53 protein-coding genes and 2 tRNA genes (1 of these 55 running past the window's edge) are annotated in these 55,991 nt (G+C 73.2%); 18 read left to right on the forward strand and 37 right to left on the reverse strand.

The genetic code is table 11. The annotated features are described in order from the left end of the window. Positions 1–431: 431 nt before the first annotated feature. Complete coding sequence (tyrS, locus tag CCO04_RS24380; protein ID WP_215816782.1) at positions 432–1,703, reverse strand: tyrosine--tRNA ligase; 1,272 nt, start codon at positions 1,701–1,703, stop codon at positions 432–434. A 130-nt stretch (positions 1,704–1,833) separates the two neighbouring features. On the opposite strand from tyrS, the gene CCO04_RS24385 reads away from it, so the two are divergent. Both CCO04_RS24385 and CCO04_RS24390 read left to right on the forward strand, forming a co-directional pair. Then, positions 1,834–3,165, forward strand: coding sequence for a serine/threonine-protein kinase (locus CCO04_RS24385; RefSeq protein WP_215816783.1), 1,332 nt, complete (start codon positions 1,834–1,836; stop codon positions 3,163–3,165). Between the two features lie 41 nt (positions 3,166–3,206). After that, a complete protein-coding gene (locus CCO04_RS24390) occupies positions 3,207–4,058 on the forward strand; it encodes a hypothetical protein (RefSeq protein ID WP_215816784.1) in 852 nt (283 codons plus the stop codon). On the opposite strand, the gene CCO04_RS24395 is transcribed toward CCO04_RS24390, so the two are convergent. Beyond that, on the reverse strand, positions 4,027–5,088 hold the full coding sequence (locus tag CCO04_RS24395) for a DNA adenine methylase (RefSeq protein WP_215816785.1): 1,062 nt from the start codon (positions 5,086–5,088) through the stop codon (positions 4,027–4,029). The genes CCO04_RS24390 and CCO04_RS24395 overlap by 32 nt on opposite strands. Before the next feature lie 53 nt (positions 5,089–5,141). Between CCO04_RS24395 and CCO04_RS24400 the strand changes: the two genes are divergently transcribed. Beyond that, positions 5,142–5,888, forward strand: a complete 747-nt coding sequence (locus tag CCO04_RS24400) for a PIG-L deacetylase family protein (RefSeq protein ID WP_215816786.1) — start codon at positions 5,142–5,144, stop codon at positions 5,886–5,888. A gap of 10 nt (positions 5,889–5,898) precedes the next feature. Here the strand turns inward: CCO04_RS24400 and CCO04_RS24405 are convergent, their stop codons facing one another. Further along, positions 5,899–6,072, reverse strand: coding sequence for a hypothetical protein (locus CCO04_RS24405; protein WP_215816787.1), 174 nt, complete (start codon positions 6,070–6,072; stop codon positions 5,899–5,901). A gap of 182 nt (positions 6,073–6,254) precedes the next feature. Between CCO04_RS24405 and CCO04_RS24410 the strand changes: the two genes are divergently transcribed. Beyond that, positions 6,255–6,328, forward strand: a tRNA-Ile gene (locus CCO04_RS24410). A gap of 9 nt (positions 6,329–6,337) precedes the next feature. On the opposite strand, the gene CCO04_RS24415 is transcribed toward CCO04_RS24410, so the two are convergent. The 9 genes from CCO04_RS24415 to CCO04_RS24455 form a co-directional block, all read right to left on the reverse strand. Further along, positions 6,338–6,940 carry a hypothetical protein gene (locus CCO04_RS24415; protein ID WP_215816788.1) on the reverse strand — a complete coding sequence of 201 codons (603 nt, stop codon included), beginning with the start codon at positions 6,938–6,940 and terminating at the stop codon, positions 6,338–6,340. Between the two features lie 130 nt (positions 6,941–7,070). Further along, on the reverse strand, positions 7,071–8,069 hold the full coding sequence (locus CCO04_RS24420; protein ID WP_215816789.1) for a phosphotransferase: 999 nt from the start codon (positions 8,067–8,069) through the stop codon (positions 7,071–7,073). A 59-nt stretch (positions 8,070–8,128) separates the two neighbouring features. After that, positions 8,129–9,790 carry an efflux RND transporter periplasmic adaptor subunit gene (locus tag CCO04_RS29385; RefSeq protein ID WP_215816790.1) on the reverse strand — a complete coding sequence of 554 codons (1,662 nt, stop codon included), beginning with the start codon at positions 9,788–9,790 and terminating at the stop codon, positions 8,129–8,131. Continuing rightward, complete coding sequence (locus tag CCO04_RS24430) at positions 9,778–10,608, reverse strand: DUF5666 domain-containing protein (RefSeq protein WP_215816791.1); 831 nt, start codon at positions 10,606–10,608, stop codon at positions 9,778–9,780. The genes CCO04_RS29385 and CCO04_RS24430 overlap by 13 nt, the downstream gene beginning before the upstream one ends. 74 nt (positions 10,609–10,682) lie before the next feature. Continuing rightward, entirely contained in the window at positions 10,683–11,912 is a 1,230-nt protein-coding gene (locus CCO04_RS24435; RefSeq protein WP_215816792.1) for an ABC transporter permease, read from the reverse strand. Continuing rightward, entirely contained in the window at positions 11,909–12,622 is a 714-nt protein-coding gene (locus tag CCO04_RS24440; protein WP_215816793.1) for an ABC transporter ATP-binding protein, read from the reverse strand. The genes CCO04_RS24435 and CCO04_RS24440 overlap by 4 nt, the downstream gene beginning before the upstream one ends. Next, positions 12,619–13,824 (reverse strand): efflux RND transporter periplasmic adaptor subunit, encoded by a 1,206-nt coding sequence (locus CCO04_RS24445; protein WP_215816794.1) that lies wholly within the window; start codon positions 13,822–13,824, stop codon positions 12,619–12,621. Before CCO04_RS24445 ends, CCO04_RS24440 begins: the two co-directional genes overlap by 4 nt. A 45-nt stretch (positions 13,825–13,869) precedes the next feature. Further along, a complete protein-coding gene (locus CCO04_RS24450; RefSeq protein ID WP_215816795.1) occupies positions 13,870–15,333 on the reverse strand; it encodes a cell wall metabolism sensor histidine kinase WalK in 1,464 nt (487 codons plus the stop codon). A 14-nt stretch (positions 15,334–15,347) separates the two neighbouring features. Continuing rightward, on the reverse strand, positions 15,348–16,067 hold the full coding sequence (locus CCO04_RS24455; RefSeq protein ID WP_215816796.1) for a response regulator transcription factor: 720 nt from the start codon (positions 16,065–16,067) through the stop codon (positions 15,348–15,350). A gap of 118 nt (positions 16,068–16,185) precedes the next feature. On the opposite strand from CCO04_RS24455, the gene CCO04_RS24460 reads away from it, so the two are divergent. Next, complete coding sequence (locus CCO04_RS24460; protein WP_215816797.1) at positions 16,186–16,674, forward strand: hypothetical protein; 489 nt, start codon at positions 16,186–16,188, stop codon at positions 16,672–16,674. A 158-nt stretch (positions 16,675–16,832) separates the two neighbouring features. Here CCO04_RS24460 and CCO04_RS24465 read toward each other — a convergent pair whose 3' ends face one another. From CCO04_RS24465 to dnaG, 4 genes are all read right to left on the reverse strand, one after another. After that, entirely contained in the window at positions 16,833–18,575 is a 1,743-nt protein-coding gene (locus tag CCO04_RS24465) for a sulfatase (protein ID WP_215816798.1), read from the reverse strand. Between the two features lie 162 nt (positions 18,576–18,737). Further along, positions 18,738–18,810: transfer RNA gene (locus CCO04_RS24470), tRNA-Asn, on the reverse strand. A 75-nt stretch (positions 18,811–18,885) separates the two neighbouring features. Then, a complete protein-coding gene (locus CCO04_RS24475) occupies positions 18,886–19,389 on the reverse strand; it encodes a hypothetical protein (RefSeq protein WP_215816799.1) in 504 nt (167 codons plus the stop codon). Beyond that, positions 19,386–21,284 carry a DNA primase gene (gene dnaG / locus CCO04_RS24480; protein WP_215816800.1) on the reverse strand — a complete coding sequence of 633 codons (1,899 nt, stop codon included), beginning with the start codon at positions 21,282–21,284 and terminating at the stop codon, positions 19,386–19,388. Before dnaG ends, CCO04_RS24475 begins: the two co-directional genes overlap by 4 nt. A gap of 175 nt (positions 21,285–21,459) precedes the next feature. Here dnaG and CCO04_RS24485 point away from each other — a divergent pair, with 175 nt between their 5' ends. Together CCO04_RS24485 and CCO04_RS24490 are read left to right on the forward strand one after the other, a co-directional pair. Next, positions 21,460–22,269 carry a L,D-transpeptidase gene (locus CCO04_RS24485; RefSeq protein ID WP_215816801.1) on the forward strand — a complete coding sequence of 270 codons (810 nt, stop codon included), beginning with the start codon at positions 21,460–21,462 and terminating at the stop codon, positions 22,267–22,269. A gap of 93 nt (positions 22,270–22,362) precedes the next feature. Continuing rightward, a complete protein-coding gene (locus tag CCO04_RS24490) occupies positions 22,363–23,286 on the forward strand; it encodes a choice-of-anchor P family protein (protein WP_215816802.1) in 924 nt (307 codons plus the stop codon). A gap of 78 nt (positions 23,287–23,364) precedes the next feature. Here the strand turns inward: CCO04_RS24490 and CCO04_RS24495 are convergent, their stop codons facing one another. Continuing rightward, positions 23,365–24,582 carry a deoxyguanosinetriphosphate triphosphohydrolase gene (locus CCO04_RS24495; protein WP_215816803.1) on the reverse strand — a complete coding sequence of 406 codons (1,218 nt, stop codon included), beginning with the start codon at positions 24,580–24,582 and terminating at the stop codon, positions 23,365–23,367. A 57-nt stretch (positions 24,583–24,639) separates the two neighbouring features. Between CCO04_RS24495 and CCO04_RS24500 the strand changes: the two genes are divergently transcribed. Beyond that, positions 24,640–25,617, forward strand: coding sequence for a hypothetical protein (locus CCO04_RS24500; RefSeq protein WP_215816804.1), 978 nt, complete (start codon positions 24,640–24,642; stop codon positions 25,615–25,617). On the opposite strand, the gene CCO04_RS24505 is transcribed toward CCO04_RS24500, so the two are convergent. The 5 genes from CCO04_RS24505 to CCO04_RS24525 form a co-directional block, all read right to left on the reverse strand. After that, the gene (locus CCO04_RS24505; protein WP_215816805.1) at positions 25,611–26,474 is read right to left on the reverse strand and encodes a hypothetical protein; all 864 of its coding nucleotides are present in this window, start codon (positions 26,472–26,474) and stop codon (positions 25,611–25,613) included. The genes CCO04_RS24500 and CCO04_RS24505 overlap by 7 nt on opposite strands. A 154-nt stretch (positions 26,475–26,628) precedes the next feature. Further along, positions 26,629–27,768 (reverse strand): tRNA dihydrouridine synthase DusB, encoded by a 1,140-nt coding sequence (gene dusB, locus CCO04_RS24510; protein WP_257751658.1) that lies wholly within the window; start codon positions 27,766–27,768, stop codon positions 26,629–26,631. Next, a complete protein-coding gene (locus CCO04_RS24515; RefSeq protein WP_215816806.1) occupies positions 27,765–28,475 on the reverse strand; it encodes a hypothetical protein in 711 nt (236 codons plus the stop codon). The genes dusB and CCO04_RS24515 overlap by 4 nt, the downstream gene beginning before the upstream one ends. Then, positions 28,469–29,866 (reverse strand): glycine--tRNA ligase, encoded by a 1,398-nt coding sequence (locus CCO04_RS24520; protein ID WP_215816807.1) that lies wholly within the window; start codon positions 29,864–29,866, stop codon positions 28,469–28,471. Before CCO04_RS24520 ends, CCO04_RS24515 begins: the two co-directional genes overlap by 7 nt. 83 nt (positions 29,867–29,949) lie before the next feature. Beyond that, on the reverse strand, positions 29,950–30,264 hold the full coding sequence (locus CCO04_RS24525; RefSeq protein WP_215816808.1) for an antibiotic biosynthesis monooxygenase: 315 nt from the start codon (positions 30,262–30,264) through the stop codon (positions 29,950–29,952). 91 nt (positions 30,265–30,355) lie between these two features. On the opposite strand from CCO04_RS24525, the gene CCO04_RS24530 reads away from it, so the two are divergent. From CCO04_RS24530 to CCO04_RS24550, 5 genes are all read left to right on the forward strand, one after another. Further along, complete coding sequence (locus CCO04_RS24530; RefSeq protein ID WP_215816809.1) at positions 30,356–32,803, forward strand: molybdopterin-dependent oxidoreductase; 2,448 nt, start codon at positions 30,356–30,358, stop codon at positions 32,801–32,803. Further along, positions 32,800–33,363 (forward strand): TetR/AcrR family transcriptional regulator, encoded by a 564-nt coding sequence (locus CCO04_RS24535; RefSeq protein WP_215816810.1) that lies wholly within the window; start codon positions 32,800–32,802, stop codon positions 33,361–33,363. Before CCO04_RS24530 ends, CCO04_RS24535 begins: the two co-directional genes overlap by 4 nt. Before the next feature lie 67 nt (positions 33,364–33,430). Further along, positions 33,431–34,381, forward strand: a complete 951-nt coding sequence (locus CCO04_RS24540) for a metal ABC transporter substrate-binding protein (protein WP_215816811.1) — start codon at positions 33,431–33,433, stop codon at positions 34,379–34,381. Beyond that, positions 34,378–35,205: a metal ABC transporter ATP-binding protein gene (locus CCO04_RS24545; RefSeq protein ID WP_215816812.1), complete on the forward strand. Its 828-nt coding sequence runs from the start codon at positions 34,378–34,380 to the stop codon at positions 35,203–35,205. Before CCO04_RS24540 ends, CCO04_RS24545 begins: the two co-directional genes overlap by 4 nt. After that, positions 35,205–36,212: a metal ABC transporter permease gene (locus CCO04_RS24550; RefSeq protein ID WP_215816813.1), complete on the forward strand. Its 1,008-nt coding sequence runs from the start codon at positions 35,205–35,207 to the stop codon at positions 36,210–36,212. The genes CCO04_RS24545 and CCO04_RS24550 overlap by 1 nt, the downstream gene beginning before the upstream one ends. On the opposite strand, the gene CCO04_RS24555 is transcribed toward CCO04_RS24550, so the two are convergent. The 3 genes from CCO04_RS24555 to CCO04_RS24565 form a co-directional block, all read right to left on the reverse strand. Further along, positions 36,209–37,042, reverse strand: a complete 834-nt coding sequence (locus tag CCO04_RS24555; protein ID WP_215816814.1) for an isoprenyl transferase — start codon at positions 37,040–37,042, stop codon at positions 36,209–36,211. The genes CCO04_RS24550 and CCO04_RS24555 overlap by 4 nt on opposite strands. Positions 37,043–37,067: 25 nt before the next feature. After that, on the reverse strand, positions 37,068–37,820 hold the full coding sequence (gene recO / locus CCO04_RS24560; RefSeq protein ID WP_215816815.1) for a DNA repair protein RecO: 753 nt from the start codon (positions 37,818–37,820) through the stop codon (positions 37,068–37,070). Between the two features lie 344 nt (positions 37,821–38,164). Then, the gene (locus CCO04_RS24565) at positions 38,165–38,389 is read right to left on the reverse strand and encodes a hypothetical protein (RefSeq protein WP_215816816.1); all 225 of its coding nucleotides are present in this window, start codon (positions 38,387–38,389) and stop codon (positions 38,165–38,167) included. A gap of 50 nt (positions 38,390–38,439) precedes the next feature. Here CCO04_RS24565 and CCO04_RS24570 point away from each other — a divergent pair, with 50 nt between their 5' ends. Then, positions 38,440–38,919 (forward strand): hypothetical protein, encoded by a 480-nt coding sequence (locus CCO04_RS24570; protein ID WP_215816817.1) that lies wholly within the window; start codon positions 38,440–38,442, stop codon positions 38,917–38,919. 15 nt (positions 38,920–38,934) lie between these two features. On the opposite strand, the gene CCO04_RS24575 is transcribed toward CCO04_RS24570, so the two are convergent. Genes CCO04_RS24575 through leuA form a run of 3 tightly spaced genes read right to left on the reverse strand, consistent with a single transcriptional unit; the run spans position 38,935 to position 42,196 of the window. Next, positions 38,935–39,540 (reverse strand): hypothetical protein, encoded by a 606-nt coding sequence (locus CCO04_RS24575; RefSeq protein ID WP_215816818.1) that lies wholly within the window; start codon positions 39,538–39,540, stop codon positions 38,935–38,937. Between the two features lie 41 nt (positions 39,541–39,581). Then, positions 39,582–40,454: an alpha/beta hydrolase gene (locus tag CCO04_RS24580; protein WP_215816819.1), complete on the reverse strand. Its 873-nt coding sequence runs from the start codon at positions 40,452–40,454 to the stop codon at positions 39,582–39,584. A gap of 2 nt (positions 40,455–40,456) precedes the next feature. Further along, positions 40,457–42,196 (reverse strand): 2-isopropylmalate synthase, encoded by a 1,740-nt coding sequence (gene leuA, locus CCO04_RS24585; RefSeq protein ID WP_215816820.1) that lies wholly within the window; start codon positions 42,194–42,196, stop codon positions 40,457–40,459. Positions 42,197–42,355: 159 nt separating this feature from the next. Between leuA and CCO04_RS24590 the strand changes: the two genes are divergently transcribed. Genes CCO04_RS24590 through CCO04_RS24600 form a run of 3 tightly spaced genes read left to right on the forward strand, consistent with a single transcriptional unit; the run spans position 42,356 to position 44,535 of the window. Then, positions 42,356–42,862, forward strand: coding sequence for a flavodoxin family protein (locus tag CCO04_RS24590; protein ID WP_215816821.1), 507 nt, complete (start codon positions 42,356–42,358; stop codon positions 42,860–42,862). A 19-nt stretch (positions 42,863–42,881) separates the two neighbouring features. Continuing rightward, entirely contained in the window at positions 42,882–43,688 is an 807-nt protein-coding gene (locus CCO04_RS24595) for a septum formation family protein (protein WP_215816822.1), read from the forward strand. Between the two features lie 4 nt (positions 43,689–43,692). Then, on the forward strand, positions 43,693–44,535 hold the full coding sequence (locus tag CCO04_RS24600) for a septum formation family protein (RefSeq protein WP_215816823.1): 843 nt from the start codon (positions 43,693–43,695) through the stop codon (positions 44,533–44,535). Between the two features lie 75 nt (positions 44,536–44,610). Here the strand turns inward: CCO04_RS24600 and era are convergent, their stop codons facing one another. Genes era through CCO04_RS24615 form a run of 3 tightly spaced genes read right to left on the reverse strand, consistent with a single transcriptional unit; the run spans position 44,611 to position 46,914 of the window. Continuing rightward, complete coding sequence (gene era, locus CCO04_RS24605; RefSeq protein WP_215816824.1) at positions 44,611–45,654, reverse strand: GTPase Era; 1,044 nt, start codon at positions 45,652–45,654, stop codon at positions 44,611–44,613. Beyond that, positions 45,651–46,448: a siderophore-interacting protein gene (locus CCO04_RS29995; protein WP_215816825.1), complete on the reverse strand. Its 798-nt coding sequence runs from the start codon at positions 46,446–46,448 to the stop codon at positions 45,651–45,653. Before CCO04_RS29995 ends, era begins: the two co-directional genes overlap by 4 nt. A gap of 34 nt (positions 46,449–46,482) precedes the next feature. Next, a complete protein-coding gene (locus CCO04_RS24615; protein WP_215816826.1) occupies positions 46,483–46,914 on the reverse strand; it encodes a hypothetical protein in 432 nt (143 codons plus the stop codon). 26 nt (positions 46,915–46,940) lie between these two features. Here CCO04_RS24615 and CCO04_RS24620 point away from each other — a divergent pair, with 26 nt between their 5' ends. Further along, complete coding sequence (locus tag CCO04_RS24620; RefSeq protein ID WP_215816827.1) at positions 46,941–47,249, forward strand: hypothetical protein; 309 nt, start codon at positions 46,941–46,943, stop codon at positions 47,247–47,249. A gap of 14 nt (positions 47,250–47,263) precedes the next feature. Here CCO04_RS24620 and CCO04_RS24625 read toward each other — a convergent pair whose 3' ends face one another. The 6 genes from CCO04_RS24625 to CCO04_RS24650 form a co-directional block, all read right to left on the reverse strand. After that, the gene (locus CCO04_RS24625; protein ID WP_215816828.1) at positions 47,264–47,740 is read right to left on the reverse strand and encodes a GNAT family N-acetyltransferase; all 477 of its coding nucleotides are present in this window, start codon (positions 47,738–47,740) and stop codon (positions 47,264–47,266) included. After that, positions 47,737–48,261 (reverse strand): phage tail protein, encoded by a 525-nt coding sequence (locus tag CCO04_RS24630; protein WP_215816829.1) that lies wholly within the window; start codon positions 48,259–48,261, stop codon positions 47,737–47,739. Before CCO04_RS24630 ends, CCO04_RS24625 begins: the two co-directional genes overlap by 4 nt. A gap of 10 nt (positions 48,262–48,271) precedes the next feature. Next, positions 48,272–48,811, reverse strand: coding sequence for a phage tail protein (locus CCO04_RS24635; protein WP_215816830.1), 540 nt, complete (start codon positions 48,809–48,811; stop codon positions 48,272–48,274). Between the two features lie 10 nt (positions 48,812–48,821). Further along, a complete protein-coding gene (locus CCO04_RS24640; protein WP_215816831.1) occupies positions 48,822–49,322 on the reverse strand; it encodes a phage tail protein in 501 nt (166 codons plus the stop codon). 30 nt (positions 49,323–49,352) lie between these two features. Beyond that, on the reverse strand, positions 49,353–55,433 hold the full coding sequence (locus tag CCO04_RS24645; protein ID WP_215816832.1) for an Ig-like domain-containing protein: 6,081 nt from the start codon (positions 55,431–55,433) through the stop codon (positions 49,353–49,355). A 193-nt stretch (positions 55,434–55,626) separates the two neighbouring features. Next, positions 55,627–55,991, reverse strand: the final stretch of a protein-coding gene (locus CCO04_RS24650; RefSeq protein WP_215816833.1) for a class I SAM-dependent methyltransferase. The gene runs 931 nt beyond the window's last position; 365 of the gene's 1,296 nt are visible here — the last part of the coding sequence; its start codon lies beyond the right edge, outside the window; the stop codon is at positions 55,627–55,629.

Here is a 55,991-nt window from a genome sequence, read left to right on the forward strand (position 1 = left end):
GGACGCACAAACGTCACAACAATCTATTTGCATGACACACTGTTGAGTTCTCAAACATCACAAGCTTCGAAGTTTCCCGTTGCCGGTTCTTCTTCGAGCTGATGCAGTCCGAAACCTTAGTGTCTGACTCCGGTCTGTGCCAAATCCGTGTGGACTTGCTTTTCTGACCGGCGTCCGAACGAGGTGTTCGAGACTTGGTGGTCGCGGGGCCGGAAGCCCTCCGGCTGACCGCCGTCTTGCTTCCCGCCGCACCCGGCGACAAAGAGAACATTACGCACACCCGGCCAGAAGCACAAATCGAAACGACGTGACCCGGGCCACAGGCCTCTCCACCCCCCTCCTCAGGGGGCTGCGAGCGCCTCCAGAGACGCCTGTGGGCGGCCTCCGAGGAGGCCGCCCACAGGGGGGTATCCGGTCGTGCGCTCGCCGGCTCAGCGCACCCGTACGCCGGCGAACCGCTTCTTGCCGCGGCGCAGCACCAGCCACGAGCCGCCGATCAGGTCGGCCCGGTCGGCCACGTGCTCGGGGTCCTCCACGCGCACGTTGTTGACGTAGGCGCCGCCCTCGGCGACGGTGCGCCGGGCCTCCCCCTTGGACTTGGCCAGACCGGTGAGCGTCAGCAGCTCGACGACATCGGGGATGCCAGCTCCCCCGTCGACGTCGACCGCGCCGGCCTCGCCCAGCGCCGCCTCGAGCGTGGCGGCGGAGAGGGCGGTGACGTCACCGGTGCCGAAGAGCGCCTGGGCGGCGGCCTTGGCGTTCTCGGTCTCGTCCTTGCCGTGCACCAGCGTGGTCACCTCGTCGGCGAGCACCTTCTGGGCCTCGCGGAGGAAGGGCTTCTCGGCATGGCGTGCCTCGAGCGCCTCGATCTCCTCGCGCGGGAGGAAGGTGAAGACCCGGAGCAGCTCGCCGACCTTCTCGTCCTCGACGTTGAGCCAGAACTGGTGGAAGGCGTAGGGCGCCAGCATCTGCGGGTCGAGCCAGAGGGCGCCGCCCTCGGTCTTGCCGTACTTGGTGCCGTCGGCCTTGGTGATGAGCGGCGTGGCGAACGCGTGGGCGCTGCCGCCCTCGGCGCGGCGGATCAGCTCGACGCCGCCGGTGAGGTTGCCCCACTGGTCGGAGCCGCCGAACTGAAGGGTGACGCCGCGCTCGCGGAAGAGCGTCAGGTAGTCCATCGACTGCAGCAGCACGTAGGAGAACTCGGTGTAGCTGATGCCCGACTCGAGCCGGCGCTTGACCGTCTCGCGCGCCAGCATGCGGTTGACCGGGAAGTGCTTGCCGATGTCGCGGAGGAAGTCGATGACCGACAGCCCGCCGGTCCAGTCGTGGTTGTTGACCATCGTGGCCGCGTTGTCCCCCTCGAAGGAGAGGAAGGGCTCGATCTGGCCGCGCACGCGCGCGGTCCACTCCTGCACGGTGTCGAGGGAGTTGAGCGTGCGCTCCCCCGAGTCGCGCGGGTCGCCGATCATGCCGGTGGCCCCACCCACCAGCGCGTACGGCGTGTGCCCGCCGCGCTGGAGCCGCATCGCGGTGACGATCTGGACCAGGTTGCCCATGTGCAGGCTCGGCGCCGTCGGGTCGAAGCCCACATAGAACCGGACGCTCCCCTCGCTCAGCGCTGTGCGCAGGGCGTCGCGGTCGGTGGACTCGGCCAGGAGGCCGCGCCACTCGAGATCGGCGAGGAGGTTCGGGTCGACGGACACGTCGGTCCTTTCGGTTCGGCGGTGGTGATGGAGGCGGGACCGGGTCCGGTCCCGCCTCCAAGGGTGCCCCATCGGCGGTGCCCGGGCCCACTGGGTTCGACTCGGTGGACCCGGGTACGTTGCGAGCACGATGACCAACCAAAGGATTGCGGGGCGCTACACCCTGGGGAGGGCGGTCGGCCAAGGCGCCGGCGGCGCGGTCTGGATGGCGCACGACGAGGTCCTGGACCGCCGGGTCGCGCTCAAGCGGATCGGCACCATCGCCGGCGTCGACGACGCCGTGCGCGCCGAGCGCGAGGCGCGGCTGGCCGCGCAGGTGCACCACCCCCACGTGGTCGCCGTCTACGACCTGGTCACCGATCCCGACGGCACCTGGCTCGTCATGGAGTACGTCGACGGCCCCGCCCTCTCGGCCGCGGTCCGCGAGCACGGCCCCCTCTCCCCCGACGCCGCCGCCCAGCTGCTCGCGCCCGTCGCCGACGCCCTGGTCCAGGCGCACGCGCTCGGGATCGTGCACCGCGACGTGAAGCCGTCGAACATCCTGACCGGGTCCGACGGGAGCGCGAAGCTCTCCGACTTCGGCATCGCCCGCGGGGCCGAGGACGCGACGCTGACCCGGACCGGGCTCGTCACCGGCTCCCCGGCGTACCTCGCCCCGGAGGTCGCGACCGGCGCGCAGGCGACGCCGGCCAGCGACGTCTGGGCGTTCGGCGCCACGCTCGTGCACCTTTTGACCGCGCGGCCGCCGTACCACCACGACGACCGGGACAACGGTCCGCTGGCCGTCGTCTACCGGATCGCGCACGAGGACCCGCCGCTGCCCGAGTCGGCCGGCTGGTTGCGCCCGCTCATCGCGGCGGCGATGACGAAGGACCCCGCGGCGCGGCCCTCGATGGCGGCGGTGCGCGACCACCTGGCGCGGGTCGAGACGCTCGCGGAGCAGACGTCGTACCTGCCGCCCGTCGCAGCGGCCCCGGCCGCGCCGGCTGCCCCGCGCCGCCGGCCGGTCGGGCTGATCGCGGCGCTGGCCGTGGCGGCCGTGCTGGTCGTGGTCCTCGGCGGTGTGCTGCTGGCGACCCGCGGCGACGGCGACCCGCCCGCGGCCGGTCGCGACCCCGGGACGACGGCGACCACGCCACCGCCCTCGACAACGACGCCCAAGCCGCCGAGCCGGGAGACGCTCATCGCGTTCGCCCGCCAGTACGTCGCCACGGCGGACGAGGACCCCGGTGCCGGGTTCGCGATGCTGACCCCCGCCTACCAGGAGCGCAGCCCCACCTACCGCGACTTCTGGGGGCGGATGAAGAACCCCCGGTTCGACTCGGTCGAGGCCGATCCGGCGGCGATGACGGTGACCTACGAGTACCGCTACACCTTCCCCGGCAAGGGGCGGGTCGCCGAGCGGGTGACGCTGCACCTGGTCGACCAGGACGGCACGCTCCTCATCGACGACGCCTCCTGATCTCGTCGCGCGAACCCTCACCAAGAGGTTACGTTGGCTCGGTGAGCGAGGACGACGACGCGGCGCGCCGGGTACTGCCCGTCGCCGAGGCCGTGGCGTCCGCCCATGCCGAGGGGCGGGTGCACGGTGCCGTCTCCGCGGACCCGCGGCTGGCTCCGCACGACGCGGTCCCCGGTCCGGCCACGGACGTGTGGGCGCTCGGCGCCCTGCTCCTGCACGCGACCACCGGGCAGCTCGCCTCGACCGGGGACGTGGTCCCGCGCCGGGCCGGCTGGCTGGCGCCGGTGATCGAGCTCGCGCTCCGGCCGGACCCGGCCGAGCGGCCCAGCGCCGAGGAGATCGCGGCCTACCTGCGCGCCCGCATCGCTCCCCCGCCGCCGGTACGGCGCCGCCGTGCCGGGGCCGGGCTGGTGCTGGCGGGCGTCGTCGCGATCGCGGCGCTCGGCGCGGTCGGCGCGACGCTGCTCCTCACCGGCGGCGGGGCCGACGAGCCGCCGGCCACCGCCCCCACCACCCCGCCGGCCACCGGGGGCACGAGCCCGGGACCGGAGCGGCAGCCGGCGGCCGCACCCTCCACCGAGCCCCCGACCGCCGCCGAGCTCGAGCGGTTCGCCCGGGACTACGTGACGCTGGCCAGCGCCGACCCCGACCGCGGCTACGCGCTGCTCACCCGGGACTACCAGGCACGCAGCCCGCGCTACCGCGACGTGTGGGCGGCGATCAGCGAGCCCGAGATCCTCGCGCTCGCGGCCGAGCCGGAGACGCTGTCGGTGCGCTACACCTACCGCTACGCCCTGCCCGGCGGCGTACGGCGGACCGAGGACATCACCTTGCAGCTGGTCCAGCGCGGCGAGCGCCTGCTCATCGCGGGAGCGACGGCTCGCCAGCGCTGACCGCGGCCGCGACCCGGTCGGGAGGACCGGCGACGAAGAGGTACTCCACGTTGCGCAGCCGGCCGACCTCGCCGACCCGCTTGCCGTCCGCGTTGTGGATGCCGATCTGCGCGCCGACGTACCGCTTGCTGTCGAAGGCCAGCAGCGCGACCTCGGCATGGCCCGCGTCGCGCAGGAACCGGGTCATCTCGTCGGGCGTCACCCACGCCTCGTCGTTGTAGGACACCACGACCACCTCGGCCCGCAGCCGGCCGAGCAGGTCGGCGAGCGCGGCCGGCATCGTCCGGCGGCTGTTGAACACGCTACGCCGCTCGCGCACGTCGACGCGCTTGCACGCGATGCCGTAGTGCTCGGGGGCGTCCCAGCGGACGAGGGTCTCCCAGATGTGGTAGTTCGCGAAGTAGCGGTGCTGGTTGTAGGGCGGGTCGACGTAGGCGAGGTCGGTGGCCGGCAGGTCGTCGACGAGGACCATCGCGTCACCGCGCTGCGTCGTACCGGGGCCGGGGAGGAGGTCGGGACGGCGCAGCCGGAGGTCGGCGTGCGCGCGCGGCGCCCACTGCTTGAGGTAGGCCATCTGCACGCCCGTGGTCGAGTCGACCCGGTCCGCGGCGAGCATCAGGCTCGTCAGCAGCACCGGCCGCAGCGGGCTCCCCTCGGGGTGGTCGCGCTCGATCGCGTCGCGGATCGCGTCGATCCGGCGGCCGTTCTTGGGCTGGAAGAAGCGCGCCCGCTCACAGAACGTCTCGGTGACGTAGCCGCTCCTCCCCGTGACCGCGTCGAGCCGGGCCAGCTCGGCGTCCAGCGCGTCGAGGTCGACCGCGTCGGCATCGGTCGCGATGAAGCAGTCGCTCAGCACCGCCGAGTACGACGCCAGGTCGGCCGCCGTCACCTCGATCCCCCGCCGCTTGAACTCCTGGGCGACGCGCGTCGTACCGGTGAACAGGTCGACGGCCGTCCGCGCCCCCGTCGCCACGGCCATCTCCCCCAGCACGGGCACGAGCGTGCGCTTCGAGCCGAGGTACTTGATCACGGGCGCCAGCGTAGGGCGTGGCGCCCGGCCGCCCGGGCTGAGATGCTCGCTCCATGGCCGAGACCCCCGCCCCGCTGGACCCGCTGAACGAGGACTGGGAGCGCGCCCTGTGCGTCGTCGCGCACCCCGACGACATGGAGTTCGGCGCCGCCGCCGCGGTCGCGCGCTGGACCGGCCAGGGCAAGAACGTCGTCTACTGCATGGTCACCAGCGGCGAGGCCGGCATCGACGGCCTCGCCCCCGACGCCTGCCGCGCCGTGCGCGAGGAGGAGCAGGTCCGCTCCGCCGCGGTCGTCGGCGTCGATGTCGTCGACTTCCTGCACCAGCCCGACGGCGTCCTCGAGTACGGCGTCGCGCTGCGCGCCGTGATCGCCGAGTCGGTCCGCCGGCACCGGCCGGACATCGTGATCACCGGCAACTTCCGCGACACCTGGGGCGGACGCAATCTCAACCAGGCCGACCACATCGCGGTGGGGCGCGCGGTGCTGGACGCCGTACGGGACGCGGGGAACCGGTGGGTCTTCGCCGACCAGCTCACCGACGGCCTCGAGCCCTGGGGCGGCGTCCGCGAGGTCTGGGCCTTCGGCTCCCCCGAGTCGACCCACGCGGTCGACACGACCGCCACCTTCGACGCCGGCGTGACCTCGCTCGAGGCGCACGCGGCGTACATCGACGGGTTGGGGTGGGAGAACTGGGACCCGCGGGAGTTCCTCGAGGGCATGGCCCGCACCACCGGCAGCCGCCTCGGCGTCACGTTCGCGGCGCCGTTCGAGGTGTTCCCGATGGGGTGGGGCGAGTAGCCAGCAGCCGTCAGCGGCCGTCGCGGACGTACCAGACCGCCCAGGTGACCGGGAAGAACAGCCCGGCCACGACGGCGACGTCCCACCGGGGCGAGCGGCGGCGCTCGCCGGCGGCGGTGAGGCCAGCCAGGGCGACGAGCGGGGCGGCCAATGCCGCCAGCAGGAGCACGGTCGCGGGGGTCACCCGACGAGTGTGGCCCGAAAACGACGGCCTGGGTAGGGCGGGTGGGCTCGATACGACGGCCCGAAGACCCCTCCGGTCACACGACCGCGGGTTGTTCAGTGGGCGGCCAGGTCGAACGGACCGGTCGACACCGTCGTGTCCGCTGGACGGGCGGCGCTGGATAGGGTTCGACCCACACACACGGGCCAGTAGCTCAGTTGGTTAGAGCAGGCGACTCATAATCGCCCACGCGCGGGTTCAAGTCCCGCCTGGCCTACTCGTCGCGCTACTGCGCGGTGCCATACCCGCCGTGCTCCAGCGCTGCCAGCGCGCCGGGCATGGCGTAGACGTTGCTGACGATCGCGAGTCGAATGTCGAGGTCGGGACGAATCCCGTGGCGCTCCAGGCCCCACACTTTGGTTCCTCTGCGCCTCACCCAACCCATCACGCGACGGACCCACGTCTCGTACTCGGGCGAGACGGCACCCATCGCGTCTGCCTGAGACCCGATGGCGCTCAGGTAGATCGCCGAGCCGACAACTGCTCCCGGTGTCCAGAGAAGGACGGGTGACGCGTTCGAGTCGACCAGACTCTCACCTGGTCCTGGTCTCAGGCGCTCCCAGTTCAGGCGATTGAACAGACCGGACCTGTTCGCCGCCTCCATCGCCTTGTGCCCCGGGAGGTTGGGCATCGCTGTACCGAGGTCGCGGTGCACGACCATCACCTGCTCCGTGATCAACGCATCGTCGCGATGGAGTGTCTCGGACTGGCTCGGCAGCACCGGCCAGCGATGAAGAGACACTGCTCTCGGCTCGTCCAGGTAGTCGAGCAACGCGACTTGGTCGGCGCGTGTGGCGAGGTAGTGCACGGCGGAGACCACGTCAGCCACCGTTCCCCGCCGTGCTCTCGGACACGCTGATCCCCCTCGGACTCGTCGAGAGACCGTAGCCGCTGGGCCTTGGGCGTTGCCGGAACCAAGCGCCGGGACCGACGCTCGAGCTACCGCCTCTGGTGCGCCCTCACCCTAGTGGGGCCGCGGGCGTGATCGGCGTCGGCTCCAGGAGGCGGGCCAGCCGCTCGGCGGGTGCGGCGCCGTGGACCAGGCGCTCGCCCGGCGTCATCGTCGCGACGCAGCGGCGCCACGACTCGACCTTGGCCAGGCGGCCGAGCTGGAGGGCGGCGGGGAGAACGGCGCGGAGGGCGGGGGCCGGGGCGAGGTCGGTCCAGACGTCGATCGCGGCGTCGGCGATCCGGCGGAGGCCGCGGTCGCCGGGGGCCAGGCCGAGCTCGCGCTGGGCCATGGTGAGGGGGACGGTCAGCGCGGCGAGGGGGTCGCCGAGGACGGCGTCGGCGAAGTCGAGGAGGCGCAGGCCGTCGGGCCCGGCGACCACGTTGGCCGCGTGCAGGTCGTTGTGGAGCAGGGTGAGGGGCAGGCCCAGGTCATCGACCTGGTCGGCCCAGCGGTCGACGGCGGGCAGCAGCACCTCGAGGTGGGCAGCCGCGGCGGGCGCGAGGCGGCGGGGGTCGCCGGGCGGGAGCGCGCCGAGGCGGCCGACCGCATCGGCGACGTACGTCGTGGCGTCGGTGGGCAGCATCCGGGTCAGGCCGAGGCCGGCCGCGGGCGGGACGAGGAGGCGCTGGAGCTCGGCGCCCGTGCGGACGATGCGGCACCAGGTGTCGATGTCGGCGATGCCGCCGCGGGCAGCCAGGGTGGGGCCGAGGTCGGCGGTGAGGAGCAGGTCGCGGACGGGGTCGGCGGCCAGCACCGGGGCGACGTACGACGGGACCCAGCGGGCCAGCTCGACCTGGAGGCGGGCCTCGTGGGCCTGGCCCGGACAGTTCTGCTTGGCGTACGACGTCCGCCCCGCCGCCGTGACCCGCCACACCGCCGACCACGGCCGGTGGGCGACGAGCTCGATCCGGTCCGGCTCACCGACCGCACCGGACACGAAGTCGCGCAGCTCGGCACGGAACGCGGCCGTGCCCCAGATCGCGCTCGTCCAGGTGGTGGTGGTCATGGCGGCAGCGTGACTCACGGCGGGACGCGGCGCCACCGGGTTTCCCCGCGGGACCCTCCTCAGCGGGCCGGCACCATCATCCCGCCGGGCCCGCTGATCCGGACGCTGCCGCCCGGACCTCCGCCGAACCCGCCGATCCCCCGCTGCTCGGAGTCCCCCGTCGGCACGTCGGCGTCGAGGTCGGCGAGCACCACGCGGTCACCGGCGTCCAGGCCGTCCACGACCTGCACGTCGGTGTTGCCGACGACCCCGGTGGTCACCCGGACCCGCTCCGCCTCGCCGTCGCGCACCACCTGGACCGTGCCGTCGGTGAGCGCCGAGGCCGGGACGGTGACGACGTCGTCGGCCTTGCCGACCACGACGGCGACGCTCGCGGGGAGTCCCTCGGGCAGCGCCAGGTCGCGCTGGTCGAGGGTGACCTGGACGGCGTACGTCGGGTCGGCGCTGCTGTCGCTCGAGGCAGTGGGCAGGTGCGCGACCCGGCTGATCTCACCGGCCAGCGGATCGCTCGCGCCGGCCGGGGTCACCTGGACCGTGGCGCCGACCTGGAGCCGGGCGGCCTGGTCCTTGCTCACCTGGAGGGTGACCGTGGTCAGGCCCGGCGCGACCACCGAGGCGATGGTGTCGCCTGCGGCGACCTGGTCGCCGGCGGCGACGCCCAGGGAGGTCACCGTGCCGTCGGCCGGCGCGCGGACCACGGCCGCGCGGAGGTTGGCGCGGGCCTGGGTGAGGTCGGCGCGGGCGCGGTCGATGCTCGCCTGGTCGTCGGCGAGAGTGGCGGCGGTGACGGTGCGGGTCGCGCCGGACGGGCTCGCTTCCGGGGATGCGGCCGGTTGCTGGGTCGACGTCTGGGTCGGGGTCTGGGTCTGGGTCGGGGTCTGGGTCGGGGTCTGGGTGGGCTTGGACGCGTCGGCAGCGGCGGCGCTCAGCGTCTTGCCGAGGGCGAGGAGGGCGGCCTGGAGGGACTGCTGGGCGTCGGCGGTCTTCGCCTGGGCCGACTGCACGGCGGCCAGGGCGGTGGCGCAGGCCTCGCTCACTCCGTCCGCGGCGGGCTGGTCCGTGGGCTGGCCGGCGGACTGGTCGGCGGACTGGTCGGTGGGGGTCTCGCCGGCCGGCTCGGACGCGGCGCAGGCCTGCTGCTGGGTGGTGAGGGCGGCGGCGGAGGCGGCGAGCGCCGTACTGGCGGCGGTCTGGGCGGCGAGGACCGCGTCCTGCTGCTGGGTGAGCTTCGCCAGTGCCGGAGAGGTGGAGGGAGTCGGGGTCGCCGCCTTGCCGCTCCCCTTGCCGCTCCCCTTGCCGCTCGCCTTGCCGCTGCTCCCCGAGCTGACGTCTGCGTCGGCGGAGACGGCGGACGTCTGCGCGGCGCGGTCCTCGGCGAGCCGGGCCTGGGCGGCGGCGAGGTCGGAGACGGCGCGGTCGACGGCGGCGCGCAGCGACGTACGGTCCAGGACGGCGATGACGTCGCCCTGCTCGACCTTGCGGCCGACGGCGGTACGGACGGCGGCGATGCGCCCGTCGGTACCGAAGGACAGGTCGGAGCGGCCGCTCGGCTCGATCGTGCCGGACAGGTCGAGGACCTGCTCGACGTCGGCGACGCGCGCGACCACGGTCCGGTACGACGGCGCGGAGCCGGTGGTGGCGCCGTAGGCCGCGAAGCCGGTACCGAGCACGGCCAGGACCGCGAGCGGTACGACGACCCGGCGGGGGCTCAGCGTCCGCACTGGTCCTCCACGGCGTCGCTGACCTGGATGGCGGTCGCGGTGACGGCGCCGGTGTCGTCCGCGTCGCCCGATACCTGGACGCAGCGGCCCTGGGTGAGGGCGGCGGCGGTCGCGGCGGCCTGGTGGGTGTAGGTCGTGGTGCTGTCGACGGTGACGGTGACCGTCCGGTCGCCGTCGGGGCCGGGGCTGGTGACGACGAAGCTGCCGTCGGCGACGGACGTCACCTCGCCGCGGACGCCGAAGCCGGCCCCGCCCATCCGGCCGGGTGCGCCGCCGGTCAGGTCGCTGGGCAGGTCGCTGGGGCGGTCGGTGGGGCGGTCGGTGGGCATGCCGCTAGGGCGTTCGCCCCCGCCCGGTCCGGCGCACCCGTCGTCACCCGACGCCTGGACGGCGACCGCGGAGGCCGTGGTCGCGGTCTCGGTGTCGGTGCCGGACCCGGCGGAGGCAGAGGCCGAGGCCGAGTCCGGGTCGGCGGCCGAGCGCACCACGACGCAGGCGCCGACGGTGACGTCGGCGTACGTCCCGGCGACCTGGTCGGTCACCTTGGTCTGGTCGGTCACGGTGACGGCGACCTGGCCCGACATCGGGCTGCGGACCTGGAGCACCTTGCCGTCGACGGCGGCGATCTGGCCAGACGTACCGGGGCGGACAGCGCCCGCGGGCGCCTCGCCGAGCACGTCGGTACGGGCGCCGGCGGTGCCGGCCGCGGCCGGGGTGGAGCCGTCGTCGCTGCCGCACCCGGCGAGCACCAGCGCCATGAAGGCGCCGGTCGCGAGCAGGGCGACGGGCCGGTCGGTACGGATCGGGATCGAGGTCATGCGGGCCTCCTGGGAGAGCGGGACGGGCGGGGTCGGGCGGTTCGGGCGGGGTCGGGCGGTTCGGGCGGGGTCGGTCACTCGCTGCGGAGCGCGTCGATCGGCGTGAGCCGGGCCGCGCGGGTGGCCGGGTAGACGCCGAAGCCGACGCCGAGCGCGAGTGCGGTGGCGAGGGCGGCGCCGGTGGCGAGCAGCGAGACCGCCACGGCCTGGTCGATGAAGTGCGGCAGGACCTGGGCGCCGACGACGCCGATGAGGACGCCGACGAGGCCGCCGGTCAGGCCGAGCAGGGATGCCTCGACGAGGAACTGGCGCCGGATCGCCCGCGGGGTCGCGCCGAGCGCCTTGCGCAGGCCGATCTCGCGGACCCGTTCGGTGACCGAGACGAGCATGATGTTCATGACGCCGATGCCGCCGACGAGCAGGGAGATCCCGGCGACACCGCCGAGGAGCACGGTGAACGTGCGGTTGGTCTGGTTCGCGGTCTCGACGAGGGACTCCTGGGTGGCGATGGAGAAGTCCGCGTCGGCGGTCGTCACGCCGTGCCGGGTGGCGAGGAGCGCCTGCACCTCCTGGTACGCCGCGGCGAGGGTCTTCTCGCTGGACGCCTCGACGTAGATGGTCGAGACCGTGTCCGCGGTGCTGCCGGTGAGCCGGCTCGCCGTGCCCAGCGGGACGACGGCCTGGTCGTCCTCGCTGGTGCCGGTCGCGGTGGAGCCGGACGCCGTGAGCACGCCGATCACGGTGAGCCGGGCGCCGTTGACGGTGACCTGCTGCCCGACGGGGCTGCGCGGGCCGAACAGCTCCGAGGCGGTGTCGGCGCCGATCACCACGACGTCAGCGGCACGGGCGGCCTCGTCGGCGGTGAAGAACCGGCCCGCGGAGAGCTCGCGGCTGCGCACCTGGAGCCAGGCGGGCGTCGTACCGACGAGCGAGGTGGTCCAGTTGGTGTCGCCGTTGACGAGCGAGACCGAGCCGTTGGTCGCGGGGGCCACCGCCGCCGCGTCCGGTACGGCGTCCGGGTCGGCCAGCGCGGTCGCGTCGGCGCCGGTCAGGGTCGAGGCCGAGCCGAACCCGCCCCGGCGGCCGGTACCGGCGTCGGTGCTGCTGCCGGGCGAGACGATGAGGAGGTTCGAGCCGAGCGCGTCGATCTGGTCCGCGACCTCGCGCTGGGCACCCTGGCCGAGGCCGACGGTGAGGATCACCGACGAGATGCCGATGACGATGCCGAGCACGGTCAGCGCCGAGCGCAAGCGGTGCGCGCGGATCGCGCCCAGTCCCGAGCGGACCGTCTCCCACCAGCTCATCGGGCACCTGCCAGCCCGCTGCCGGCGGAGGTACGCCGGTCGGTGGTGATCAGGCCGTCGTCGATGACCAGGTTGCGCTGGGCGCGGGCGGCGACGTCCGGCTCGTGGGTGATGAGCACGATGGTGCGCCCGGCGGCGTGCAGCTCGTCGAAGAGCCCGAGCACGTCGCGGGTCGAGGCGGAGTCGAGGTTGCCGGTGGGCTCGTCGGCGAGGAGCAGGTCCGGCTCGGTGACCAGGGCCCGGGCGACGGCGACGCGCTGCTGCTGGCCGCCGGAGAGCTGACCGGGCCGGTTCTCCACGCGATCGGCGAGGCCGACCCGGGTGAGGGCGGCGACGGCGCGCTCGCGGCGCTCGGCGCGCGGGACACCGGCGTACACGAGGGGGAGCTCGACGTTGCGCCACGCGGGCATCGAGGCGAGCAGGTGGAACTGCTGGAAGACGAACCCGATCCGGCGGTTGCGGATCGCGGCGAGCGCGGCCTCGTCGAGCGCGGAGGTGTCCTCGCCGGCGAGGACGTAGTGACCCTCGGTCGGGACGTCGAGGCAGCCGAGGATGTTCATCAGCGTCGACTTGCCGGAGCCGGAGGGGCCGATCACGGCGGCGTACTCCCCCTCGGCGATCGTGGTGTCGATGCCGCGCAGGGCCTCGAACTCGACGCTGCCGGAGCGGTAGGTCTTGCGGACGCCGGACAGCTCGATGAGCGCGCTCACTGGCCACCGCCGAAGCCGGCCGGGGGTACCCCGCCGCCGGGGATGACGACGCCGCCCTGCTGGAAGTCCCGCATCCGCTGCGGCGCCTGGTCCAGGTTGCCGCCGCCCCCGCCGCCGGGACCCGAGAAGGAGGGCACCGAGACGACGTCGCCGGCCTGCAGTCCCGAGACGACCTCGGTGACGAGCCCGCTGGTCTCGCCCAGCTCGACGTCGGTGCGGGTGGTGGCGCCGGTGGCGGGGTCGGTGACCTTCTCGACGTAGGTCTGGTCGCCGTCGGTGCGCACGGCGCGGCTGTCGACGGTGAGGACGTCGGCGCGGCTGCTGACCACGATCGAGACGTCGGCGGAGGTGCCGCCGAAGAGGTCGTCGCGCTGGTCGGTGACCTCGATGGTCACCGGGAAGGCGGCGGCGCCGTTGGCGTCGGCCTCGGCGACGAGGCCGACCTCGGAGACGGTGCCGTAGACGGGCTCGTCGATGCCGCTGACGGTGAGGGTCGCCTGGAGGCCCTTCTTCAGCTTGCCGACGTCGCCGCTGGCGACCGTGGCCTCGACGACGAAACGACCGCTGGAGACCACGGTGATCGTGGCCGTGTCGCTGCCGCCGCCGCTGCCGCTGTCGGACGAGCCGCCGCCCGACGGGCTCGCGGAGCCGCCGACGGTGTCGCCGACGGCGAGGCCGACGGCGGTGACGGTGCCCTTGGCGGTGGCGCGCAGGACCGCGCCGGCGGCGGCGTCCTCGGCCTGCGCGAGACTGGACTCGGCGGCCAGGACCGCGGCGTCGTCCGCGGCGAGCTGCTCGTCCGAGGCGCCGTCGGAGACGTGCTCGGAGCGGGCGGTCCGGGCGGCGGAGAGCGCGCTGCGGGCCGCGCTCAGCTCGGCCTGGAGGACGTCGTCGTCGATGGCCGCGAGGCGCTGGCCCTTGCGGACCTTGGCGCCGGGCTCGACGTACACGTGGGTGACGGTGCCGCTCGCGTCGAACCCGAGCTCGTCGGTCCGGGCGGCGGCGACGGTCCCGCTGGCGCTGACCGTCTGCTGGAGGGTCTGGGTGGCCACGGTCGCCGTGGTCGGCGCGGCCGCGGCGGGGCTGTCGTCGCGCAGCAGGAGCCAGGAGCCGACTCCGGCCGAGAGGACGACGAGCAGGACCAGGCCGGCGACGAGGCGCCGGCGGGGAGTGCGCGGGGGGCGCAGGAGCTTGCGGATCACGAGCCCGACACTGGCGGCCCGGACTGTGCGACCCCTCGCTTGTCTCTATGAGGAGGCTGTGAGCCCGGATCCGGACCCGGCCCCGGGGGCGGAACGGCCGAGGCGCACGCTGATCCGGGTGTCGCCGCGGATGCTGCGCAGCGTCACGGAACCCCCGTGGGCGCTGATGATCGCCTGCACCAGCGCCAGCCCGAGGCCGACGCCGTCGGCGCGGTGGCGGGCGGCGTCGCCGCGGGTGAACCGCTCGAACGCGGTGCCCACGAGCTCGGCCGGGAAGCCGGGGCCGTCGTCGTGCACGTCGAAGCCGTCGGCGCGGACGGTGACGGTGACCGTCGTACCGGCGGGGGTGTACTTGCGGGCGTTGGCGAGCAGGTTGGTCACCACCTGGTGCAGGCGGTTGTCGTCGCCCACCACCTCGACAGGTACGCCATCGGGCGGCATCACGATCCGCCAGCGGTGGTCGGGCGCGACCACCCGGGCGTCGTCCACGGCCTCGAGGAGGAGGCGGGTCAGGTCGACCGGCTCGGCGACCAGCGGGCGGCCGGCGTCGAGGCGGGCCAGGAGCAGGAGGTCCTCGACGAGCGCGGTCATCCGCGCCGCCTCCTCCTCCACCTTGGCCAGCGCGACCGCGGACGTGTCGGCGTCCCCGCGGCGCCGGGCCAGCTCGGTGTAGCCGGCGATCGTGGTCAGCGGGGTGCGCAGCTCGTGGGAGGCGTCCGCGACGAACTGGCGGACCTGCTGCTCGCTGCGGTGGCGCGCGGACAGCGACGACTCGACGTGCGCGAGGAGCTGGTTGAGGGCGAGACCGACCTGGCCGGCCTCGGTACGCGGATCGGTGAGGTGCGCGGGCACCCGCTCGGTGATGCCGATCTCGCCCTCGTCGAGCGGGATCTCCGAGACGGCGTGGGCGGTCGCGGCGACCTCGGTGAGCGGACGCAGCTGACGGCGTACGACGGCGGTGCCGACCAGGCCCGCCGCGACGATCGCGAGCAGGCCGAGCACGAGCTCGAGCCGGACCAGGGACGAGGTGGCGTCGTCGACGGTGTCGGTGGGCAGCCCGACGACCATGGTCACCTGGTCGACCTGGGTCCGCACCTTCCGGACCCGGTAGCTGCCGAGCCCCGGCAGGTCGAGGGTGCTCGGCTCGCTGCGTGCCTGGGCGAGGACGTCGAGGACGTCGTCGTCGAGCTCGCGCGTCCGGAGACCGGTGCTCGTCAGCATGACCACCTCGCCCCTGCGGTCGGTGTCGGCGAACAGGGCGGTGATGGCACCCTCGGCGCCGAAGACCCGCTGCCCGGACGAGGGGTCCATCGCGGGGCGCGGTCCCGGACGGGCCAGCGCGGCGACGTCGGAGTCGAGCCGGCTGGTCAGCCAGGCGTGCATGCCGAGGGTGGTCACCGTCCCGACGAGCAGCGAGACCACGGCGACCAGGGTCACCGCGGTCACGACCAGGCGCGCGGTGAGCGAACGGGGGACGAGCCGCTCCGCGATCCGGTGCATCCGGCTCATCGGGCTCATCCGGTTCACCCGGCCGCCGGCTTCAGCACGTAGCCCGCGCCGCGCATGGTGTGGATCATCGGCTCGCGGCCGGCGTCGATCTTCTTGCGCAGGTAGGAGATGTAGAGCTCGACGACATTGGCCTGGCCGCCGAAGTCGTAGTTCCAGACCCGGTCGAGGATCTGGGCCTTGCTCAGCACCCGGCGCGGGTTGCGCATCAGGTAGCGCAGCAGCTCGAACTCGGTCGCGGTCAGCGCGATCTCCGCACCCGAGCGGGTGACCTCGCGGCTGTCCTCGTCGAGCACGAGGTCCCCGACGACGAGCGTGGACCGGCTCTGCTCGACGGCGGTGCCAGCGCGGCGGACGAGCGCGCGGAGGCGGGCGACCAGCTCCTCGAGGGAGAACGGCTTGGTCACGTAGTCGTCGCCGCCGGCGGTGAGCCCGGCGACCCGGTCCTCGACCGCGTCGCGGGCGGTGAGGAAGAGGACCGGGACGCTCGGGTCGTCGGCGCGGATCCGGCGCAGGACCTCCATCCCGTCGTAGTCGGGCAGCATCATGTCGAGCACGACGACGTCCGGGCTCTGCCCGCGGACGGCGGCGACCGCCTCGCCGCCGGTGTGAGCGGTCTCGACGGCCCAGCCCTCGTAGCGCAGCGCCATCGCGACCAGCTCGGCGATGTTGACCTCGTCGTCGACGACGAGGGCGCGCAGCGGCGTACCGTCAGGGCGGGTGGCGGACTCGGTCATGGCACCAGACTGTGCCACCAACCTGTGCTGTTCCTGTGAGGACCTTGTGGGGTCGTTCCATGTCCAACCCATCGGCCGGGCACAGACTCCGCACAGGGTGCGGAGCCACCGTGGCTGCATGACCGACAACGAGAAGTCCCCCACGCCCGAGGCCCCCGAGCCTGTCGAGCCCGCCGCGCCCGCCGCGGCCGAGGCCGCTCCCCCCACCGAGGCCGCTCCCCTGGGCCCGCCCCCGGCCGGACCGCCCCCCGTGCTCAAGCAGCGCTGGCGCGACCGGGCCTTCACGCTGCGCTCGCTGCTCGCGGTCGGCGTGGCCGGGGTGGTGCTGGGCGCCGGCGCGGGCGCCGGTACGGCGCTCGTGGCCGGCCACGACGACGGCCCCGACCGCTCCGGACGCCCGGAGTGGATGCAGGGCCCCGGCAGCGGCCGCTTCCCCGGTGGTGGCGGTGGCGGCGGTGGCATGGGCGACGGCAACGGCCAGCGGTTCGCGCCTCCGGGGAGCAGCCAGGTCCCGCCGGGCACCGTCCCCGAGCAGCAGGGTCAGAGCGACGGCAGCGGCTCGTCCGGCAGCAGCAGTGACAGCAGCGGTGGCGCCGCCAACGGCTAGGGCGTGTCTCTCACGTCCGCGCCGTCGCGAGCGGCGTTTGCGGCCGATCTGGCAAGGCCGAGTCGCGAAGGCGGGCCGGAGGCCCGTCGAGTCGGCGAGAACGCCGCCAGATCGAGTCGCAAACGCCGCGCAGCAGGCGCAGACGTGAGAGACACGCCCTAGCGCCAGCCGTAGGCCCGGTCGATCGCCGTCCAGTAGGCGTCGGTCGAGGCCGCGTTGGTCGCCGCGTCGGCGGCGAGCACCGGCGGCAGCGGCGTGCGGCAGGTGGCACCCGCGCAGTCCTTGAGCGTGGGCCAGAGCCGGTCGAGCTCCTCGCGGACCGCGGCGTAGGCCGGGTTGTGGAAGACGTTGTGGTCCTGGCGCGGGTCCTCGACCATGTCGTAGAGCTCGCCGCCGCCGTTGCGGAAGCGGGTGTAGGAGTAGCGCGAGACCCGGATGCCGATCGTCGTGCGGGGGTCGGTGAACGCGGGGTCGTTGCCCGTCGAGGTGTTCATCGCCTCCGAGACGATGGGCGTCGTCCAGCCCTGGTCGCCCCGCTCGAGGGTCGGCACCCGGCTGATGCCGTCGGCCGGGCGCGGCGGGTCGGCGTCGGCCAGGTCGAGCAGGGTCGCGCTGAGGTCGACCGTGGAGATCGGGTCGTAGCGCTTCTGCTCGGTGCGCAGGCCGGGGCCGGTCACCAGCAGCGGGACGCGCAGCGACGGCTCGTAGGCCCAGACCTTGACCATCTGGAAGCCGTGCTCGCCCAGCAGCAGGCCGTTGTCGGAGGTGAACACGAAGACCGTGTTCTCCCAGGCACCGGAGCGCTTGAGCTCGCGGATCAGCCGGGCGATGTTGCGGTCCATGACGTGGACCGCCTCGGCGCGCTGGCGGGTCACATTGCGCAGGGCGGCACGGTCGCGCGGGCCCAGGTCCTGGGTACGCCGCTGCACGGGGATCGGCTTGTCGTGCCGGTCGCGCTCGAGCACCTTTCCGGTGCGGGCGAACCCGGCGGGGCGGTCGATGGTCCGGTTGAACTTCCCCTTGACCCAGTCGGGCCGGGCCGGGGTGGGCAGCCGGACCAGGTTGCCGCGCGCGCTGCGCACCCGGGCCGGGTCGTCGGGCTCGATCGGGCCGCCGTGGTGCGGGGCGACGTAGTTGACGTACATGAAGAAGGGGTCGGGCTTGGCCGCGAACCGGCGGGCCATCGCGACGGAGAAGTCGCCGATCACGTCGCTCTGGTACACGCCGCGGTAGCGGTTGTCGATCGTGCCGTTGACGTTGAACGGCGTGTCGAAGTAGTCGTAGGTCTGGCCGTGGAAGCCGGCGTTCCCCGGGTTCTCGACGGCCGCGCGCCAGTCGGTCCAGCCCGGCGGCACGAACCGGTACGACGGCTCCCCGCTCACCTTGGAGGTCGCCGAGCCGTAGCGGTTGAGGTACTTGCCGATGAACCCGGTGCGGTAGCCGGCCGCGGTCATCGACGTCCCGAGCGTGCGCGAGTCGTCGAAGGCGCCGTAGCCGTAAGGCGGGTCGTGCCAGAAGACCTTGTGGTTGTGGGCGTACTCGCCGGTCAGGAACGACGCCCGGGCCGGGCAGCACAGGGGGTAGGGCGAGAAGGAGTTCTCGAAGGTGACGCCCTGGCGCGCGACGAGCTTGCGCAGGTGCGGGGCGAACGCGAGGTCGTCGACGCGCATGTCGTCGGCCATCACCACGACGACATTGGGCTTGTCGGGCAGCCGTACCGGCGTCATCGAGGGCACCGGCGGGCGGGCGACGCCGCCCTCGGGGCCGACGGCCGACCGGGTCGGCTCCCCGGCGGCCGGACGGGTCGGCCCGTCGCCTCCCTGGAGGACCGCGACCAGCACCGTCACCGCCGCGAGGACCCCCACCAGGACCACCGACGCCTTCACGACGGACGCACGCATCCGTTTCCTCCCCTGTTCACCGCGACACCGTACGGTCGTTAAGACGCTGCGGAGCGCGGTTTGGTTGCCTTCGTTCAACAGTGATCCGCGGCTCCTGCCAGCGCACCGGCCCCGGCAACGACGAAGCCCCGCCGGATGACTCCGACGGGGCCTCGTGACCTGCTCCCCCGACTGGACTCGAACCAGTAACCCTTCGATTAACAGTCGAATGCTCTGCCAGTTGAGCTACGGGGGATTGTTGCTGCTCCGCCTCGCGGTGGAGCGGGGAAACACTAGCAAGACCGGCGCCGCGGCCCGAAATCGAGGGGGGTCACTCGCCGACGTCGGCGCGGGCGAGGGCCAGCGCCTCCTGCACCACCGCGGCGACCGCCGGATCGGCGGGGTCGAGGCCGTCGTCGTACTCGACGAACCAGGAGAGCTCGGCGTGGGTGCCCGGTGGGCGCCGGGCGAGGATCCGCACGGAGCGGCGGCCGGCCACCGGCACGTGGCGCTGGACGGCGATGCTGGCGGTGACCCGCTCCCGGACGAGCTGGAGCAGCCGGGCGGCGTCGCCGAGGACGACGGCGTGGACGGGCGCGGGCTCACCGAAGGAGCCGACCTCGACCACCCGCAGGGTGTCGGTCTCGTTGTCCCAGTCGGCGCTCGCGACCTGCTCCCACGGGATCCGGTCGGGCACGTAGAGCGCGTCGCGGGTGCCGCCGACCAGGTGCGGCTGCCCCTCCGCGGGGGCGCGCACCGGCGCCCAGGCCAGCAGCCGCTCCCCCGGTCCGACGGGGAACGGCGGGCGGCGCGAGGCGATCGGTGGGAACCTCACGGCGCTCCCGCGATCTTCTCGCGCAGGTTCCGGCGACGCTCCTCGAGCGCGGCCAGCTCGCCGAACATCTTGTTGTAGTCGGTGGCGTTGTCGAGCGGGTTGGTCCGCTGGAGCCGTGAGCGCACCTCGTCGATGCGGCGCAGCACGGTGAGCTCCTGGAGCCGGTGGATGTGGTGGGCCACGTAGCCGGCGTCGACCTCGCGGTGCAGCGGGATCGGCTCGACGGCCAGCGCGCTGACCAGCGAGGAGAGCTCGGGCTCGCCGGCCGACTCGCGGATCTTGGAGACCCAGCCCGGGTCGTTCTGGCCCGCGACCGTGCCGCCCGCGGCGTCGATGAGCTCCCACACCGCGCGGTAGGTCGGGTGGGTGAAGTCGTTGGCGCCGATGTCGGTGGACGTGCGGCCGATGGCGAGCGGGTGCTGGAGGACCACCCGCAGGGTGGCGCGCTCGATGCCGAAGCGCGGGTCGCGCAGGTCCGGTACGGCGGCGCGCGCCGGCGCGGCCGGGGCGGGTGCCGGGGAGTGCTGGGGAGCGCGGTCGCGGCCCCCGGACGCCGGCGCGGGCCCCCGGGCGGCGGCGCGGCGTACCTCGGCGCGGGCCTGCTCCATGTCGACGCCGACCATGCCGGCCAGCTCGCGGGCGAAGGCGTCGACCTTGGACTTGTCGCGGACGCTCGCGACCAGCTTGGCGCCCTCGCGCAGCGCGTCGACCCGGCTGTCGGCGCGGTCGAGGTCGTAGCGGCCGATCACGTTCTCGAGGACGAAGCGGTAGAGCGGGCGGCGGCTGGCGACGAGCTCGCGCACCGCGGCGTCGCCGTCCTTGATCCGCAACTCGCAGGGGTCCATGCCCTCGGGCGCGACCGCGACGTAGGTCTGGGAGACGAAGCGCTGGTCGCCCTCGAACGTGCGCAGCGCGGCCTTCTGGCCGGCCTCGTCGCCGTCGAAGGTGAAGACCACCTCGCTGCGCAGCTCGGCGTGGTCGTCGAGGAAGCGGCGCAGCACCCGGGCGTGGTCGTCGCCGAAGGCGGTGCCGCAGGTGGCGACCGCCGTACCGACGCCGGCGAGGTGGCAGGCCATCACGTCGGTGTAGCCCTCGACGATGACCGCCTGGGAGCTCATCGCGATGGACTTGCGGGCCAGGTCGATGCCGTAGAGGACCTGGCTCTTCTTGTAGATCGGGGTCTCGGGAGTGTTGAGGTACTTGGCGTCGATCCGGTCGTCGTCGAAGATCCGCCGGGCACCGAAGCCGATGGTGTCGCCGTTGGTCTCGCGGATCGGCCACAGCAGCCGGCCCCGGAAGCGGTCGTAGAGCGAGCGGCCCATCGCGACCAGGCCGGCGGCGATGACCTCCTCGGAGCTGAACTTGCGCCCCGACAGGTGGCGCCACAGCGCCTCGCCGTCGCGAGGGGCGAAGCCGATGCCGAAGGTGAGGGCGGCCTGCTGGTCGAAGCCGCGCTCGGCCAGGAACGTGCGGGCCGCGAGCGCCTCGGGGGTGCCGAGCTGCTCGGCGTAGTACTCCTGGGCGACCGCGTGGGCCTCGACGAGCCGGCGTCGCTGGGGGCCCTTGGGCCGCTGCTCGTCGAACCCGGACTCGTCGCGGCGCAGCTGGATGCCGTACTTGTCGGCCATCCGCTCGACCGCCTCGCCGAAGGTGAGGCCGTCGATCTTCATCAGGAAGGTGAAGATGTCACCGCCCTCTTGGCAGCCGAAGCAGTGGAAGAAGCCGCGGGCGGGCGTGACGTGGAAGGACGGCGACTTCTCGTCGTGGAACGGGCACAGGCCCTTGAGCGAGCCGCCGCCGGCGTTGCGGAGGGTGACATAGCTGGCCACGACCTCGTCGATCCGGGCCTTCTCACGGACCGCGGCGATGTCCTCGTCACGAATCCGTCCGGCCATGCCCTCGATCCTACTGAGGAGGTCCCCGGGCGCTGCGGCCAGCGCCGCTCTCAGTGACCCGGAGAGGAATTGAGGCGAGCCTGAGCGTGACCTTCGTCGCCCCTGCGTCGTTGAGAGCGCGGGGAGGACCGCACGAAGGGTCATGGGGAATTGGGAGTTCGGGGAGGGACCGAGCATGGAGCAGCCATCAGCGCGCAGCGACCGCGGCAGCTGGCCGGTGGTCCTCGTCGCGCTCCTCTTCGCGATCTCGGCCCTGGTGCTGGTCCTCAAGGACGGCGGGAACGACGCGCCGACCCGGCCGAGCGCGGCCCCGGTCAAGGCGGCCACGCTGAAGTCCCTGCCGCTGAGCTCGACGATGACCACGATCAAGACCGCGCCGAAGGACCCCCGGCCCACGAAGACGCCCAAGGGCACCGTGGTGCACCCCCAGCGGATGACCGCGCTGTACGACAAGCCCGACGGCACGGCGTTCGGCAAGGTCGGGCCGAAGCAGTTCGGCGACGCCTGGTTCCCGGTGATCACGCGCAACCGCGACTGGGTGCAGGTGCTGCTGCCGTCCAAGCCGAACGGCTCGACCGGGTGGATCCGCTCCGCCGACCTGACCGAGGCGCACAGCCCGTACGTCATCCGCGTGCACCTCGGCGCGCGCTCGCTGGAGCTGGTCCAGGACGGCGAGCTGATCGGCACCTGGACGGTCGCCGTCGGCGCCTCCGGCACCCCGACGCCCGTGGGACGCACCTTCGTCCTGGGCCAGATCGTCGACGACAAGCAGCCGTTCTCGCCGGTGATCCTGCCGCTGGGCACCCACAGCGACACCCTCGACTCCTACGGCGGCGGCCCGGGCACGGTCGCCCTGCACGGCTGGACCGACCCGGCCGTCTTCGGCAAGGCGATCAGCCACGGCTGCGTGCGGGTGCCCGATGACGCCCTCGCGCTGCTCCGCACCGTCCCGATCGGCACCCCCGTGATCGTCGACGAGGACTGATCCCCGGCCCCCACCACCGACCGCTCCCCCCGAACCCCCGACGGCGCCCCTCCCCCGGACTGCCGAGCAAGTGAAGAAGATGAAGGGAACACCATGAAGATCAAGCGGCACCTGGCCCCGGTGGCCGGCGCTCTCCTGCTCGTGACGGGAGCGGCCTCGGTCGCCCTGCTCGGAGGCGGCTCCGCCACCGCGGCGGGCAACCCGTCGTCCGCCTTCGGCCTCGAGCTGACGATCGCCGACAACACCGCGATCGACAAGCTCCCTTCGGTCGTCTCGACCAACGGCACCGAGGTCACCGACGAGCTGATCGACACCGACACGCTCAACCCGCTGCTCTCCGGCGGCGTGGTCCAGGTCAAGGCCAAGAACGGCAACGCCTCGGCCAACGTGACCGGCCTCGGCGTGGGCGACGGCTTGCTCTCGCAGCTGCCCCCCGACGTCAAGAGCCAGCTCGACAACGTCTGCAAGACGATCGTCGACGCACTCGGCCCGCTGACCGATCCGATCAACCAGCAGGTCGTCGGGCCGCTGCTGACCCAGCTCAACGGCGTCCTCAAGACGATCAGCGACGCCACCGACGGCAGTCCGCTCAACCTGAGCCTGCTCGGCGCCCTCGACCTCGGCAACCTGACCAGCCTCCAGCTCAACGGGCTGTGCGACGTGCTGGCCGGCCGGACCAAGATCGTCAACGCCGGCACCGTCATCGCCGAGTGCACCGGCGACACGGGCAAGACCACCATCGCCGACCTGAAGGCGCTGGGCCTCCCCGTCAACATCCCGGTCACCGAGCCCAACGCCAAGGTCGAGATCCCCGGCGTCGTGACCATCACGGCCAACGAGCAGATCGCCAACGCCGACGGCACCTTCACCGTCAACGCGCTGCACCTCAACCTGCTCGGCCAGATCGACCTCACGATCGCCTCGGCGACCTGCGGCGAGGTGACCACCGACCGCGAGAGCCCGAGCGAGGCGCCGTCCCCGACGCCCGTCGAGTCGCACGTCCCGGTCACCGGCTGATCTCCGGCCCCTGACCTCGCACCGGCCGGTCGCAGCACGTGCTGCGGCCGGCTGGTTCGTTTTCCGGGCTGCGGAGGGCTAGCCGACCAGGCGGGCGTGCCAGGCCACCGCGCTCGCGTCGGTGAGCGAGGCGACCTGGTCGATGACGACCCGGGTCCGGGCGGCGTCGTCGGCCGCGGCCCGCCAGTCGGCGGCGAACGTCTCGTCGAGGGCGTCGCTGCCCCGGTCGAGCAGGACCACGACCAGCTCGGTGAGCAGCTCGCGCTGCCGGGTGAGCTGGGCGCGGTGCGAGGCGTCCTCCATGACGTAGTGCGCGGCCACGCCCTTGAGCACCGTGATCTCGGCCCAGGTGTCCGCGGGCACGACCAGGTCGGCGGCGTAGCGCACGAAGGGGCCCTCGCTCGCGGCGAAGGTCGCCTCCTGCACGGCGCCGCAGAAGCGGCCGATCAGGTCGCTGGTGAGGTTCTTGAGCGCGGCCAGGCTCCCCCGGCGGCCGTCGTACGACGCCCGGGGCCAGCTGCCGACCGCGCGCAGCCGCTCGAGCACCGCGTCGAGCTCGGCATCGGTCGCGCCGGGGCGGTACCAGGCGCGCACCGTCTCCCAGACCGCCGCCGGGTCGAGCCGGGTGAGGTCGATCTTGCCCGCGACCGTGCCGTCCTCGACGTCGTGGACCGAGTAGGCGACGTCGTCGGCGAGGTCCATCACCTGGGCCTCGACGCACTGGCGGCGCTCGGGCGCGCCCTTGCGGACCCAGGCGAACGCGGCGCGGTCGTCGTCGTACGTGCCGAACTTGGGGGTGCCAGCCTCACCGGGACCCCACGGGTACTTGGTGCAGGCGTCGAGGGTGGCCCGGGTCAGGTTGAGCCCGGCGTCGGCCGTCTTGGCCTCGAGCCGGGTCAGCAGCCGCAGCGTCTGGGCGTTGCCCTCGAAGCCGCCGACGTCCCCGGCCAGCGCCGCGAGCGCGCGCTCGCCGTTGTGGCCGAACGGCGGGTGGCCGAGGTCGTGCGCGAGCGCGGCCGTCTCGGTGATGTCGGGGTGGGTGCCGAGCGCCCGGGACAGGTCGCGCGCGATCTGGGCGACCTCGAGGCTGTGGGTGAGCCGGTTGCGGACGAAGTCGTCGCTCTGCGGGCCCACCACCTGGGTCTTCGCGGCCAACCGCCGGAACGACGCCGCGTGCACCACCCGCGCCCGGTCCCGCTCGAACGCCAGCCGCTCGGGCGCCTCGACCCGCTTGGGCGGCTCGGGCACGATCCGCTCGCGCGCGTGCGCGTCGTACCGCTGCTCGACGGGGTCCACGGGCCGACCCTATCGAGCGCCGGACAACCGCGGGCCCGGCCCGGGCGTCATCTCGGCATGGCCCGGCTCCTGACCCTCCTCGTGCTCGGCGTCCTGGCGCTCGCGGGGTGCGACGACTCCCCCGCGGCGGCGCCCGCGCCAGCCGATTCCTGGGCCGACCTCCCGGAGGGTCCGGCGCCGGCGGTGCCGTACGTCGACGGCCGCCGCTACGTCACGCCGGGGCACACGTGGAGGCTCCCGGGCGGAGGGCGCGGGGTGAGCGGGGTCGTCCCCTACGCGGACGGGCTGCTCGTGGCGGACGCGACCTACTTCGAGGGGACCAACGGGCTCGCGCTGGTCCGGCGCGGGCGGCGCGTGGACGGCTCGCGCTGCGCCGGCGGGACGCCGGTCGCCTCCCCCGACGGCCGGTACGTCGCCTGGGTGACCCTGCGCTGCCCCGAGAGCGAGGACCGGTCGGTGGGCGCGGTGCACCGGGCCGCGGCGGACGGCTCCGGCGAGGTGGTCCGGCCGATCGGCCCGGGTGTGGCTCAGGTGGTCGGCTTCCTGGGCCGCGAAGTGGTCCACAACCGCGGGTTCCAGGACGGCGCCTGGCGTACCGGGTACGACGGCGCGCCGGTCCGCATCCCCGGCGTCGACCGGGTCCTCGACGTCAGCGCACGCGGCGGGCTGCTCGTCGGCCGGCGCGGCGACCGGGCCCGGCTGGTGATCGACGCGCGCGGGAGCGTCCGGTGGCGGGCCACCACGGGCGACCTGTCGTGGTTCAGCCCGGACGGGTCGTCGGTGCTCGCGGTCGAGGGCCGGCGGCTCCAGGTGCTGCGCAGCGCCGACGGCTCAGCGCGGGCCGGGCTCGACCTGCCGGTGGGTGCCGACCCGTCGAGCGTGGTCTGGGAGGGCGAGCGGAGCCTGCTCGTGCTCGTCGAGCGGTCCGGCCGGGGTGCGGTGGTGCGGCTGGGGCTGGACGGCGCGGCCGAGCGGGCGACCGCGCTCCGGCCGGTGCGGCCGGGGCGGGCGTCGTACGTGCTGCTGGGTCAGTAGACCGAGACGTGCACGTGGTCGAGGTGGTTCGCCGTGACGGAGCCGCGGTTGGACATCCCGCGCCAGCCCTCGCCCGAGCGCTCGACCGACCAGATCTTCTGGGAGTAGATGATGTAGGAGACGCCGAGCACCGCGTAGTTCTCGCGCACGAACTCCGCGATCTGCCAGCCCCGCGCACCCGAGATCATGATGTCGACCGCGCGGCCGGTCTCGTGGTCGCCGGAGATCGAGGCGCCGCGGATCGTGCCGTAGACGCTGACGTCGGGGAAGGCGGCGCAGACGGCCTGGTGGACCTTCTTGATGCTGGCGCTGACCGAGTCCGGGACGGTGGTGCCGTTGGTGCACGCACCGCCGAGGGTGGCCGGCTTCTCGTCGCTGAAGTAGCCGTCGGTGACCCAGCGGGCCTTGCCGTCGACGACGACCTCGGCGCGGTCGGCGTAGCGGCGGCCGGTGAGGACGACCTTGTCGCCCTCCTCGAGCTCGCCGACCTGCTTGCCGCGCTTGTCAGGGCGGGTCCAGAGGTTGAGGGGCGCCGTCGTCCAGCGGCGGGTGTCGGCGTTCTTGACGGCCTTGGTGACCGCCGGCGTCGCCAGCATCCGGTCCAGGCGCGTCCCGACGGCGTCGGCCGAGCGGTCGGCGCTGCGGGAGATCACGGGGATCTCGCGGGGGGCCTGGTCCTCGATCGAGCCGGAGGCGGCCTTGGCGCGGTCGAGCGCGACGAGGTCGGCAGGGGGCTCGGAGGAGCCGAGGACTCCGGTGGTGACGACCGCAGTGGTCGCCAGGACGGCGAGCGAGCCGGCCAGGAGGGCGGCCCGGGGCGTACGTCGCGCGGTTTCCCGCTTGTGGCTGGTGGCCACGCGCTGATTCCTTTGCTGTCGCTGACAGATGTATCCCGAGGACTCCGACCTGGGCCAGAGCATCGTGCTACTAGAGCACAGAGATCAAGCCTTCAACCAATTGGTGAGACGCCTCGGGCGGGTGAGCCCGCGCACACCGGACGCGCCGCGACACTCAGCCACCGGTGGTCTCGTCGACGTCCTCGAGGACGCCGCAGGCCCCCTCGCCGAGGCCGTCGGTGTCGTCCAGCCAGCCCTCCGGGAGCACGATCCGGTGCCGCGGAGCGCCCTGGCGCCCGCGGGGCGCGCCGAGCTCGGAGACCGGGAACGGCTCGTCGCCGTCGAGCTCGGCCAGCAGCCGGTCGAGGGCGGCCAGGGAGTCGACGAGGCCGAGCGAGCGGCGCAGCTCGCCGCCGGCCCGGAAGCCCTTGAGGTACCAGGTGACGTGCTTGCGGAACTCCTTGCAGCCGCGCTCCTCGCCCATGTGCTCGCTGAGCAGCTCGGCGTGGCGGCGCATCATCACGGTCACCTCGCCCAGCGTGGGCAGCGTGGTGGCACCGGGGCCCTCGGGGCCGAAGGCCGAGGCGAGGTCGCGGAACAGCCAGGGGCGCCCCAGGCAGCCGCGGCCGACGACGACGCCGGCGACGCCCGTCTCCTCGACCATCCGTACGGCGTCCGCGGCCTCCCAGATGTCGCCATTGCCCAGCACCGGCAGGTCGACGCTGGCGACCAGCTCGGCGATGGCGGACCAGTCGGCCTGGCCCGAGTAGGCCTGGGCGACCGTGCGCCCGTGCAGCGCGATGGCGGCGACGCCGGTTTCCTGGGCGATCCGGCCGGCGTCGAGGAAGGTGAGGTGGTCGTCGTCGAGGCCCTTGCGGGTCTTCATCGTCACCGGCACGTCGTACGGCGCCGCGGCGGCCACCGCCTCCTCGAGGATGCGGCCGAGCAGGTTGCGCTTCCACGGCAGCGCGCCGCCGCCGCCCTTGCGGGTGACCTTGGGCACCGGGCAGCCGAAGTTGAGGTCGACATGGTTGACACCCCATTCACCACACAACAGCTTGGTGGCCTGGCCGACGTAGGTCGGGTCGGTCCCGTAGAGCTGGACCGAGCGCACCGTCTCGGCCTCGTCGAAGACGAGCATCCGCTTCGTGGTCTCGTCGCCCTCGACCAGCCCGCGGCTGGTGATCATCTCGCAGACGTAGAGCCCGGCCCCCTGCTCGGCGCAGAGCCGGCGGTAGGCGGCGTTGGTGATGCCGGCCATCGGGGCGAGCACCACCGGCACGGGCACCTCGAGCGAACCGAGGGTCAGCGTCACTGCTTGTCGTCCTTCTTGTCCTTCTTGCCGGACTTGCCGGGCTTGGCCGGCTTGGCCGGCTTGGTCACCTTGGTGATCTCCCCGCTCCAGGTGACGGCGTCCTGGCCGCCGAAGGGCGAGAAGGTGACGTTCTCGAACGCCTTGCCGGGCGCGATGAAGTAGACCTGGCACAGCTCGGCGGTGGCGCCCGCCGCGAACGGCGTCGGCAGCGCCGCGCCCACGCAGGCCGGCAGCTGCTCGGCCGTGTAGTAGTTCGGCGCCTCCAGGGTCGCGCCGTCGGAGGCCCACAGAACGTTGGCGAGCTTGAGCCCGCCCAGGTCCGTGTCGCCCTCGTTGGTGAGCGCCACCCGCACGAAGTACGGCGTCCGCGCGGCCGTCGCCGCGTCGAGGTTCCAGCCCGGGAACGACGCGGCGAACGTGGTGCGCTCGATCTTCTGCACCGCGACCTCGAGCACCGCGACCTCGTCCTGGCGCCGCTGGAAGGCGATCACGCCCTCCTCGCCCAGCCCCAGCTGCGTGCCGGGCTCGGTGAGCGTGGTGCCCTCGGGCACCGCGAGGTACGACGCGGGCGCCGTCGAGCTGGGCGCCTCGCTCGCCCGGGGGCGGTCGTCGGCGTCCTTGCCGGCGTCCGACCCGCACGCCGCGAGCCCGGCGGCCGCCACGAGGGCGGCCACCGGCACGGCGGCGAGCCGGACGCGGGTCAGCATCCGACGAGCCGCTCGGCGAAGTAGGTCGTCAGCTTGTCGAGGGCCACCCGCTCCTGGGACATGGTGTCCCGGTCGCGCACGGTGACCGCCTGGTCGTCGAGGGTGTCGAAGTCGACGGTGACGCAGTAGGGCGTACCGATCTCGTCCTGGCGGCGGTAGCGCTTGCCGATGGCACCCGCGTCGTCGAACTCGACGTTCCACAGCGCGCGCAGCTCGGTCGCGACGGCCTTGGCCCGCGGTGTGAGGTCCTCGTTGCGGCTCAGCGGCAGCACGGCGACCTTGACCGGCGCCAGGCGCGGGTCGAGGCGCAGCACGGTGCGCTTGTCGACGCCGCCCTTGGTGTTGGGCGCCTCGTCCTCGGCGTAGGCGTCGACCAGGAAGGTCATCAGGCTGCGCGAGAGGCCGGCTGCGGGCTCGATGACGTAGGGCACGTAGCGGGTGTTGTTGGCCTGGTCGAAGTACGACAAGTCCTTGCCCGAGTGCTCGGCGTGGGTGGAGAGGTCGAAGTCGGTGCGGTTGGCGATGCCCTCGAGCTCACCCCACTCGGAGCCGGTGAAGTTGAAGCGGTACTCGATGTCGGTGGTGCCCTTGGAGTAGTGGCTCAGCTTCTCGATCGGGTGCACGAAGTGGCGCAGGTTGTCGGGGTTGATGCCGAGGTCGACGTACCACCGGGTGCGCTCCTCGATCCAGTACTTGTGCCACTCGTCGTCCTCACCCGGCTTGACGAAGAACTCCATCTCCATCTGCTCGAACTCACGGGTGCGGAAGATGAAGTTGCCGGGCGTGATCTCGTTGCGGAAGCTCTTGCCGATCTGGGCGATGCCGAACGGGGGCTTCATCCGCTGCGAGGTCACCACGTTGGCGAAGTTGAGGAAGATGCCCTGGGCGGTCTCGGGGCGCAGGTAGTGCAGGCCCGACTCGTCCTCGACGACACCGAGGTGGGTCTTGAGCATGCCGGAGAACTCACGGGGCTCGGTCCACGCGCCGCGGGTGCCGCAGTTGGCGCAGACGACGTCCTTGAGGTCGACGTCGTCGGGGTTGGCGATCCCTTTCTTCTCGGCGTACTGCTCCTGCAGGTGGTCGTAGCGGTAGCGCTTGTGGCAGGAGAGGCACTCGGTCAGCGGGTCGTTGAACGTCGCGACGTGGCCCGAGGCCTCCCAGGTCTGGCGCGGCAGGATCACGCTGGAGTCGAGGCCGACGACGTCGTCGCGGCTCTGCACCATCGAGCGCCACCACTGGCGCTTGATGTTCTCCTTGAGCTCGACGCCCAGCGGACCGTAGTCCCAGGCGGAGCGGGTGCCTCCGTAGATCTCCCCGCAGGGGTAGACGAAGCCTCGGCGCTTCGCGAGGGAGACGACCTGGTCGACGGTGGACGGGGGCGGCTTGGCCACGGGGAATCCTTCGGGGGACGAGCCCGGCTGGCTGCCGGGCGTGACTTCTGTTGTCGGTCTCGCGCGGTACGCGAAGTAAAGGCCTAGGTTACGCGAGCGTCGGCCACGTTGAGCACGCCGCCGGGCTCGACCACCTCGTAGGCGCCCGGCTCGTCGATCGCCCGGCTCAGCACCGGCACGCCGTGCAGCTTGAGCTCGTACGACGACAGCGCCCGCCGGTAGGCCCCGACGTTGTCCCAGCGGGTGGTGAGCACCCACAGGTCCGGGTCGTCGAGGTTGCGCCCGATCGAGCCGCCGGCGTAGCCCGGCTTGTCGGCCAGGAGTCCGTGCACGCGCTCGAGATCGGCCCGGAGCGAGGCGGGGTCCTCCCCCGCGCGGAAGCGGTTCACGACGAGCACGAGCCGCACTCTACGCACCCGGCCGGCCCTTGACGCGGCGGTCGGCGGAAGCGACTATGACAGGTGTCATAGTCGAGCGGCGGGAGCCACCATGACCACGACCTCCGAACCCACCTGGCAGAAGTCGGCCTGCATCCTGTGCGAGTGCAACTGCGGGATCGAGGTGCAGGTCGAGGACCGTCGGCTCCTGCGCATCCGCGGTGACAAGGACCATCCCTCGTCGGCGGGCTACACCTGCGAGAAGCCGCTGCGCCTCGACCGCTACCAGAACGGCACGCCCCGGCTGACCAGCCCGCTGCGGCGGCGCCCCGACGGCACCTACGAGGAGATCGACTGGGACACCGCGATCACCGAGATCGCCGGGCGCCTGGCCGCGATCCGTGACGAGCACGGCGGCGACAAGATCTTCTTCTACGGCGGCGGCGGGCAGGGCAACCACCTCGGCGCGGGCTACGGCCAGTCGCTCCAGGCCGCGGTCGGCGCGAAGTACAAGTCCAACGCGCTCGCCCAGGAGAAGACCGGCGAGATGTACGTCGACGGCCGGCTCTACGGCGGCCACACCAAGGGCGACTTCGAGCACGCCGAGGTCGTCGTCTTCGTCGGCAAGAACCCGTGGCAGTCGCACTCCTTCCCCCGTGCCCGGCCGGTGCTCAAGGAGATGGCGGCCGACCCGGCCCGGACCATGGTCGTGATCGACCCGCGGCGCAGCGAGACCGCGGCGATGGCCGACGTCCACCTGCAGGTCCGCCCGGGCACCGACGCGTGGTGCCTGGCCGCGCTCGGCGCGGTCCTGGTCCAGGAGGACCTCGTCGACCACGCCTTCGTCCGCGACCACACGACCGGCGCGGAGCCGGTGCTCGCGGCCTACCGCGAGGTCGACGTCGCCGACTACGCCGCCCGCTGCGGCGTGCCCGAGGACCTGATCCGCACCACCGCCCGCCGGATCGGCACCGCCGCGAGCGTCTGCACCTACGAGGACCTCGGCATCCAGCAGGCGCCGCACAGCACGCTGAGCTCCTACCTCAACAAGATGCTGTGGATCCTCACCGGCAGCTTCGCGCAGGAGGGCGGGATGTTCCTGCACTCGACCTTCGCGGCGATCGCGGGCGGTGGCTCGCCCGCGGCGCCCTCCGGCGGGTCGCGGCGGACGCGCTCACCGCTCCGGCGGGTCGCGGGTGCCGCGAGCGACCTCGCCGTCGCCGGCGCGGTCCGGCTGCCGGCCTTCCTGCCCGACCTCGTCGCCGCGCCCGCGGCCCGGGCGCTGCGCGGGCCGGTCGCGGCCGTGGCTACCGGAGGTGGCGCGCCCGGGGCGCCGGCGCGCACGCCGGCGGCGGAGCGTCGTACGCCGGTCACGGGGGCGCGGATCATCGCCGGGCTGGTGCCGTGCAACTCCATCGCCGAGGAGATCGACACCAACCACCCCGACCGGTTCCGGGCGATGTGGATCGACAGCGTCAACCCCGCGCACTCGCTGGCCGACTCGGCCGGCTTCCGCAAGGCGATGCGCGCGCTCGACCTGAGCGTCGTGGTCGACATCGCGATGACCGAGACCGCCCGCGAGGCGGACTACGTGCTGCCCGCGGCCACCCAGTTCGAGAAGTGGGAGTGCACGTTCTTCAACGTCGACTTCCCCGAGAACGTCTTCCACCTGCGCGCGCCGCTGATGGACCCGCTGCCCGGCACCCTGCCCGAGCCGGAGATCTACGCCCGCCTGGTGCGCGAGCTCGGCGTCGTCGACGAGGGCGTGCTCGCTCCCCTGCGCCGGGCCGCCGCGCGCGGGACGACCCAGTACGCGCTGGCGTTCTTCGCGACGGTGGCGGCCCGGCCGCGGCTGATGGGGCTGGCGGCGTACCTGCTGCACGAGACGCTGGGGCCCACGCTCGGCGGGGCCCGCAGCGCCGCCGCGCTCTGGGGCGTCGCCCAGCTGTGCGCGCTCAACCAGCCCGCGGCGGTGGCCCGCGCCGGGTTCGGCGGGCCCGGGTTCGAGCCCGGGAACCGGCTGTTCCGGCGGATCCTCGAGGGCGAGGCCGTCGTCTTCACCCGCGACGAGCACGCGGACGCGTGGGACTACGTGCGGCGGCCGGACCGGCGCTTCACGCTCGAGATCCCCGAGCTCGTCGAGCGGTTCCGCGCCCTGGCCGACGAGCCGAGCTCGTGGACCAGCGCGGAGTTCCCGGTCGTGCTCTCCGCCGGCGAGCGGCGCTCGTTCACCGCCAACACGATCATCCGCGATCCCTCCTGGCGCCGGCGCGACGCCGACGGCGCGCTGCGGATCAGCCCGGCCGACGCCGCCGCGCTCGGCGTCGGCACCGGGGACGCCGTCCGTGTGGTGACCGAGGCCGGCAGCGCGGTCGCGACGGCCGAGGTCACCGACACCCTCCAGCCCGGGCACGTCTCGCTGCCCAACGGCCTCGGTGTCGTCCACCCCGACGGCTCCCCCGGCGTCGCGCCCAACGAGCTGACCTCGGTGCACCACCGGGACTGGCTGGCCGGGACGCCCTGGCACAAGTACGTGCCGGCCCGGCTGGAGCGCGCATGAGCGGCCGGCTCGCGGCGCCGCGCGAGGCGATGCTCGACAGCGCGATCGCCCTGTTCCGCGAGCGCGGCGTGGCGGCGACCTCGCTGCGCGACGTGGTGGCCCACAGCGGCGCCCCGCGCGGCTCGATCTACCACCACTTCCCCGGTGGCAAGGCCGAGCTGGCCGAGGACGCCACCCGCCGCGCGGGCGAGCTGATGGGCCTGCTGATCCGCCGGATCGTCGACAGCGCCGACCCCGCCACCGCGGTCGAGGCGATGATCGACCACTGGTCCGGGGTGCTGCTCGGCAGCGACTTCGCCGCGACCTGCCCGGTCGCCGCGGCCGCCCTGTCCCCCGACGAGACGGCGGCCGCGCGCGCCGCCGCCGGGAACGCCTTCGCGGGCTGGGAGGACGTCCTCGCCGCCGCGCTCACCGAGCGGGGACACCCCGCGGCCGAGGCGGCGGACCGGGCCGCGCTCGTCGTCAGCGCGATCGAGGGGGCGCTGCTGGTCAGCCGCGCCCGTCGTACGGACGCGCCGCTGCGGGCGGTCGGCCGGGAGCTGGTGCGCCGGCTGACCTGAGCCGTGCCGCCCCCGGCGCCGCCTCGCCGACTTGACCGGACCCGCTCCGCAGATGAGAATGATTCTCATGCGCTTGATGTCCGGCCTCGTCGCCCTCTCCTCCCTCGCCCTGCTCGCCTCCGGCTGCTCGGCGTTCAGCGACGACACCAAGGCCGACGGCAAGACCACCGTCGCCGCCGCCTTCTACCCCCTGGCCTACGTCTCCGACCGCGTCACCGAGGGCACCGGCACCGACGTCCAGCTGCTCACCCAGCCCGGTGCCGAGCCGCACGACCTCGAGCTGACGGTCAAGGAGACCGCCGAGCTCGCCTCGGCCGACCTCGTCGTCTACGAGTCGGGCTTCCAGCCGGCCGTCGACGACGCCGTCGAGCAGAACGCCGGCGGCGCCACCCTCGACGCCACCAAGGTCGTCGACCCCCTGCCCTTCGACGAGTCGGCCGAGGAGCACGAGGAGCACGCCGGCGAGGAGGGGCACGACGAGGAGCACGACCACGACCACGGCGAGCTCGACCCGCACTTCTGGCAGGACCCGCTGCGCATGGCCGACCTCGGTGACGCCGTCGCCGACAAGCTGGCCGGCGTCGACGCCGACCACGCCGAGCGCTACCGCTCCAACGCCGCGGCGCTGCGCACCGACCTCGAGGCGCTCGACGCGGAGTACACCGCTGGCCTGGGCGCCTGCACGCGTGACACCATCGTGGTGTCCCACGACGCCTTCGGGTACCTCGAGAAGTACGGTCTCCACGTCGCCTCGATCGTGGGGCTGACCCCCGACGCCGAGCCGACCGGTGCGACGCTGGGCAAGCTGAAAGAGCTCATCCGGACGGAAGGCATCACCACGGTGTTCAGCGAGCCGCTCAAGCCGGCCCTCGGCGAGAACTTCGCCAAGGACCTCGGTCTCCGCAACGGCGTGCTCGACCCGATCGAGGGGCTGACCGACGCCACCGCGGACGAGGACTACCTGACGCTCATGCGCACCAACCTCGAGGCCATCGTCGCCGCCAACGGGTGCCGATGAGCACCACCCCGGAGACCCTGGCCGCGCCGGCCGCGGTCGCGATCAGCCACGGCAGCGTCGCCCTCGGCGGCCGCCCGGTGCTGCGCGGCATCGACCTCAGCGTGGCCCCCGGCGACTTCGTCGCCCTGATGGGCGCCAACGGCTCGGGCAAGTCCACGCTCGTGCGTGCCCTGGTCGGCCTGCGGCCGCTGGTCTCCGGTGAGGTCCGCCTCTTCGGCACCCCCCTCGACGACTACGACGACTGGCGCCGGATCGGGTTCGTCCCCCAGCGCGCCACCGCCGCCTCCGGCATCCCCGCCTCGGTGTGGGAGGTCGTCGCCGCCGGGCGGCTCACCCGGCGCCGGCTGCTCCGCCCGCTCTCCCGGACCGATCGGGCCGCCATCGACGAGGCGCTCGAGATCGTCGGCCTCGCCGACCGGCGCCGCGACGCGGTCAGCAACCTCTCCGGCGGCCAGCAGCAGCGCGTGCTCATCGCCCGCGCGCTGGCCGGCGAGCCGGAGCTGTTCTTCCTCGACGAGCCCACCGCCGGCGTCGACCTGCCCAACCAGCAGGTGCTCGCCGACACCCTGCGCCGGCTCAAGGAGCGCGGCGCGACCATCGTCCTGGTCGCCCACGAGCTCGGGCCGCTGGCGCCCCTGGTTGACCGCGCCGTCGTCCTGCGCGACGGACGGGTCGCCTACGACGGCCCCCCGCTGCTCGACCACGAGGTGCACCAGCCCTGGTTCGCCGAGCCGCACACGCACCACCATCACCACGGACGCCCCACGGCCGACCACGTGCCGCAGGTCTCCTCCCCCGTCGACCGGCCGCGAGGCGATGCCTGATGTCCCCCCTCGAGCTGTTCGCCGAGCCGTTCATGCAGCGCGCCCTCATCGCCGCCCTGCTCACCGGACTCGCCGCGCCCGCCATCGGCACCTTCCTCGTCCAGCGCCGCCTCGCCCTCATGGGCGACGGCATCGGCCACGTCGCCGTCACCGGTGTCGCGATCGGCCTGCTCACCGGCGCGTCCCCCCTGTGGACCGCCGTGCTCGTCGCCGTGCTGGGCGCGGTGCTCATCGAGGTGATCCGCGAGCGCGGGCAGACCAACGGCGACGTCGCCCTCGCCCTGCTGTTCTACGGCGGCCTGGCCGGCGGCATCTTCATCAGCGGGCTCGCCGGGCAGAGCGCCTCCGCGCTCAACCGCTACCTCTTCGGGTCACTGAACACCATCTCGTCGAGTGACGTGCTCGTCACGATGGGCCTGGCCATCGCCGTCGTCGGCCTCTGCGTCGGCCTGGCACCCCAGCTCTTCGCCGTCGCCCAGGACCAGGAGTTCGCCCGGGTCGCCGGCCTGCGCGTGCGCTCCTACAACGTGCTCGTCGCGGTGCTCGCCGCCGTCTCCGTCACGGTCGCCATGCGCACGGTCGGCCTGCTGCTCGTCTCGGCGCTCATGGTGGTGCCGGTGGCCACCTCCCAGCAGGTCACCCGCTCGTTCCGGACCACCCTCGGCGCGGCCATGGCGCTCGGCACCCTGGCCTCGGTGGGCGGGCTGGTGGCGGCGACCTTCGCGTCGTACAAGGTCAACGTGGCGCCGGGGCCGACGATCGTCCTGCTCGCGCTCGCCTGCTACGCCATCGCCTGGCCGATCGGGATCTGGCTGCGCCGCCGGGCACGCCTGCGCGAGCCGTTCGCGTCCGGGCAGGCCGCGCCCGAGCACGACGCCTGCGGTGAGCACCCGCACGCGCACGGACCGGGGTGCGGGCACCTCGCCGTACCGCACGACGACCACGTGGACTACGTCCACGACGGGCACCGGCACGCGGTGCACGGCGCGCACTACGACGAGCACTAGGCGGTCGGGTTGGGCTCCGCCCCGCCGTAGCGCCGGTCCCGGCGGGCGTAGGTGTCGATCGCCTGCCACAGGTCGCGCCGGTCGACGTCGGGCCAGAGTACGTCGGAGAAGACGAACTCGGCGTACGCCGCCTGGTAGAGCATGAAGTTTGAGAGCCGCTGCTCGCCCGAGGTGCGCCAGATCAGGTCGGCGTCGGGGAGCTCGGGCACGTAGAGATAGCGGCCGAGGGTGCGCTCGTCGACCTTGTCCGGGTTGATCCTGCCGGCCGCGACGTCGCGGGCCAGCGCCTTGGCGGCGTCGCCGAGCTCGGAGCGGCCGCCGTAGTTGACGCACATGGTCAGGGTCAGAACGTCGTTGTGCTTCGTGAGCTCCTCGGCGACCTGGAGCTCGGTGATGACCGACTTCCACAGCCGTGGGGCGCGCCCGGCCCAGCGGACCCGGACGCCGAGCTCGTGCATCTCGTCGCGGCGCCGGCGGATGACGTCGCGGTTGAAGCCCATCAGGAACTTCACCTCGTCGGGGCTGCGCGACCAGTTCTCGGTCGAGAAGGCGTACGCCGAGATGGCCTTGACCCCGATCTCGATGGCGCCCTCGACGACGTCGAACAGGCTCGACTCGCCCTCCTCGTGCCCCTTGGTGCGGGGCAGGCCGCGCTCCTTGGCCCAGCGGCCGTTGCCGTCCATCACGATCGCGACGTGGTGCGGCACGAGCTCAGCCGGTACGGCGGGCGGCCGCACCCCCGAGGGGTGCGGGGTCGGCGGGCGGACCGGGCCACGGGCGGCGGCCGCGGCCGCCTCGGCGGCACGGGTACGACGGGAAGCGCGAGTCACGAGGACCAGTCTGGCAGCGCGCGGGTCAGCGCTCGACGTAGGCCAGCGACCGCAGCCCGCGCTCGAGCTGCCACTGCACGAACGCCGCGATCAGCCCGCTGGCCTCGCGCACGGGACGCGGCTCGGCGGCCTCGATGACCGGCCAGTCGCCCGCGAGCAGCGCGCCGAGCAGGACCAGCGTCTCGGGGGCCGGCGTGGCCGAGCCCGGGATCCGGCAGGTGGAGCAGAGGACGCCGCCCATCGACGGGTTGAACCAGCGGTGGTGGCCGAGCTCGCCGGTGGCCAGCACGGGCGGGCGGCCGCAGTGGGCGCAGTCGACGAAGGCGGGCGCGTAGCCGGCGATCGCCAGCGCGCGCAGCAGGTAGGAGTCGAGCACGTGGCAGGGCAGCCGCTGCCCGCCGGCCATCGCGTTGAGCGCCCCGAGGAGCAGCCCGAACTGCTGACGCGCGGGCTCGCGCTCCTCGACGACGAGCCGCTCGGCCGTCTCGAGCATCGCGGTGCCCGCGGTGTAGCGGTCGTAGTCGTAGCCGATCGGGGCGGCGTACGAGCCGCGGGTCTCGGCCTGGGTGATCGTGTCGAGGTTGCGCCCCTCGGCGATCTGGAGGTCGACGTGGGTGAACGGCTCGAGCCGCGAGCCCCACCGCGAGGTGGTCCGGCGCACGCCCTTGGCCACGGCGCGGACCCGGCCGTTCTCGCGGGTCAGGAGCGTGATGATGCGGTCCGCCTCACCCAGCTTGTGGGTGCGCAGGACGATCGCCTCGTCACGGTAGAGCGGCACCCCTCCATTGTGCTGCCTGGAGCGTGACGAAGCCCGGCGCCACCCCGTTGAACCGCCATGCGTCGCGTCACCCTCGCCCTGCTCCTGCCGCTCGTGACCGCCCTCGCGACCGGCCTCGTGGCACTGGCAGGGCCGGCCCGGGCCGACGACACGGCGTACGCCCCGCTCGACCGGCCGGGCCCGGCGCTCTCCGTCCCGAGGGCCACCCTCGACGCGTCGCTCGACTGCCACGGCGACCCCGCGACCGGCCCGGCGCCGATCCTGCTCAACCCGGCCACCAGCGTGACGCCGGTCGAGAACTACTCGTGGAACTGGGTCAACGTCTTCGGCGCCCAGGGCCGCTACTACTGCCTGGTGACGATGCCGCAGCACACGTTCGGCGACATCCAGGTCGCCGGCGAGTACGTCGTCCACGCGATCCGCACCATGCACGCCCGCACCGGCCGCAAGATCGCGATCCTCGGCCACAGCCAGGGCGGGATGAACCCCCGATGGGCGCTGCGCTTCTGGCCCGACGTGCGCCCGATGGTCGCCGAGGTGATCGGCATGGCGCCCTCGAACCACGGCACCCGGGGGGATCCCCGGCTGCCTGCGCGGGCTCACCACCTGTGTGCCGGCGGTGTGGCAGCAGCTCGCCGGGTCGGCGTTCATGAAGGCGCTCAACAGCGGCGCGGAGACCTTCGCCGGGATCGACTACACGAACGTCTACACGATGCTCGACGAGGTGGTGACCCCGCCGCCGTCGTCCGCGCTCAGCACCGGCGGCGGCCGGATCGCCAACGTCCGCGTCCAGGACGTGTGCCGGCTCGACCCCTACGAGCACGTGCTGACCGGGACGATCAGCCCCACGACATACGCGATCGTGATGGATGCGCTCGACCACGACGGCCCGGCCGTCGCCGCCCGGGTCGACCGGTCCGCCTGCCGCCGGCTGTACATGCCCGGCCTGGACCCGGTCGACGCCCGGGCCTACGTGCCCGTGCTCTTCGCGCTGCCCCGGCTGGTCAGCACCGTGCTGCCGATGGTCAGCCTCGGCGGGGCTCCGCTGCTGCGCGCGGAGCCGCCGCTGAGGTGCTACGTGAGCGCGGCGGGCTGCTGACCGGGGCGGCGCCCATCAGCCGCGCCGCACCTTCGGCGAGAGCGGGACGCGCTCCCAGCCGCCGGCGTCGAGGCCGTCGTCGGCATAGGTCCGCGTGGGCCCGTCGTAGTCGTAGACCGACAGGTTGGCCCGCACCCACCGCGGGTTGCCCAGGCACGAGCGCGGGACGCTGAACCGGACCGTGCCGGCCCGGTTGTCGACCTTCTTGGCCAGGCCGCGGCACGCGACGACGACGTCGTTGCCGTCGGGGTTCTTGACGAGCCACAGCTTGCGGGTGCGGCTGTCCCGGATCCAGCGCACGGCGTAGGTACGGCGCTCGGTCTTGACGGTGCCGACGATCCCCCAACCGTCAGGGGCCAGCGCCTGGCGCATCGCGAGGACGAGGACGACCTTGCGCGCGGAGTGCTGGACGCGGACCCGGGTGATGTCGCCGGTGGTCCGGTCGGGCTGCGGCGTCTCGACGGGCGCGCTGTGGGGGTCGGGGAAGTCGAGCGCGAGGACGTCGCCGGCAGGGTCGGTGTGCGACCAGGTGCCGGCCGCGGCGCCGCCGGCCGTCCCGGCGACGAGCAGGCCGGACGTCGCCGCGGCGGCGAGGAGAGAACGGAGTCGGGGGATGTGCATGGCGCGCAGCCTCGCACGCCTGGCAAATGACGGCAACCGGATTAGGAAGACCGGGTATGCCGGCTGCGGCGTCCCGGGCGGGTGCAGTCGCGGGCGAACCGGGTGACCACGAGGTCCAGGCGCTCGGGACGGCGGCGCCACTCCAGGGGTGCCTCGGCCCGTTCGAGGGTGGCGCCGGAGATCTCGGCGGCGACCATGGCGGCGTCCGCGGCGCGGTGGAAGGGGTCGGCGGGGCGGGCCAGGACGAGGGTCGGGGCGGTGATCGCGGCGCGCTCGGCGCTGGCGGGGGCCAGGCGGCCGAAGAGGACGCCGTGGACGGCGGCGGCGACCGGGCCGGGGCGGACGTCGAGGGTGTCGAGGCCGAGGGCGAGCCACTCCGGGAGGACTCGGCGCGGGACCGGGCGGGTGACCAGGCGGGCCGCGCTGATGGCCAGCGGGGCGAGGCGGGCGGTGGCGAGGACCGGCGTGAGGACGCCGAGCTGGACGCCGAGGGCGTTGTCGAGGACCGGTCCGTCGAGGAGCAGGCCGGCGACCCGCTCAGGCGCGGTGACGGCGACCTCGAGGGCGACGTTGGCGCCGATCGCGCTGCCGCCGACGACGGCGCGGGCCGCACCGACGTGGTCGAGCAGTGCGACGACCTGGGCCGCGAAGGCGCTCACCGAGTACGACAGCGGGTCGGCCGGGCGGTCGGAGCGGCCGTGGCCGAGGGGGTCGAGCACGAGGACGTGCAGGCCGTGGGCCGCGAGGGTCCGCGCCGTGTGGGCGTGCACCCGGCGCGGCACCAGCAGCGGCGGGACCAGGACGACCCAGGCGTCCCCGGCGCCGTACTCGGTGTACTCCAGGCGGTCGCGCCCGCGCCGGCTCTCGACGAAGAGCTGGCCGACCTGCTCCGAGGCCAGCGCGGCGCGACCCATGCTCAGGCCCCGGTCGGGATGGTGATCGCCTGCGCCCGGTTGGCCGCGCACACCACCGCACGGAGCGAGGCCGTGACGATGTTGTGGTGCAGGCCGATGCCCCAGACGATCTCGCCGGCGACCTCGCACTCGACGTACGCCGCCGCGACGGCGTCGCCGCCCGACGAGAGCGCGTGCTCGGCGTAGTCGAGCACCCGGATGTCGGCACCCGCCTGGCGCATGCCGTCGACGAACGCGGCGACCGGGCCGTTGCCCATGCCGGTGAAGGTCCGCTCCTCGCCGCGTACGACGAGCCGCACCTCCTGGCTGTCCTCGCCGTCCTCGCTCGTGGTGGAGGAGAACGAGACCAGGCTGTAGGGCTCCTCGCGGTCGAGGTACTCCTTGCGGAAGATCTCCCAGATCGCCTCGGGGGTGACCTCGCCGCCCTGGGCGTCGGTGTGCTGCTGGATGACCCGGCTGAACTCGATCTGCGCGCGGCGCGGCAGGTCCAGGCTGTGCTCGGCCTTGAGCACGTAGGCCACGCCGCCCTTGCCGGACTGGCTGTTGACCCGGATGACTGCCTCGTAGGTGCGGCCGACGTCCTTCGGGTCGATCGGCAGGTACGGCGCCTCCCACGGGATCTCGCCGACCGGCTTGCCCTGCTCGGCCGCGATCCGGTCGAGGTCCTCCAGGCCCTTCTTGATGGCGTCCTGGTGGGAGCCGGAGAACGCCGTGTAGACCAGGTCACCGGCCCACGGGTGGCGCGGGTGGACGGGCAGCTGGGTGCAGTACTCGACCGTGCGCCGGATCTCGTCGATCGCGGAGAAGTCGACCTGCGGGTCGATGCCCTGGCTGAACAGGTTCATGCCGAGGGTGACCAGGTCGACGTTGCCGGTGCGCTCGCCGTGACCGAACAGGCAGCCCTCGACCCGGTCGGCACCGGCCATCAGCGCCAGCTCGGTGGCGGCGACCGCCGTACCGCGGTCGTTGTGGGGGTGCAGGCTGATGATCGAGTGGGCGCGGCGGGACAGGTTGCGCGAGAAGTACTCGATCTGGTCGGCGTAGGTGTTGGGCGTCGACATCTCGACGGTGGCCGGCAGGTTGAGGATGATCTCGCGCCCCTCCTCCGGCTGCCACACGTCGGAGACCCGCTCGCAGACCTCGATCGCGAAGTCGGTCGGGGTCTGGGTGAAGATCTCGGGGCTGTACTGGTAGCCGAAGTCGGTGCCGTCGAGCAGCTGCTCGGCGTACTTCATGACCCACTCGGTGCCCCGGGTCGCGATCGCGATGCACTCGGCCTCGGTCACGCCGAAGACCACGCGCTGGAACAGCGGCGCGGTCGCGTTGTAGAGGTGGACGGTCGCCTTGGCCGCGCCCTGGAGCGACTCGACGGTGCGCGCGATCAGGTCCTCGCGGGCCTGGGTCAGCACGGAGACCCGCACGTCGTCGGGGATCCGGTCCTCCTCGACGAGCTGGCGCACGAAGTCGAAGTCGGTCTGGCTCGCGGCCGGGAACCCGATCTCGATCTCCTTGTAGCCCATCTGGACCAGGAGCTCGAACATCTTCATCTTGCGCGAGGGGCTCATCGGGTCGATGAGCGCCTGGTTGCCGTCGCGCAGGTCGGTGGAGAGCCACCGGGGGGCGCGGGTGATCTTCTGGTCCGGCCAGGTGCGGTCGGGGACCGTCACGGGCTCGAAGGCGGTGTAGCGGTGGTACGGCATCCCGCTGGGCTGCTGGCTGGGGATGGTGACGCGCTGGTTCATGACTTCCTCGGGGTGCTGAGAGCTTCCAGATGGGCGCCGGGCGCGCAACTCACTCCGCAACGAGGGGGTCCGGCTTTCAGACCTCGCTGCGGCCGCTAAGAAGGAGGGCTCGCGTCATGATGGGCCCACCCTAGCAGCCGACCGGCCTAGGCTGGCGACATGCCTCGGCTGCTGATCGTCCACCACTCCCCCAGCCGCTCGATGCAGGCCCTGCTGGAGCAGGTCGTCTCCGGCGCCCACGACCCGGACGTCCAGGAGGCCGGCGGCGTCGAGGTCGTCGTCCGGGCGGCGCTGGAGGCGAGCGCGGACGACGTCCTCGCCGCCGACGGGTACGTGCTCGGGACGACGGCCAACTTCGGCTACATGAGCGGCGCGCTCAAGCACTTCTTCGACTCGACCTTCCTCGCCGTCGGCGGCGCCCTCGACCCGAGCGGCGCACCGGCGGACGGCGCCGACGCCGGGACGACGGCCGGCCGGCCCTACGGGCTGTGGCTGCACGGCCGCTACGACCTGACCGGCGCCGAGCGGTCGGTGCACGCGATCGTGGGGGCGCTCGGCTGGCGCCAGGGGTACGACGTCCTGGGCGTGCTCGGTGAGGTCGACGACGCCGCGTTGGAGTCCGCCTATGCGCTGGGCGCTACCATCGCCGCACTGCTGGTGGACTGACGGTACGAGAGGGGAAGCGATGACGGTGCGGCGCGCCCTCGTCGTCCTCCTGCTGGCCGCCGCGGCCGTCAGCACGAGCGCGTGCAGCGCCGAGAGCCAGGGCGAGAACACCGATCCGGACCTGGTCGACGCGGTCGACGTCCCGGCGAGCGGGTTGTGCCGGCAGCTGACGCCGGACGACGTCGCCAAGCCGGCCAACGCGACCAAGACGGTCCCCTGCGCGCAGGAGCACACCGCCGAGACGTTCGCGACCGGCGACCTCCCCGGCGAGTACGACGACGCGGCCTACGACGACAAGGCGCTCGGGACGTTCGCCTACCAGACCTGCGCGACGGCCTTCGCGAAGTTCGTCGGCGCCGACGAGAGCCTGGTGCTGCGCACGACGCTGAGCTGGGCGTGGTTCCGGCCGTCTGAGAAGGCCTGGAAGAAGGGCGCGCGCTGGTACCGCTGCGACGTGATCGGCGGCAGCAGCGCGAGCACCGAGTACCGGCCGCTGCCCGAGACGGCGCGCGACATGCTGGCCGGGCGGGCGCCCGACCGCTGGCTGAGCTGTGCGCGGGGGGCATCGGTCGGCGAGGGCGAGAAGGTGCCCTGCAACCAGGAGCACGACTGGCGGGCGGTGACCACGGTCAAGCTCGGCCAGCCCGACGACGAGTACCCCGGCGACCGGGTGATGGAGAGCCGGACCCGCTCCTTCTGCGCGACGTCGGTCAAGGCATGGCTGAACTACCCGGCCGAGTTCGAGTACGGGTTCACCTTCTTCCACAAGGCCGAGTGGGACGCCGGCATCCGGCGCTCGGTGTGCTGGGCGAGGACGAGTGAGTGACGAGATGAGCATCCTGCGACGTACGGCCCCGGTGCTGGCGGCGGGCACGGCCCTGGTGGCCCTGCTGGCCGGGTGCAGCTCCGGTGGCGAGGCCGACAAGAAGGCCGGCAACGAGCCGACCAAGGCGGCCGCCACCCAGACCCCCGCTCCCCCGCCGGCGCCCGGACCCGCGGTCGGCGCCTGCTACCAGCTGCCCTTCGACGCGGCGGTCGCGCCGACGTCCGAGGTGGAGCCGGTCGACTGCAGCCAGCAGCACACCAGCGTGACGTTCTCGGTCGGCAACACCGACGCCGTCGTCGACGGGCACCTCGTCGCGGTCGACTCCGAACGAGTCCAGGACCAGGTCGCGCAGGCCTGCCCGGGCCGCCTCGAGAAGTACCTCGGCGGCAGCCTCACCGACGTCCGGCTGAGCATGGTCCGCTCGATCTGGTTCACCCCCACCGTCGACGAGTCGGACGCCGGGGCCACCTGGTTCCGCTGTGACGCGGTGCTCCTCGACGGCTCGGCCCAGCTGGCCGGCCTCGACAGCGACCTCAAGGGCGCGCTGCGCGGGGCGAAGACGCCCGACAAGTACGCCATGTGCGGCACGGCCGCGCCGGATGCCAAGAACTTCGAGCGGGTCCGCTGCTCGGCCAAGCACTCGTGGCGGGCGATCGAGGTGATCGCGTTCGACCAGGCCAGCTACCCGGGCCAGAACAAGGTCCGCAGCGCCGGCCGCACCCGCTGCGAGGACGCCGCGGCCGACGTCGCCGCCGACCCGCTGTCGTTCAAGTGGGGCTACGAGTGGCCCACCAAGGAGCAGTGGGAGATGGGTCAGAAGTTCGGCCGCTGCTGGACGACCGACTAGCCCCTCCTGCGCGGGCGCGCGCGCAGTCGAGGCCCGCCCGGTGCACGGTTCGCGGGCGGCCAGGCGCAGCGAGCCCTAGAAGCCGAGCTTGCGCAGCTGACGCGGGTCACGCTGCCAGTCCTTGGCGATCTTGACGTGCAGGTCGAGGTAGACCGGCGTACCGAGGAGCGCCTCGATCTGCTGGCGCGCGGCGGTGCCGACCTGGCGCAGCCGGGCGCCCTTCTTGCCGATGACGATGCCCTTCTGGGAGTCGCGCTCGACGTAGAGGTTGGCGTGGATGTCGAGCAGCGGCTTGTCGTCGGGGCGGCCCTCGCGCAGGCCCATCTCCTCGACCACGACGGCGATGGAGTGCGGCAGCTCGTCGCGTACGCCGTCGAGCGCGGCCTCGCGGATCAGCTCGGCGGCGAGGATCTCCTCGGGCGCGTCCGTCAGGTCGCCGTCGGGGTAGAGCGGCGGGCCCTCGGGCATGAGGCCGACGAGGAGGTCGCCCAGCAGGCCGATCTGGTCGCCGCCGACCGAGGAGACGGGCACGATCTCGGCCCACTCGGTGCCGGTGGTGCGGCCGAGCTCGGCGATGTCGAGCAGGTGCTCGCCGATCCGGTCGGGGGTGACGAGGTCGGTCTTGGTGGCCACCGCGATCTTGGTCGTCCGGCGGACCTTGGCCAGCTCGTTGACCAGGAACGTGTCGCCGGGGCCGATCTTCTCGTCCGACGGGAAGCAGACGGCGACCACGTCGACCTCGGCCCACGTGGTCTTGACCAGGTCGTTGAGCCGCTCGCCCAGGAGCGTGCGGGGACGGTGCAGGCCGGGGGTGTCGACCAGCACCAGCTGGCCGTCGGGGCGGTGCACGATGCCGCGCACGACGGTGCGCGTGGTCTGCGGCTTGTCGGAGGTGATCACGATCTTCTGGCCGACGAGCGCGTTGGTCAGCGTCGACTTGCCGACGTTGGGACGGCCCACGAAGCAGGCGAAGCCGCTGCGGTAGCCCTCGGGGACCTCGCCGCTGCCGAACACCGGCGCCACCGGGGCGGCCGGGGGCGGGAGCGCGCCGAAGTCCTCGTCGAACTCGTCGTCGAGCTCGTCGTCGAAGTCGTCCTCGTCGTCGTGCTGGTCGTTCATCGCTCGGCATCTCCCTGTGCAGCGTCGTAGTCGGCCCAGATCTCCTCGTCGGACTTGCCGGCGGCCTTGCCCGCGCGCCAGATCGGCCCGGGGTCGACCGCGCGCGGCTGCCGCTTCTCGACCGAGCGCCAGTAGCCCATCACGTCGTAGTGGGTGCTGGGAAGCTTGCGCACCCGCATGAGGTGCTTGCGGATGGCGCGCATCTGGGCGGACTCGCCCGCCATCCAGAAGTAGCCGGGGCCCTCGGGCCACGCGATGTCCTCGACGACGTCGGCGAGCCGGCTCGACCCGTCGTCGCCCAGCGCCAGCCAGGTCACCTCGACGCCCTCGGCGTCGGGGAAGTAGCCGTCGATCCGGGAGTCGTCGGGCACCTCGGCGAGGATCCGCACCGGTCGGGCGGCGGCGTTCTCGCGGGCGATCCGGGTCATCGCGGGCAGGGCGGTGAGGTCGCCGACGAGCAGCAGCCAGCCCGCGTCGTCGGGCGGGAGGAAGGAGCCCTTGGCCTCGGTCAGCACGACCTGCTGGCCGACCGGGTCACCCGAGCGACCGGAGGCCCACTCGGTGACCAGACCCGTCGCGTGGACCACGACGTCGAGCACCAGGCGCGTGCCGTCGACGGAGCGCACCGTGTAGTAGCGGCTCTGGAACTGGCCCGGCACGACCAGGCCCACCCACTCGTCGGCGATGCCGGTCGAGACGAAGCCCGGTACGTCGAGGGTCAGCCGCACCAGGTGGGGCGTCACCTGCTCGCGCGCCACCACGGTGGCGTCGTACTGCTGGGCGCGGGTGCTCACCGGTTCAGGCTATCGGCACCGGCCGGTACGACGTTCAGCGGTTGTTGACCGTCGCGCGGTAGACCCGGCGGGTCTCGTCGGTGGGCACCAGGAACAGCGAGGTCTTGGCGAACCGGCGCCGCTTGAAGGTGTAGGTCCCCTGCTCGGGCCCGCGCCGCGGCGCGGTGAAGGTGAGCTCAAAGCTGCGGTTGGAGCCGCGGCTCACCCGCGGGATGTCGCGGACCGTGACCAGGCGCATCTTGATCGCCACCCCCGGACCAGTGACCCGGAAGCGCGCCTTGCGCTGCGCGACGAACCGCTTGCGCCGGTAGAGCTTGGCCTCCCGGGTGAAGGTGCGGGCCGCGGGGGCGGCCGGCGCGGCCGCCGCGAGCGGTGCCGCCTGGGCGCCACCGGGCAGCCCGACCAGGGTGACGGCGACGCCGGTGGCTCCGGTGGCGAGGACGGTACGACGGCTCAGGTCGGTCATCGAAGGCTCCTGGCTAGGGTGGGGACGTGAGTACGTGGTTCGACGCCGACGACTTCTCGGCACTGGTGGGCGACCCCTTCGAGGTCGCGCTCCCGGACGGCGCGGCGTTCGCGCTGGCGCTCGACGAGGTCGCGGTCCGCGACGTGGCCGGCGGCGCGGGGCCCGACGGCGCCCAGCGCCGACAGTTCTCGCTGCTCTTCACCGGACCGGCGACGCCCGTGCTGGAGCAGGCGACCTGGACCGTGCGGCACGCCGGCCTCGGCGAGACCGCGCTGTTCCTGGTGCCGCTCGGCCCGAGCGGCGACCGGATGCGCTACGAGGCGGCCTTCGCCTGAGCGCAGGACCCGCGTCATGACGGCCGCCAGGTGAGGGACAGGCGGACGTCGTCCTCGGCGACCACCACGAAGCCCAGCCGCTCGTAGAGCGCCCGGGCCCGGCCGGCCCGCTCGACCTGCAGGGACACCGGGACGCCGTCACCGGTGGCCGCGGCGTCGTCGAGCACCCGCCGCAGCAGCGTGCCGCCGATCCCCTGGCCCTGGTGGGCGGGCAGCAGCGCGATGTCGACGATCCCGATCTCGCGCTCGCCCCGGTTCACGAGGAGCCGGCCGGCCGGGTGGTCGGCGACCTCGACCACGCTGTGCTCGGCGTCCGGGTACGCCGCGCGGTACTGGCGCTCGCGCAGGTCGTGCTGCATCGCGACGAACGCCTCCCGCTGCCCCGGCGGCCAGGCGACCTGGTCGAGCTCGGCGGCCCGCCCGGCGGCGTACAGCGCGAGGAGGAAGGGTTCGTCGGCCGCCGCGGCGGGACGCAGGGTCAGGGTGGTCATGGGCGTTGCGGGAAGATGCCCTGGAGCGCGATGCAGAAGTTGAGCGTCAGCGACGGCTGCATGTTGTTGTGCGGGAGGCTGCCGCCGGCGATCCCGAGGGCCAGCGGCGCCAGGGCGCTGAGAGCCGTGGCGGGCTGGTAGAGCGCGCCCCCCGACGACGTGGCGAAGGTCGCGGTCGGGCTCGGCACGCTGGTGTCACCCGGGTCGGTGGTGTTGGCGTAGAGCTGGTGGGTGTGCGAGGGCATCTCACTCTGGAGCAGCGTCACGGCGGGCGCCCCCGAGGCCTCGCCCAGGAAGTGATCGCTCAACCCCTGACCCTGACCCTGCTGGAGCGGCGCGCTGTCCTGGAGGTTCGGCAGCGCGAAGGTCGCCTTGCCGTCGCCACCGTAGTAGGTGCCCAGCAACGAGAAGAGGGCGGTGTTCTGCGAGATCGGGAGCAGCTGACCGTTGCACATCGCCCATCCCGTGGGGGCGAAGTTGAACGGGAAGATGCGGATCTCGGCGACGAACTGGTCACTCATGGCGTACTCCTCAGCTCTGGCTCGGGAAGACGCCGAAGAGCGAGATGATGAAGTTGATGGTCAGGTAGGGCTGCATGTTCTCGTGCGGCTGGTTGCCGCCGATCGGCGTGATCGCCCCCGGCGCGAACCGGTTCGCCGCCTGCCCGGGATCGACCACCGCTTCGTTGATGTAGGGCACCACGTTCAGCGACATCGCCGGCACGCTGCCGGCCGGGCTGACCTGGGTGCCCGGCAGACCCTGCACCACGCCGAAGCCGTGGCTGTGGATCGGCATCTGCTGGGGGCTCAGCGTGACGCTCTCGCTCCCGCCCGTCTCGCCGATCTGGTAGGTGGATCCGCCGGGGCGGGTGCCCTGGTGGATCGGGACCCGGCTCTGGAGGTCCGGCAGCCGGAAGGTCTCCTGGCCGTCCCCGCCGTAGGTCGTGCCGATCAGGTTGAAGAGGGTCTCGTACTTGGAGATCGGCAGCACCTGGCCCTGGCACAGCATCCAGCCGTTGGGGGCGAAGCTCCCGGCGAAGAGCCGGATCTCGCCGACGAAGGGTTGGCTCATGGCGTTCTCCTCAGTTCTGGCTCGGGAAGATGCCCACGAGCGCGATGCAGAAGCTCAGGGTCAGGTAGGGCTGCATGTTGAGGTGCGCCTGGTTGCCGCCGGCCGTGCCGACCGTGCTCGGGTGCAGGGTCTGGCTGGGGTTGCCGGAGCGGTAGACGTTGTTGGCGGCGCCGAGGTACATCCCCGCAGGACTCGCCGATCCCCCGCTGGTGGCCGACGAGCCCAGGACCGGGTGCACGTGCTGCGGCATCTCGCCGGACGTCAGCGTGTGCGCCTCCTCGCCGACCTGCTGCCCCAGGGTGAACCCCTGACCCATGTGGATCGGCACCCGGCCGCGCAGGTCGGGCAGCGCGAAGGTGGTCTGGCCGTTGCCGCCGTAGGTGGTGCCGAGCAGCGCGAACAGCGCCTGGTTCTGGTTGATGGGCAGGTACTGCCCGTTGCAGAACGCCCAGCCCCTGGGCGGGAAGTTGAAGGACATCAGCCGGATCTCGGACAGGAAGGGACTAGACACGGGGCCTCCTCGGGTGGGTGCTGGTCATGGTCAGGGCACCGCCGGGCACGAGAGACCGGCGCCGACGTACCCGCCGCCCCCGGAGGCGACGCTGTTCTCGGCGCGCACGGTGGCGCCGGCGACGTTGCGCGTCGCCAGGAAGCTCTCGACAGCCGCGTTGCCGTTGTTCGCGCCCGCGTAGCCGGGCAGCCGGAAGGTGGTGAGCTGGCGCTGGCGCAGCCGTACGTCGACGTTCATCCCGGTCGCCGGGTTCCCGTCGGCGCCGCTGCCGGTCAGGGTGTTGTTCTGGATGTCGGCGCAGGCCTCGAACGTGTCCCCGGCTGTGGTGCCGATGTTGTAGTGCAGACCCTGCTTGGGGATGCCCAGGGTGGCGGACGCCGTACCGGGCTGGGCGATGACGTTGCCGGTGACCGTGGTCTGCACGGCCCCGGACTGCGCACCGCCGCCACCGCCGGCGACGACCTCGACACCATAGGTGTTGTAGCCGCGGACCTGGTTGCCGGTGACGCCCCACACGATCCCGCCGCCGCCGAGGTTCTGCAGCTTGAGGCCCGAGGCCGAGAGGGAGCCGGAGCTGTCGACCCCCGCGGTGCCGATCCGGTTGTTGGCGAAGGTGCCGCGCTGGACGCCCGAGCCGGGCGCCTTGGCGAACAGGAAGCCCGGGCCGACGGCGCCGGTCAGCTGGTTGCCGGTGACCGTCGCGTCGAGCGACGTGGTGCCGCCCTCGGTGACCGTGACGCCGCCACCGCCGGCGCTGATCGCCGGGTGGGTGTTGGTGAACACGTTGTCGGTCACGACGAGGTCGCCCCGCTTGGTGGCGGCGTTGCCGTACTGCAGCTGGTCGCCGGCCGCGCCCTGGAAGGTGCTGGCGGTGACGGTGACCGGGAAGTCACCGGCGGCGCCGCTGGCGTCGAGCTGGAGGGCGTCGTTCTGCGGCCGGTTGCCGTTGAGGCCGAAGGTGACCGTGTCGACGGTGAGCCGGCCCAGGTCGCCGGTGGTGTTGGTGACCCGCAGGGTGTCGCTGTACCCGCCGCTGAGGTGGGTCCGGGCGATGGACGCCGTGCCGGAGAGCTCGGTGAGCACCACGGCGGAGTCCGTGTCGGCGTCGCCGTTGAGGCCGTTGACGACGCTCTCGGCGAACGTCAGGCCTCGGGTGCGGTCACCGCGCAGCGCGTAGTTGCCCGCTCCGTGGATCCACATCCGGGTCAGCGAGGGCGCCTGGGTGTCGCTGAGCACGACACCCGTGCCGTCCGGCGCATCGCCGCTCGGGGAGGAGCCGGTACTGTTGGCGATCTCACCGCCGGTGCAGCCCGCGGTGCTCCCCGGGGTGCAGGTGCCACCGGCACCCGTGACCCGGAGCGAGCCGGCAGTACCGGTCGCGACCAGGCGGATGCCGTTGGGTGCGCCGTTGCTGCTGACGCTCTCGAGCACCAGGTTGCCGCTGCCGATCTGGGTGTTCGCCACGCCGAGCGCGCGTCCGGTCGTGGAGGCGATCCGGTTGCCGGTCCCGGTGACGTTCAGGGTGCCACCGCCGGCCGCGTCGACGCCCTTGCCGCTGGTGCTCGCCACCTGCAGGCCGCCCCCGCTGAGGGTGAGGGTGTGGCCGGAGCTGGACGACAGCACGATGCCGTCGGCGGCACCGGACCGGACAGTGGAGCCCGCACCGCTCAGGACGGTGTTGCCGCCCGTGTTGCCGGTGACCAGCACGCCGCCGCCGATGTCGGTGGAGTCGGTGATCGTGCCGGACGCGGTGACCGTGCCGCCGCTCCGTCCGCGGACCTCGACCGAGCCGCCCACGCCGTCGTTGATCGCCCCGGCGTAGGTGACGGTGCCGTTGCCGCCGTCGACGTAGAAGGCGGTGGTGGCGTGGTCGCTCACGGTGCCGCCGTTGGCCTTGAAGCTGCCGCTGGTGAGCCCGGTGATCGAGATGCCGCGGCTCGCGCTGTGGGCCGAGGAGACCGTGGCGAGCTCGAGCTGCGAGGCCGGGGCGCCGTTGATCTCGACCGCGGGACCGCCGGTGGCGGTGATCGTGCTGGTCGCGTCGGTCGTGGTGATCGCCCCGGTGTTCTGCAGGCGCAGCGCAGCGGTCGAGCCGGCGGTGGTCTCGAGCTCGATCTTGCCGAGCGTGACCGCACCGGTGCTGTTGAGCAGGTTCACGCCGCCCGTCGCCGAGCCGGTCACGAGCACCCGGTCGATCTGGCTGCCCTGGAGCGCCGTGCTGTCGGAGGTGAACGCCGGGGCGCCCGTGACGAGGAGGCGGTTCTGGCCGCTGAGCTTGACCGTGCCGGCGGCGCGGAGCTTGAGGCCGATCGACCCGCTCGTGGGACCGCTCGCGGCGGTGTTGTCCACGACGAGGTCGGTGAGGTCGAACGTGCCGGAGGTGCCGTCGAGCACGACGCCGGGCGCCGTACCGGCCGCGCCGGTGTCGGTGACCCGGACGTCGGTGACGGTGCCGCTCGCGTCGCCCGTCCCGCCGGCGATGCCGCTGCTGACGCCGGCCGGGTCGAGGGCGAGGCCGGCCACGGTGTTGCCGCTGGCGAGGCTGACCACGTCGGTACCGGTGGCGGCGAGGCGGGGCCGTGCCCCGGGGACGCCGTCGGCGAGCGTCACGCCGCCGATGACCAGGGTGCGGGACTCGCCCAGGAGCCGCTGGCCGTTCTTGAGCACGATGCCGTCGGCGTAGCCGGTCGTGTCACCGGTGCCGGCGGAGACGTAGATCGTGTCGTTGGCCTTCGAGGCGGTCGCGGCCTGCGCGAGCGTGTCGAAGGGCGCGTCGGAGGTGCCCGCGTTGCCGGAGGCGTCGTTGGAGACGTACCAGACGCAGCCGGCGAGGCTGACCGTCACGACGGCGCTGCCCGTACCCGGCGTGGGCGCGTACCCGTCGCTCACCCGGTAGGTGAAGGTGTCGGTGGTCGCCGTGCACCCGGCCGGCGGGTGGTAGACGAAGCCGCCGTCGGCCTCCAGGACCGCGGTACCGCCGCCGGTGCTGGTCACCGTCTCGGCGAGCACGGTGAGCGTGCCGCTGTCGACGTCGGCCGCGCCGGTGAGCAGGTTGCCCACCACCGTCTTGCGCGCGCCGGTCGTGGTCGGCGTACCGCCGCCGGACGGGGCGACGACGAGGGAGGTGTTGCCGACCGCGGCGGCGACACCGGTGAAGGACTGGGGTGCTGCCGTGGGCGCGTCGTTCACGCACGTGACCGTCATCGTCACGGTCGCGGTGGAGCCGCCGCCGAGCGTGTAGGTGAAGTCGTCGGTCGGACCGCTCGGGGTGTTGCAGTAGTTCGGGTTCGGCAGGTAGCTCACCGCGAGGCCGCCCGGGACGATCGAGACGGACCCGTGGAGCGGCTGGGTCACCGACTGCACCACCGCCGGGTCGTCGCCCGCGATGTCGTTGGCGGTGACCGGCACGGTGGTCGAGGCGTCCTCGTCGACCGTGGCCGCGTCCGCATTCGCGGTCGGCGGGTCGTACACGCAGGTCACGGTGACCCGCACGGTCGCGGTGGGACCGTCGTTGACGGTGTAGGTGAAGGTGTCGGGCGAACCGCCGGGCTGGCTGTTGCAGTAGTTCGCGGCCGGCCGGTAGGTCAGCGCCGTGCCGCCCCCGGTGATCACGACGGTGCCGTGGTCCGGCTGGGTCACCGCGGTGACCGCCAGGATCCCGCCCTCGGGGTCGGTGTCGTTGGCCAGGACCTGGATCGTGGTGGCCGGGTCGTCCTCGGTCACCGTGGCGGTGTCGTCGTTGAGCACGAGCGGGTCCACGACGCAGGTCACCGCGACGCGCACCGTCGCCGTCGCCCCACTCGGGGCGAGCGTGTAGGTGAACGTGTCGCGAGTGCCGCCCGGCTGGCTGTTGCAGTAGTCGGCGTCAGGCGCGTAGGTCAGGCCGGTGCCGCCGCCGGTGATCACGACCGTGCCGTGGTCGGGCTGGGTGACCGAGCCGATCGACAGCGTCTGGTCACGCGCGTCGTCGTTGCCCAGGACGTCGATCGCGGTGGCCGGGTCGTCCTCGGTCACCGTGGCGGTGTCGTCGGCCGCGGTCGCGGCGTCCGTCACGCAGGTCACGGTGACCCGCACCGTCGCGGTGGGACCGTCGTTGACGGTGTAGGTGAAGGTGTCGGGCGAACCGCCGGACTGGCTGTTGCAGTAGTCCGCGTCGGGCCGGTAGGTCAGGCCGGTGCCGCCGCCGGTGATGACGACCGTGCCGTGGTCCGGCTGGGTGACCGCGGTGATCGACAGCGTCCCGCCCTCGGGGTCGCCGTCGTTCGCGAGGACGTCGACCGCGGTGGCCGGGTCGTCCTCGGTCACCGTGGCGGTGTCGTCGTTGACCTCGAGCGGGTCCACGACGCAGGTCACCGCGACGCGCACGGTGGCCGTCGCGTTGCCCGGCGTCAGCGTGTAGGTGAACGAGTCGCGGGTGCCGCCCGGCTGGCTGTTGCAGTAGTCCGCGTCGGGCGCGTAGGTCAGGCCGGTGCCGCCGCCGGTGATCACGACCGTGCCGTGGTCGGGCTGGGTGACCGAGCCGATCGACAGCGTCTGGTCACGCGCGTCGTCGTTGCCCAGGACGTCGATCGCGGTGGCCGGGTCGTCCTCGGTCACCGTGGCGGTGTCGTCGGCCGCGGTCGCGGCGTCCGTCACGCAGGTGATCGTGACGCTGACCGTCGCGACGGAGCCGCCGTTGACCACGTAGGTGAAGGTGTCGCTCACCGTGGCGGGCTCGACGCACACCGCGGTCAGGTCCGGGCGGTAGCGCACCCCCGTGCCGCCTGGGGCGATGGCGACCTCGCCGTGGCTCGGCAGGGTCACCCCGGTGACCTCCTTGGGGCCGCCGTCGACGTCGGTGTCGTTGGCCAGCACGTCCAGGTCGGTCCAGGGGGCGTGCTCGCCGACCGTGACGGCGTCGTCGACCGCGACGGGGGCGTCGTCCACGCAGGTCACGGTCATCCGAACCGTCGCGGTGGACCCGCCCGGGGTGAGCTCGTAGGTGAACGTGTCCGGGTCGTCGCCGGCGCCGGAGCTGCAGTAGTTCGCGTCGGGCGCGTAGGTCAGCCCGGTCCCGCCGCTCGCGAGCACCACGGTGCCGTGGTCGGGCTGGGTGACCGCGCCGATGACCAGGTCGTCGTCGTCGGCATCGGTGTCGTTGGCCAGGACGTCGACCGGGCTCGCGGCGCTGTCCTCGGCGACGGTGGCGGTGTCGTCGGCGGCGACCGGGTCGTCGTCCACGCAGGTGATGGCGACGACGACGCGACCGGTGGCGCTGCGCCCGGTGCCGTCGGAGACCGTGTAGGCGAAGCCCCCGGCGGTGGGACCGCACAGGTCGGGGGTCGGCGTGAACCGGATGGTGCCGCCCGCCAGCACGACGGTGCCACCCGTGGCCGTGCCGACCGCGGTGACGGTCAGGACGTCGTCGTCGGGGTCGGTGTCGTTGGCGACCGGGCTGCCCGGGCCGGTGGCCGGCAGCTCGAGGACCGTGTCCTCGTCGGTGGTGAAGGAGTCGTCGACCGCGAACGGGTCGCCCGGGCCCGGCTCGGGCTCGGGGTCCGGCTTGCGCGGACCGCAGTCCTTGCCGACGTTGTCGCCCTTGCCGCCGACGACCTTGTCGCCGCCGGTGCCGCAGCTGAGCCCGTCACGGCCCGGGCCGCCGGAGAGCACGTCGTGCCCGGCCTTGCCCCAGAGCCGGTCGATGCCGGGACCGCCGTAGAGCCGGTCGTCGCCGGCGCCGCCGCGCAGGCCGTCGTTGCCGCGTCCGCCGTAGAGGACGTCATTGCCGCCGCCGCCGCGGATCCGGTCGTTGCCGTCCCCGCCCCGGATCACGTCGTCGCCCGCGCCGCCCCAGATCAGGTCGTTGCCGGGGCCGCCGTTGATGATGTCGTCGCCGTCGCCGCCGCGGATCACGTCGTCGCCGCCGCGGCCGTCGATCCGGTCGTTGCCGCCGAAGCCGCAGATCACGTCGCGGCGCGGGGTGCCGACCAGGACGTCGTTGCCGGACGTACCCACGATCGTGCAGGCACCGCGGCGCGCGAGCGGCTCCGCCGGAGCCGCGTCCGCCGGCACCATCGTGAGGCCGAGCACGGCGACCCCGATCCACGCGACCGACTTCGTCGCATGCGTCATCGCACGCCTCAGCGCCATCTGACCGTCCTCATCCGATCTCTTGCCGGACGTCACGACGTGACCCCAGCCCCCAACGGGACAGCCTGCCAGTCCCGGAGACCCCCCGGAGGCGAAATCGGGACAACCCGGGACCTTGGTCCCGGGTTGTCCACCGTCCGTTCAGCCGGACCTGGCGATCAGGTCAGCGACGAGCTCAGAACTCGTGGCGCAGCGGGTAGCCACTGACGCCGTCGACGGTCTTGGTCGCGAGCACGTGGTGCAGCTGGATCTCGTTGCGCTCGAAGGCGATCCGCGAGCCGACCATGTAGAGGCCCCACACCCGCGCGGTGCCCTCGTCGGTCTCGGCGACGCACGCGTCCCAGTTGTCGGCGAGGTTCTTGGACCAGCCGGCGAGGGTCTTGGCGTAGTGCTCGCGGAAGTTCTCGTGGTGCTGCACCTCGAGACCGGCGTCCTCGGCCGCGCGCGCGATCGTGCCGGAGCCGGCCAGCTCGCCGTCGGGGAAGACGTAGCGGTCGATGAAGGCGCCCGCCGAGGCCCGGCCCTGGTTGTCGTGGCGGG

The sequence above is a fragment of the Pimelobacter sp. 30-1 genome (assembly GCF_018831735.1).
GTDB lineage: Bacteria > Actinomycetota > Actinomycetes > Propionibacteriales > Nocardioidaceae > Nocardioides.

What these genes read in the sequence shown, in the direction of transcription:
- CCO04_RS24385 (WP_215816783.1), top strand. Translation starts at nt 1,834, where the DNA reads ATGACCAACCAAAGGATTGCGGGGCGCTACACCCTGGGGAGGGCGGTC.
- CCO04_RS24400 (WP_215816786.1), top strand. Translation starts at nt 5,142, where the DNA reads ATGGCCGAGACCCCCGCCCCGCTGGACCCGCTGAACGAGGACTGGGAG.
- CCO04_RS24420 (WP_215816789.1), bottom strand. Translation starts at nt 8,069, where the DNA reads ATGACCACCACCACCTGGACGAGCGCGATCTGGGGCACGGCCGCGTTC.
- CCO04_RS24430 (WP_215816791.1), bottom strand. Translation starts at nt 10,608, where the DNA reads ATGACCTCGATCCCGATCCGTACCGACCGGCCCGTCGCCCTGCTCGCG.
- CCO04_RS24435 (WP_215816792.1), bottom strand. Translation starts at nt 11,912, where the DNA reads ATGAGCTGGTGGGAGACGGTCCGCTCGGGACTGGGCGCGATCCGCGCG.
- CCO04_RS24450 (WP_215816795.1), bottom strand. Translation starts at nt 15,333, where the DNA reads ATGAGCCGGATGCACCGGATCGCGGAGCGGCTCGTCCCCCGTTCGCTC.
- CCO04_RS24455 (WP_215816796.1), bottom strand. Translation starts at nt 16,067, where the DNA reads ATGACCGAGTCCGCCACCCGCCCTGACGGTACGCCGCTGCGCGCCCTC.
- CCO04_RS24460 (WP_215816797.1), top strand. Translation starts at nt 16,186, where the DNA reads ATGACCGACAACGAGAAGTCCCCCACGCCCGAGGCCCCCGAGCCTGTC.
- CCO04_RS24465 (WP_215816798.1), bottom strand. Translation starts at nt 18,575, where the DNA reads ATGCGTGCGTCCGTCGTGAAGGCGTCGGTGGTCCTGGTGGGGGTCCTC.
- dnaG (WP_215816800.1), bottom strand. Translation starts at nt 21,284, where the DNA reads ATGGCCGGACGGATTCGTGACGAGGACATCGCCGCGGTCCGTGAGAAG.
- CCO04_RS24485 (WP_215816801.1), top strand. Translation starts at nt 21,460, where the DNA reads ATGGAGCAGCCATCAGCGCGCAGCGACCGCGGCAGCTGGCCGGTGGTC.
- CCO04_RS24490 (WP_215816802.1), top strand. Translation starts at nt 22,363, where the DNA reads ATGAAGATCAAGCGGCACCTGGCCCCGGTGGCCGGCGCTCTCCTGCTC.
- CCO04_RS24500 (WP_215816804.1), top strand. Translation starts at nt 24,640, where the DNA reads ATGGCCCGGCTCCTGACCCTCCTCGTGCTCGGCGTCCTGGCGCTCGCG.
- CCO04_RS24515 (WP_215816806.1), bottom strand. Translation starts at nt 28,475, where the DNA reads ATGCTGACCCGCGTCCGGCTCGCCGCCGTGCCGGTGGCCGCCCTCGTG.
- CCO04_RS24530 (WP_215816809.1), top strand. Translation starts at nt 30,356, where the DNA reads ATGACCACGACCTCCGAACCCACCTGGCAGAAGTCGGCCTGCATCCTG.
- CCO04_RS24535 (WP_215816810.1), top strand. Translation starts at nt 32,800, where the DNA reads ATGAGCGGCCGGCTCGCGGCGCCGCGCGAGGCGATGCTCGACAGCGCG.
- CCO04_RS24540 (WP_215816811.1), top strand. Translation starts at nt 33,431, where the DNA reads ATGCGCTTGATGTCCGGCCTCGTCGCCCTCTCCTCCCTCGCCCTGCTC.
- CCO04_RS24545 (WP_215816812.1), top strand. Translation starts at nt 34,378, where the DNA reads ATGAGCACCACCCCGGAGACCCTGGCCGCGCCGGCCGCGGTCGCGATC.
- CCO04_RS24550 (WP_215816813.1), top strand. Translation starts at nt 35,205, where the DNA reads ATGTCCCCCCTCGAGCTGTTCGCCGAGCCGTTCATGCAGCGCGCCCTC.
- CCO04_RS24575 (WP_215816818.1), bottom strand. Translation starts at nt 39,540, where the DNA reads ATGCACATCCCCCGACTCCGTTCTCTCCTCGCCGCCGCGGCGACGTCC.
- CCO04_RS24580 (WP_215816819.1), bottom strand. Translation starts at nt 40,454, where the DNA reads ATGGGTCGCGCCGCGCTGGCCTCGGAGCAGGTCGGCCAGCTCTTCGTC.
- leuA (WP_215816820.1), bottom strand. Translation starts at nt 42,196, where the DNA reads ATGAACCAGCGCGTCACCATCCCCAGCCAGCAGCCCAGCGGGATGCCG.
- CCO04_RS24590 (WP_215816821.1), top strand. Translation starts at nt 42,356, where the DNA reads ATGCCTCGGCTGCTGATCGTCCACCACTCCCCCAGCCGCTCGATGCAG.
- CCO04_RS24595 (WP_215816822.1), top strand. Translation starts at nt 42,882, where the DNA reads ATGACGGTGCGGCGCGCCCTCGTCGTCCTCCTGCTGGCCGCCGCGGCC.
- CCO04_RS24600 (WP_215816823.1), top strand. Translation starts at nt 43,693, where the DNA reads ATGAGCATCCTGCGACGTACGGCCCCGGTGCTGGCGGCGGGCACGGCC.
- era (WP_215816824.1), bottom strand. Translation starts at nt 45,654, where the DNA reads ATGAACGACCAGCACGACGACGAGGACGACTTCGACGACGAGCTCGAC.
- CCO04_RS24615 (WP_215816826.1), bottom strand. Translation starts at nt 46,914, where the DNA reads ATGACCGACCTGAGCCGTCGTACCGTCCTCGCCACCGGAGCCACCGGC.
- CCO04_RS24625 (WP_215816828.1), bottom strand. Translation starts at nt 47,740, where the DNA reads ATGACCACCCTGACCCTGCGTCCCGCCGCGGCGGCCGACGAACCCTTC.
- CCO04_RS24630 (WP_215816829.1), bottom strand. Translation starts at nt 48,261, where the DNA reads ATGAGTGACCAGTTCGTCGCCGAGATCCGCATCTTCCCGTTCAACTTC.
- CCO04_RS24635 (WP_215816830.1), bottom strand. Translation starts at nt 48,811, where the DNA reads ATGAGCCAACCCTTCGTCGGCGAGATCCGGCTCTTCGCCGGGAGCTTC.
- CCO04_RS24645 (WP_215816832.1), bottom strand. Translation starts at nt 55,433, where the DNA reads ATGACGCATGCGACGAAGTCGGTCGCGTGGATCGGGGTCGCCGTGCTC.